Here is a 57,104-nt window from a genome sequence, read left to right on the forward strand (position 1 = left end):
GAACTGTGGAAGCAGTGTGTCGGAACGCGATGGGATCTGGTGGTCGATCTGCGGGGCTCAGCCATCAGCCTGCTCCTGCGGACACGCGCCCGGCGGATCATGAGGGGTGGCCGCCGGTCAGGGCTGCGCATCGCTCACGTTGGAGAGGTGCTCGCATTGTCTCCTCCGCCCTTGCCGGTTGTCTGGACAGATACGGAAGATGATGCTGTTGCGCAGACAATCCTTGGCGACAGGGAGGTGATTGCGTTTGCGCCAACAGCCAACTGGTCTGGGAAAGTCTGGCCAGCCTGCAATTTCGTGGATCTCTGGTCACGGCTTGAAAAGATTTCTTCAAAGAAGAAACTGGCGGTTTTTTATGGTCCCGGCGAAGCGGAGCGCGCCATGGCGGCGGCCGTTCTGGCTATTCCGGGTGCGATTGATGCTGGTGGACGGTTCACTCTTGCTGAGACCGCGGCCATGTTGCGACGGTGTCAGTTTTTTGTCGGGAATGACTCCGGCCTGATGCATCTGGCGGGCGCGGCAGGCACGCCCACACTCGGTCTGTTTGGCCCTTCACGTAGGAGTGAGTATGCGCCGTCCGGGCTTTGTGCGGAGTGGATCGCAGCGCCAGGGCCGGAAGGTCAGGCGCCGATCAGCGGTCTCACCCCTCAGACGGTGTTTGAACGCGTTGTCTTGATGCTGAACGATGCAGGGTGTGAGGCGCATGGCTCAGTAGGGGCAGCCAGCGCGTGATGGCGTGTTGATGGATTTTTTTGTCGGAAAAGCAGTTTTGATCTCGAATTCAGAGCTGCGGCGCTGGAAGCTACTTTCATATTTTCTATAATATGTCTCCATGTCTTGAAATAAGTGCCGTTAAATGAATGTGAAATAATTTCTATTTATTGTGGTGTGTTTTTTTGTCTGATATTTCTTCGGGAAATGAAGCGGTATTCCCGTACAAATATTTCTGATTTCTGTCTTCGGAAGTGTTCTGTTTGTGCGGGGGTAATAGCTCACGTAAATGTGTGTTTGAAAAAAGAATGGCGGATTCGGGAATGAGCTTGAAGATATATGTAGCTGGTCACAAAAAATTTTCTCCGCCTTTTGATGCAACTTACGTACCGATTATAGGCGGCATGAGTGGCTACGAGGAAAAAGGTGAGGTCACTGATTTTATTGGTGATGATACTGGAGATAATATTTCGCACTTAAATAATATTTTCTGTGAACTGACAGTTCAATACTGGATATGGAAAAACGACCATACTTCAGACTATGTAGGGTTGAATCACTACAGAAGATTTTTTCAAAAAAAAGAAAACGGAACAAATCTGTTTTATAAGTACATCGAGGGAGTAAAGGTGGTTTGTGAAGGCAATGAAATTGCCGCTGGGGATGATTTTGATTTTTCTAATGTGGATATGATTGTCCCTGTGAAACATCATGCGGAACCGGTTCTGCAGCAATATGCAAGATTTCATGTGCTGGAAGATATGTTCCTTATCAGCGAACAAATAAAAAAAATCCAGCCGGACTATGTAAGCGCCTGTGATTTTTATTTTAATCATTGTAATTATTTTCATCATACAAACATGATTGTTGCAAAAAAAGAGCTGTTTGATGAATACTCTTCCTGGCTGTTTAGTCTGTTGATGCCTCTTGCTGAAGATAAGTTTTTTGTTAATTATGATAAGCTTCAGATGAGAGTGATGGGATTTCTTTCTGAACGGCTTTTGTCTGTCTGGATTCTTAAGAACAGAAAAAATCTTGCTATCGAAGAGAGAAGCTACGTGCAGATAAAAGAGCTTTAAAAGACATCAGGCACCCGGTTGGTTACAGGCTTAAAGACCGGGTGTCGCCATCGGAGTTTTTTCGATAGTCTGTTCCTGAAATAATATCCTGACGCTATCGAAGATTTCTGGTCAGGATTTTTTTTAATATCTCTATAAAATATTGCTTTTCTGGAAATCTCTATCATAGACGGACTTTCATCCGCTTCGTAAAAAAACGCAGCAAACTCCCTGATTTTTTCTGTTTCCAGCTAAAAACTCCCTGCACAGAGCGCGATGGCCGCACTCCGAAGAATTGTCTATGATTTGCTGGAGACACTGCGCAGAGAAAGAGGCGACCATGCATTACGACCTGATTATCCGGAACGGCACCTGCATCCTTCCGTGGGGTGAGGTGAAAACGGATGTTGGTGTTGTGGCGGGACGGATTGCGAGCATCGACGTCGCTTCGACTGATGAAGCGCACGAAGTCATTGATGCGCACGGGCTGCATGTCCTGCCGGGACTGATTGATGCGCATGTGCATCTGCGTGACCCGGGAAATCCGGCTGTTGAAAGCATTCCCACAGGAACAAAGGCTGCTGCGTTGGGCGGAATCGCCACGGTGTTCGATATGCCGAACACCAACCCGGCCGTAACGGACGCCGAGATGCTGCGCTGGAAGCAGGAATATGCCTCCCGTGAATCCTACACAGACTTTGCATTCTATGTCGGTGCAACACGGGAAAACACCAAGGATCTGGGTGAGTTCGAGACGTTTGACGGTGTCTGCGGAATCAAGGTGTTCGCGGGATCATCCACAGGCAATCTGATGATTGAGGATGACGAAGGGATCGAGGCCGTGCTGCGCCATGGCCATCGCCGCGTCTCTTTTCACTCGGAAGACGAATATCGTCTGCGCGCCCGGAAAACCCAGTTCGGACAGACCGGAATGCCGTGCTGCAATCACAGCATCTGGCGCGATCCGGAATGCGCTTTTCTCGGTACGCGCCGGATTACGGCTCTTTCAGTGAAGACGGGACGTCCGGTCCATATTCTGCATACCTCCACGGAGGAAGAATTCAGGTTTCTTGAAAACTATCGTCATCTGGTCACGACGGAAGTACTGGCCAATCATCTGACGCAGATTGCACCGGAATGTTACGATCAACTCGGCACTCTGGCGGTGATGAACCCTCCGATCCGTGAGGAGCGCCATTTCGAAGCGGCATGGCGCGCCCTGCGGAATGGCATGGTGGATGTCGTCTCCTCCGACCATGCTCCGCATTCACTGGAAGCAAAAGCGAAGCCCTGGCCTGAATGTCCCTCCGGCATGACCGGGGTGCAGACGCTGGTTCCGCTGATGCTGGATCATGTCAATGCCGGTCGTCTGTCTCTGACCCGTCTGGTGGACGTGATGGCCGCCGGTCCTGCCCGCGTATATGGCATGATGGCGAAAGGTCGTCTGTCAGTCGGCTACGATGCCGATTTCACGCTTGTGGACATGAAAGCCGAGCGCCGCATCACCAATGACTGGATCGCCACGCCTGCGGGCTGGTCGCCTTTCGATGGGAAAGAGGTCAAGGGCTGGCCGATCGCGACGGTTGTGCGTGGGACAGTCGTGATGCGTGAGGATGAGATCCTTGGTGAGCCACTCGGGCAGCTTGTGCGTTTTCTGCCCTGAAAAAGCCGCGAGTTCGCCGCATAGATCCTGATTGGGCGAGAGACTGTCGCCTCGGACAGGCAGAGGCAGTCTTCCGTCGCTTTTACCAACAGTATCCGGTCCAGGCCGGAAGGAACACGTATGAAAACGACGTTTGCAATTTGTCTTGCAGCTTCTCTAACACTGCTCGCTGCGCCTGCGCACGCAGACGGTCTCTGGACGGCCGCCGGTTGTGGTGCGGAGCCTTCGGCGCCGACGCTCGATGTCTCCAGCGTTGATCATTACAACGCCAGTGTGGACAAGGCGGCCACCTATGAAAAGGCTGCCCGTGTCTACAATGCGTGCGTAGCTAAGGAAGCGACGCGTCAGCAGACGGTCATCAGCAATGAGGCCAAGGGAAAGATGGAGCATATCCAGGAAGGCAGTTCCACCGTCCAGAAGCGGATTGCTGCCAACTTTTCCAAGTTTACGGCCCAGTTGAAGACGGCTGGCGCAAAGCTCGGCAAGGCTCATTGATATCTTTGGCCTGTATGTCAGATGGCATGCAGGCCAAAGATGTGGCGTCGAGAAATGAAAGAATTGTCCATTTATGCCTTTGTGACAGAAATGGCATCAAGAGCGGTTATTGATGGTTCTCTCTGATGCTTCAGAATCTCTTCGTAAAAAAGCTGTGCTGGAGTTGAAAGAAGGGATGTATCCAAGACCCTGCAACGCATGCGGATGCAGTCGCAATTATGGCGAAAAGGGTTGGTATCAAACCAGACATATATGCCCAGTTTCTCTCCGGTACTCATCTTCTAGACCTTAATAATAATATCAAGATATTTGAGAAAAACCCCGGTCTGGATTCGATTTACGGTTCGACACAAAATGCCGACAATTTTAACGTTCGCTACAACTCTTATAAAACCCATCAGAAAATAGAGAGTTACATTAAACCTTTAGTGAATATTCATAAGGATTAAGAAAAAAGATAATACTGTATGCGACTTTCAAGATCAGAAAGTTGGTTCTTGAAAACGAGAATTGTTATTTATATTTTCTTGTTCCGAAGCCTGGATTGGGTAGCTGGAAGAATGCTCTAAATGGGATTCTCTTGAACGGCTTATAAAGACAGGCTGCTTTAAGCTGATATGTATAAGCTTAAAGCAGCCTAAAAATCACTCTGCCGAATACGTCTTGGCAAGCGCATCAAACGCCTGAAGTCTGCGGATAACGGCAGGCATTTCCCGCAGCGGGATCATGTTCGGCCCGTCACTCGGCGCGGCGTCAGGATCTTCGTGTGTTTCAAGAAAGACGGCAGCAACCCCAATCGCCACGGCTGCCCGCGCCAGAATGGGAGCGAACTCACGCTGTCCACCCGATGCTGTGCCAAGTCCACCCGGCTGCTGCACCGAATGTGTGGCGTCATACACTACCGGATACCCGGTGGTCGCCATGATCGGCAGTGAGCGCATGTCGTTGACCAGCGTGTTGTAGCCGAAGCTGGTGCCACGCTCGCAGAGCATGATGCGTTCATTGCCGGTCGAAGCAATTTTCTTCGCTACGTGGGTCATGTCCCACGGCGCAAGAAACTGTCCCTTCTTCACATTGATCGCAGCACCGGTTTCACCGGCGGCTAGCAGCAGGTCCGTCTGGCGGGAGAGAAATGCAGGAATCTGCAATACGTCGACAGCTTGAGCCGCAGGCGCGCACTGCTCGGGGCTATGCACATCCGTCAGAACCGGAATCCTGAACTGCTCGCGGATATCGGACAGGATCTGCAAACCCTTGTCCATGCCGATACCACGCTGTGAGCCGATGCTGCTGCGGTTCGCCTTGTCATAGGAGCTTTTGTAGATCAGCCCGATCCCGGCTTCGCCACATATTTCCGCCAGCGCCGCCGCCGTGTCCATGGCGTGGGCGGCGGATTCGATCTGGCACGGACCGGCAATCAGCACCAACGGCAGGCTGTTGCCGATTTCCAGATCTCCGAGGATGACTGTCTGCTGGAGACTCACGCTTCTTTCGCCTTGTCAGCCGCCGCACCGATGAACCCGGAAAAGAGCGGGTGAGGCGCGAAAGGACGGGAAATCAGTTCCGGATGATACTGCACGGCGACAAACCAGCGGTGATCCGGATATTCCACCACTTCCGGGAGAATCCCGTCTGGTGAGAGACCGGAAAATTTCAGGCCGGCAGCCTCGATCCGGTCACGGTAATGCACGTTCACCTCATAACGGTGACGATGACGCTCGCGGATGGTCGTCGTGCCGTAAATTTCTGCCGCGCGGGAACCTTCCGCCAGCTTCGCCGGATAACCACCAAGACGCATCGTTCCGCCAAGCTCGCCGCCTTCTCGACGGCGCAGCATCTCGTTGCCACGCGCCCACTCGGTCATCAAGCCAACCAGCGGCTCCTTGGCCGGACCGAACTCGGTTGAGGTGGCGTCCGGGATCCCTGCCAGATTGCGGGCACACTCGATGACCGCCATCTGCATGCCGAAACAGATGCCCAGAAAGGGGATATTCTTTTCACGGGCATAGCGCACGGCTTCGATCTTGCCGCCTGCGCCACGTTCTCCGAAGCCGCCGGGAACCAGAATCCCGTCCACTCCGTCAAGACATTTCAGTTTGGCCGGATCTTTCTCGAATGACTCCGCCTCGACCCAGTCCAGATTCACCCGGACATTGTTGGCGATACCGCCGTGAAGCAGGGCTTCATTGAGCGACTTGTAGCTATCGAGCATGGCCGTGTATTTGCCGACCACGGCGATCCGCACTTCACCAGCAGGCGCGCGGATGGTCTCGACAATCTTCTTCCAGCCGGACAGATCGGGTTCCTGGTCGTGCGGCAGGCCGAAATAGTGCAGGACTTCCGTGTCCAGACCTTCCGCATGGTAGGACAGCGGGCACTCATAGATCGTGTCCACGTCGCGAGCGGCGATGACAGCCTGCGGACGGACATTGCAGAAATTGGCGATCTTGCGTCGTTCATTTTCCGGAATCGGACGGTCGCAGCGGCACAGAAGAATCTGTGGTTGGAGACCGACATTCTGGAGTTCCTTGACGGAATGCTGTGTCGGCTTGGTTTTCAGTTCACCTGCGGACGGAATCCACGGCAGCAGCGTGAGATGCACGACCATGGTGTTCTCGACACCAAGATCATTACGGAGCTGGCGGATGGATTCCAGGAACGGCAGGCTTTCGATATCACCAACCGTGCCGCCAATCTCCACGAGGCAGAAATCCAGCCCCTCCGTGTCCGCAACCACACGTTCCTTGATGGCGTCGGTGATGTGCGGGATGACCTGCACGGTCCCGCCGAGATAATCGCCACGGCGTTCGCGGGCGATGACCTCCGAATACACGCGGCCTGTCGTGGTGTTGTCGGCACGCGTGGCGTTTACGCCGGTGAAACGTTCATAATGGCCGAGATCAAGATCTGTTTCGGCGCCATCGTCAGTGACGAAGACCTCGCCGTGCTGATACGGGCTCATCGTGCCCGGATCGACGTTCAGATAGGGGTCAAGCTTGCGTAGCCGGACCTTGTATCCACGAGCTTGAAGGAGGGCAGCAAGAGCCGCCGAAGCGATTCCCTTGCCAAGAGAAGAGACCACACCACCGGTGATAAATACGAACCGCGTCATGGAAGGTCTCCCTACACTGAGCGGGCGGGGGGAGGGAAGTACTGAATTACTCCCCTGTGCCCGGAAGATGATTTTCTCTGGATGGGAGCATCATTTTACGCGGCGACAATACCTTGCAGACACTATCGTTCTGTGATGTCAGAAGCGCCTTTCCGGGACAATGGGTCTGGCCCGGGCCACACGGAACAAAGACATTTATATATTTTGCAAACACGGAAAATGTAGAGGGCGCCCGGCATTCACAGGAGACCGCATTCCTTTGCAGGGTTCGGGGACGAAGCCCTGAAAGACGTCTTTTCAGGCTAGGCGCAGGCTGCACGAAGCCCCAAAACAAAAGCGCAGGAGAGAACCCCTGCGCTTTGCCTCGGTCAGATCGTAAATGTCGCAGATGTTACGGGTGCTGGGCAGCGCCGGAAGCATCTGCAGGCTGGCTCTGCTGGACGGGAGCGGGGGCTGCCGGCGCGACAGACTCCGCAGGAGCCGGGGTAGCCAGAATATCATGACCGCTGCCGCCGGAAACTGCGCCGCGATTGAGCACCGCCAGCATGAGGGACAGCAGCATGAACGCTGTCGCCAGCCCCGCAGTGGTGCGGGTCAGCAGATTCGCTGTGCCGCGACCGGACATGAACGAACCCATGCCCTGCGATGAGCCGATGCCAAGGCCACCTCCCTCGCTGCGCTGGATCAGCACGACAGCAATCAGGGAAACGGTGACAAGAAGATGAAGGATCAGCAGAGCGGTGATCATGGACAATCCGGTCGAGAGGTCAGAAAAACCGTAGCCTGAAACGAAGATGTCTCAGGCCGTGGGGACGGCGCGAATGATGGACAGGAAAGCGTCCGGCTTCAGGCTGGCGCCTCCGACCAGAGCACCGGCCACGTCCGGGAGGGAGAGGATCGAGGCGGCATTCCCCGCATCCACGGAACCACCATACAGAATCCGCAGGGATTTGCCAGCATCGCCGAACTGACGCACCAGTTCCGCACGAATGAAGGCGACTGTCGTCCTGATGTCGTCCGGCGTTGCGGCAAGGCCGGTGCCGATAGCCCAGACCGGCTCATAGGCGACAATGCCGGTGAATCCGTCCGGGAGAGAGCCTTTGATCTGCCAGCCGAGCGTATCTTCCGTCTGCCCCGACTGACGCTGGTCTTCGGTTTCACCAATGCAGACGATCGGCGTCAGGCCAGCCTGTGCGGCGGAGACGGCTTTCTCACGCACAGTCTCATCGACTTCACCATGATCACGGCGACGCTCGGAATGGCCGAGAATGACATGTGACGTCCCGACATCCCTCAGCATGGACGGCGCGATGTCGCCTGTGTGCGCACCCTTGTCGTTCTTGTGGCAGTCCTGCGCACCCAGGGCGACGGTGGAGCCGTTCAGCGTCTGATGGACAAGGGACAGGTGCGTGAAGGGCGGGCACACCACCACTTCCACTCCTGAAACCGGCTCTGCCGTCAGACCTGCGATGATCTGCTTCACGCGATCAACGGAGTCGGCGTTCAGGCCGTTCATTTTCCAGTTGCCGACAATGATGGGCGTGCTCATCGGAACGTCTCTCCTGTGAAACCTGGCCTGCGCGGTTCAGCCCGACCGCTTTGCGGCGCGGCTCCGGCTTTGCCGGGTGATTGTGGAACTGGTCCCACCTGTTGGGAAGCATGGCTACCCCATCGGGGTCCGGCCATGCAAGAAGGAGGTCATTCTGACGGAGACGCTGTCCCGGTTCTGGTCAAGACGGGATGGGATGAATATGGTGCCACGCCCGGATACGGCGCCCGGCCGTCTATCCATCTCTGCCTTCTTCGCGGACCAGTGACTGCATGATTTCCTTCCTCCGCCGCTTTGTTGTTGAATCCTGGCTTGGTCGTGTCCTCGCCATCGTCATCTTTCTGGCCTTCGTGGGCTGGGGTGTGGGCGATGTGCTGACCAACATGGCCGACGATCCCGCCATCGTCGCCAAGGTCGGTTCCCAGAAGATCACCACCCATGACTTCGCGGCGGCCCTGCAGGCGGAAATGCCGCGCATCGCCCAGCAGATGGGGATGCCGGATGTGGCGCATATTCCCGCCAACGTCCGTCAGCCTATGGCGAATGAAATCCTGCAGCGGCTGATCGGTCAGGCGCAGGTGCTGGCGGCGGCGCGTGATTACGGCATTCAGGTGCCCGATGCCGCCGTAAGAGACGAGATTTTCGCCATGCCCTATTTTCAGGGCAGGAATGGTCAGTTCGATCGCCAGAAATTCAATGCGATGCTCGCCAATGCCGGGATGACCGAACAGCGTCTGATCGGGCTGGTGCGGGATGACCTGACTGCGCGTGCCGTGATGGAGCCGCTGTCTACCGGCGCTCATGTGCCCGATCTGGTGGTGAACCGCACGTATGGCTTCGAGACCGTGACCCGTGTTCTGGACGTGCTGCGTATTCCTTTCTCATCCCAGGCCGAACCCGCTACACCGGACGAGGCGACTCTGAAGCGGTTTTACGATAATCACCCGTGGATGTTCCAAAGCCCGGAATATCGCCACGCCCGGATCGTGGTGCTCTCTCCTGAAACTGTCGCTACTCAGTCACCTGCGACGGACGAAGAGCTGCATCAGCTTTATGACGCCCGGAAGGACCACTTCAACCAGCCTGAACTGCGCAGTGTCCAGCTTGTGACGTCCTCCGATCAGGCGGCGGCGCAGGCCGTGCAGACCCTCTGGAAAGGGGGGGGTGACTGGACTCAGATTCAGGCCGCCGCCAAAAACAGCGCCGCGGTGGAATTCAACGATGCGCGCCCAAGCGTGCTGCCATCCGCCACTCTCCAGAAGCTTGTTTTCGGGGCGCGGCAGGGAAGCATTCAGGGACCGGAAAAGACCGACACCGGATGGATCGTGTTCCGTGTGACGAAAGTGACGCCGCCGCACTCTGAAAGTTTTGACGACGCGAAGTCGACGCTGCGGGATGAAATCGCAAAGGCGAAGGGTCCGGCGATGATCAGCGCCAGTGTGCCCAAACTTCAGGACGCGCTGGCTGGCGGAGGGATGGACACCATTCCGACCGGTCTCGGGGTTACCCCGGCCGCAGGTTTTCTCGATGCGAAAGGTATGACCAAAGACGGGACACCCGCTCCGCTTCCGGCCTCTGGCGAACTGCGTGACGACATCGTCGCACGGGTGTTCGAGCAGGCCAAAGGCGCCGCGCCTCAGCTGATCGAGGCGAAGGCTCAGCCGCAGCAGGGCCAGCCGCCTGCTTCTCTCGGCTGGTATGCCGTGTCCGTCGATGAGATCACGCCGAGCCAGCCCCAGCCTTATGACGCTGTGAAAGACAAGGTGCTGGCTGCATGGAAAGAACAGGCGCGTCACCACGAAGCTGATGAGAAGGCCACGGCGCTCTATGTTGCTGCTGGTCAGAAGGGTGACGTGGCGGCCGTCGCACCCGTCGGCAGTGATCTGCAGAAGAATGTGATGATCTCGCGTGCCCGTCCGGTCGAGACGCTGCCGCGTGACCTGATGGGCATCGCTCTCCGGATGCCTGTGGGACGCAGCGTCATGGTCGAGGATGATAAAGGCTTTGTGGTCGCAACGGTCACCGCCGTGCAGCATCCTGATCCGAAGGCGGATACGATCGGCATCGGGCGAGTGCGGGATGGTATGACTGAGTCGCTGTCGTCCGACATGACTGCCGCGTTCATTCAGAGCCTCAGCGAGCGTTACAAGGCCAAAATCATTGCCGCCGGCGCGCGTGCCGCAATGACCCAGGCCGGTTTTGGGGATGGTTCGTGATGCGGCTCGCCACTCTTGATTCTCCCTCTCGCCCGGCCTGTGAAGCGGCCTGGGCGCGCGGTGAAAGCAGCGTTGTTTTCGCCGTTGACGCTGCTGACCTGCTGACACCGGTCGCCGCCTATATGCGGCTTGCGGCCATGGACGGGACGGACGGGCGGAACACGCTGCTGCTGGAGTCGGTCGAAGGTGGCGCAAGCCGGGGACGCTATTCCGTCATTGCCCTGAAGCCGGATCTGCTGTGGCGCTGTCATGACGGCAAGGCGGCGATCAACCGGAATGCGATGACCGATGCTGACGCATATGAACCGGTTTCCGAAGCGCCTCTGGACAGCCTGCGCAGGCTGGTCAATGAAAGCCGCCTGCAACTCGATGACAGGCTGCCTCCAATGACGGCCGGGGTGTTCGGCTATCTGGGCTATGACATGGTGCGTCAGATGGAGCGCATGCCCAATGCGCCGGTGGATGACCTCGGTCTGCCCGAAGCCATTCTCATGCGTCCGGGGCTGTTCGCGATTTTTGATACGGTCACGGATGAACTGATCCTTGCTGCGCCCATCCGGCCTCGTGCCGACGACCATCCGGGTGCAGCCTTTGATCGCGCCCGCAAACTGATCCACGAAGCGCAGGCCTGTCTCGCCGCACCGCTGACCGTTCCACAGGAGCCGATGGTTGAGGCGCTTGAACCGCCGCGTTCTACTTACACAGAGGCGGAATTCGAAGATGTGGTCAGGCGTATTCAGGACTATATCGCCGCTGGAGATGCGTTTCAGGTCGTCCCGAGCCAGCGTTTCTCGACGCCATTCGGCCTGTCCTCACTCGCGCTCTATCGCTCCCTGCGCCGGATCAATCCCGCGCCGTTCCTGTTCCACCTGAATCTCGGCGGTTTCTCTCTCGTCGGGTCGTCTCCGGAAATTCTTGTGCGTCTGCGTGACGGCAGGATGACGGTGCGTCCGCTTGCCGGAACCCGTCCGCGTGGCGCGGATGCGGAAGAGGACAGGCGTCTGGAGGAAGAACTTCTGGCTGACGAGAAGGAACGCGCCGAGCATCTCATGCTCATTGATCTGGGACGTAACGATGTCGGCCGTGTCAGCATCACCGGGTCGGTGAAGGTGACGGAGAAGTTCATCATCGAACGGTTCAGTCATGTCATGCATATTTCCTCGAACGTCGAGGGGATGCTCAAGCCGGGGCTGGATGCGCTTGATGCTCTCGTCGCCGCTTTTCCGGCAGGCACGCTGACGGGCGCTCCCAAGATTCGTGCGATGGAGATCATCGACGAGGTGGAGCGGACCCGTCGTGCGACCTATGCCGGGTGCATCGGGTATTTCGGTGCGGGTGGTGACATGGATACCTGCATCGGTCTGCGCATGGCGGTCGTGAAAGACGGCATGATGTATGTGCAGGCAGGTTGTGGCGTCGTGGCTGACAGCGTGCCGTCGCTGGAGCGCGCTGAAACAGAGCACAAGGCGAGGGCCCTGTTCCGTGCGGCTGAGGAGGCTGTCCGGATGGCGGCTCGAAACTGATAGGGGTCTTGGAGAGGGGGATTCCCTGAAGCTTTTTGAAAAAAGCTTCAGCAAAAACTTCTTTTCCGTTCGGGTGAGGTTTTTTGAAACTCTCTGATAAATATGTATATTTTCAAGAATTATTGAAGAGTTTCCCGCCTTCAGATTCAAGACAAATCGGGATCAAAGGGACCACGTCCCTTTGTAGGGTCCGGGGCAAAGCCCCATAACCTGTTGCTTCAGCCTGCGCACCACCCGGCCGTTAATTTTCAGCCCCGGATGGCTGAAATTCCAGAATTTCCACCTCATCACCGACGGAGATCATGCCTGTGTGCTCCACAAGCGCATTCTGGCCGAACATCACGCCATCTTTCTGTTTTCTGAAGCGGGCGAGGGTGGCCAAAGGCTCTTTCCTGTTGGGGATATTTCCGGTGTTCTGATCAACGGTTGTCATCGCACAGCGGGAGCAGGGCTTCACCAGACTCAATTCCGTGTCGCCAATCCGGATTCTGGCCCAACTGTCCTCTTCCCACGCTTTTGCACCGGACACGACAAGATTGGGACGAAAACGATCCATCGGAACGGGCGCGTCCAGACGACGGTTCAGATCGTCCAGCGAGGCGAGCGTCGTGACCAGAACAGGGAACCCGTCGGAAAACGAATTGGTAAAGGCATGCCCGTTCCACTGGCAGGGACGAGCGCTTTCCGGGCGCGGCATGTAAACCAGACGACAGGATAGACCGATAATCTCCGAAATCCACTGCGCGGCTTCATCGCCTGCATCGAGGGCTGGGACTGTATCCTTCCATACCGTGACCATGACAGAGTGCGCCTGATCGGAAGGGTGTTTTACCACCAGATCCGGTCTGCTGCTGTGTGTCAGGCAGAGGCCTTCTGTCGTGACCGAGACGTGCAGTGTCGCCATCACCGGGTATGTGCGCTGGGTGATGAATTGTCCTGCGTTATCAACGATCAACCACCGTCGGTCGTTTTCCGGTCCCCATGGCCGGAGCGAGAGTTCCGTCATTGAAAGACCATGCAGGCTTTTCACGGGATAGATGTGAAGCGAGCGTAGGATCAGTCTCATGAGACACCTTCAAGAAATTTCAGAAGTGCAATGATCGCCCATGTCACAAAACTATCACTGAATCTTTCTGAGACGGTTTGGCTAGAAGAGCACCAGTTTTCCTTACTGAGTGGTAAATACATGTCAGACACAACAGCCGATGCCATACCCGCTGGGCGGCCGGATATGGAGGGTGGCGAACACCCTGCCTTCCGGATGCTCTTTCTGGGTATCGTTTTCGTTGCCTTGGGTTTCGTGGGTTACAGCGTTCTGTCAGATCTTCATGCCGCAGGTGGCCAGGGTGTCGCCATCGGCGCGTTTGTTCTTCTGGGTCTTGCTCTGTTCATTGCCCTTGGATTTGAATTTGTAAATGGCTTCCATGACACAGCCAATGCTGTGGCCACAGTCATTTATACAAACAGTCTGCCGCCTCTGGTCGCCGTCGTCTGGTCCGGCATGTGGAACCTGCTCGGTGTTCTCGTCTCCTCCGGCGCGGTCGCCTACAGCATCGTCTCGCTGCTGCCGGTCGAACTGATCCTTCAGGTCGGAAGCGGGGCGGGTCATGCGATGATCTTCGCCCTTCTGCTTGCCGCGATCATCTGGAATCTGGCGACATGGGCGATGGGTATTCCCAACTCCTCATCCCATGCCCTGATCGGATCGATCATGGGCGTCGGTATCGCCAACCAGCTTCTGGCTCCGCATGGCATCGCCACGCAGGGCGTGGACTGGGCGCAGGTCACCAAGGTGTTCAAATCCCTGCTGTTCAGCCCGATCTGTGGTTTCGCCATGTCGGCAGCCCTGCTGGTTCTGATGAAAGCCACAATCCGCAATCGCAAGCTTTACGAAGCCCCCAAGGGCGATCAGCCGCCGCCATGGTGGATCCGTGGTCTGCTGATCGGCACCTGCACCGGCGTATCCTTTTTTCATGGTGGTAACGATGGCCAGAAAGGCATGGGTCTGATCATGCTGATCCTGATCGGCGCAGCGCCAACGGCTTATGCCCTGAACCGCGCCATGCCGGACAGCATGACACCGGGCTTCGTGCAGTCCGCTGATTATGCCGTGGGTGCTTTCCGCGCCCATACGGATGGAGCCGCCGCTCCGACTGTTGAAGACGCCCGTACCATTGTGAGCGATGCTCTTCGTGACCGTAATGTTTCCGGTCCAAAAGTCTGGTCAGCGCTGGCAGTTCTGTCTGACTCCGTTTCCTCGGCTGTAAAAAGCTACGGTTCGCTGCGCAGCATGCCGTCCGCCTCCGTCTCCAATGTCCGCACGGACATGTATCTGACCTCCGACGCCATCCGGACCATGAAGGGTGGAGATACGTTCACCGCCGATGAAAATGGCCGCTTCAAGAAGTTCATGCAGGCTCTGAATGACGGCACACGCTTTATTCCCATCTGGGTGAAGATCGCTGTCGCTGTGGCTCTGGGTCTTGGAACCATGGTCGGCTGGAAGCGCATTGTCATCACGGTTGGTGAGAAGATCGGCAAGACACATCTGACCTATGCTCAGGGTGCTGCTGCTGAAATCGTGGCCATGGGCACGATCGGTCTTGCCGAAGGCTATGGCATGCCGGTGTCCACAACCCACATCCTCTCTGGTGGTGTCGCCGGAACAATGGCGGCCAATGGCTCGGGTCTCCAGTGGTCCACCCTCAGGACGATGGCGCTCGCATGGGTCATCACCCTGCCGGCAGCCATGATGATCAGTGGCGTTCTCTACATCCTGCTGCGTCAGGTTTTCTGACTGGTATGAAACGGGACGTTCTGTCCCGTCTTATCAGAGCCGTCATTCTGGGAGGTCTGTCCTTCTTCCGGCTGGCGGCTCCGGCACTGGCGGCGGACAATCCTCCGGTCACCGACGTTCTTCCTTCCGGTGTTCCGCTTCCTTTTCCAAGCACAGCCCCCGACAGCACGCCTCAGGGATGGGATACAACCCTGCTTGGCGATCCTTCCGGTGTCCGCTCCCGGCTCAGGGCTCATGGTGTTCGCCTGCATCTTCAGGATGTGGAAGAGCTATGGGGTATCGCTTCCGGCGGCCTCTCGCGTGGCGCGACCTATAACGGCGCAACAATCGCTACTCTCAACCTCGATACGGCGCCTCTATCCGGTTGGCATGACGGGCTGTTCAACATCAGCGCCATCCAGCTTCGGGGACGTTCCGCTACGGCTGACCGCGTCGGCGCGATCAACACACTGAGCGGTTATGATGCCAGTGGCCGAAATACCCGCCTGTTCGAGCTCTGGTATGGTCAGGGCTTCTGGAACAACCGGCTTGATATCCGGCTTGGGGAGATTGATCCCGACACGGAGTTCCTTGTCAGCGACAATGCCTCCCTGTTCCTGAATGCGGACTTCGGCTGGCCCGGCGTTCCATCGGCCAACCTCTACGGAGGCGGCCCATCATGGCCAATGTCGGTGCCGGGTATCCGCGCGCGCATCATACCTACCTATCCAGTCAGTATTCTTGTCGGTGTAATGGACGACAATCCGACCGGAGGTCCGTTCTTCAGCGGGCAGTCCGTGCTGGATATGAACCCCTCCGGCACGCGGTTCAGCTTCGCGACAGGTGTGCTCGCCATGGCGGAGGTGGATCTTTCTGTCGATGCGGCTGCATTCATTGATGCGCCGACAGGCGCGTTGCCGGGTGTGTGGAAACTGGGCGGATTCTACGACAGCGGCGCGTTTCCGGATCGCCGTTACGATACGCAGGGCCATCTGCTTGCGGCGAGCGATTCAAACGGTCAGCCGCTGATGCATCATGGTAACTGGATGGTTTACGGTATTGTCGATCAGACCTTCTGGAATCCCGATGGAGACGCGCCAAAGGCGGCCAGTATCTTCACCAGAGTCATGGGAACAGGTGGAAAGCAGAACAGTCTGTCCTTTGGAATACAGGCCGGTTTTACGTTTCACGGCATTGTGCCCTGGCGATCGGACGATGTGCTGGGATTGGCATGGGGAATGAGCAATTCCGGTAACCGGGCGTGGAATTTCAACCAGGACAGTCTGCGGGAGGGAGGTGACGGCATTCTTCCACTTCAGGCAGAGCATCATGTAGAGGTGACCTGGCAGGCTCCGGTCTGGAACGGCATTAACGTGCAGCCTGACTTTCAATATATTCATCATGTAGGCGGTGGAATTCTCAATACTTCGACCGGACGCCGTGTTGGCGACGCCGCAGTGTTTGGTCTGAACATGACAACCAGTTTCTGATTATTTGTGTATTTTCTATTAAATATCTTAATATTCATCAGAAGCATCATGACCGGATAGGGAATTTCTGCCACATCATGGATCATGAAACTTTCCGGATCATCTTGATGATATCGAAATATCAAGAGCAGGAGAAACTGTGGTGAGCGAAGAACGAACAGCCTTGTCTGCTGCCGAGGAGCGGCTTCGCACACGCGAGGAGATTCTCGACGATATTGACGAAGAGTTTGAGCTTGAACTCGACGACCGGCGTTTTGAGGGAGAGGCTGTAGAAGGCGGCTCTTTCCGTCGGACCTATTTTCGTGAACTTCTGCGCATGCAGGGCGAACTCGTCAAATTGCAGGACTGGGTGCAGGAAACCGGGTACCGTCTTGTCGTGCTGTTTGAAGGCCGCGATTCCGCTGGCAAGGGCGGCGCCATCAAGCGCATCACCCAGCGTCTGAATCCGCGTATCTGCCGGGTCGCCGCTCTCTCGGCACCGACGGAACGTGAGCGCACGCAGTGGTATTTCCAGCGTTATGTCAGCCATCTGCCTTCTGCGGGTGAGATCGTTCTGTTTGATCGCAGCTGGTATAACCGGGCCGGCGTCGAGCGCGTCATGGGATTCTGCACTGACGAGCAGTATGAAGAGTTTTACCGCTCTGTACCGGAATTTGAGCGCATGCTCGTCAGAAGCGGTATCAAGCTTGTGAAATACTGGTTCTCGATTACGGACGATGAGCAGGAGCGCCGTTTCCACGCGCGTATTCAGGATCCTCTGAAGCAGTGGAAACTCAGCCCGATGGATCTTCAGAGCCGTATCCGGTGGGAAGATTATACCCGCGCCAAGGAAGAGATGCTTGAGCGTTCAAGCATTGAGGAAGCTCCCTGGTGGGTCGTGCAGGCAGTGGACAAGAAAAAAGCCCGTCTGAACTGCATCAGTCACCTGCTGTCACAGGTTCCCTACGAAGCTGTCGAGCGTCCGCTGGCTGAACTGCCGCCGCGTAAATTCAGCCCGGATTATGAGCGTCAGCCTACGCCAGAATCGCTGATCGTGCCGGAAGTTTACTGAGTATGAGAGGGGAGAGGCAGACATTGTCTCTCCCCGCTTTCAAGGCCGTGCTTGCCGAAACTGTATTCAGACAGCCGGGGGTGACTCAACAACTGGAGTCGCCGCAGGTGTGGGGGTGTTGAATGGCGCCGCGGATTTAGCCTTGTGGCCCATCGCCTTGCTGACGAGTGTGACCAGCAGACCTGTCGCAGCGACACTCACCGCTATGATCAGGCTGGCGGCAGGCATCTGGCGTTTCTGAAAATCCGGTGTCATTCCTTGCATGAGCTTGTCCTCCATGCGGATTGTGCGGTTTTGAAGCCGCTTATGTGTGCAGCCTGGCTTTCAGGAATTCGACGCTTCGTTTCCACGCCAGATGATTGGCGTCGGCATTGAAGCTGGAACGGTCCCTGTTGCCAAAACCGTGCCCTGCATCATCGTAAACGTATAGCTCGACTTCCGGATGCGTCTCTCTGATGGTTTTTACGTCCTGATGGGGAATGGACGTGTCTTCTACGCCGAAATGCAGTTGCACGGGACAATGAGGCGTGGCGTCCCTATGGGCGGCAATGCCACCACCATACCAGCTTACCGCTGCCGCCAGATCGTGCGTGTGAGTCGCAGCATCCCAGGCCAGGGTGCCGCCCCAGCAGTAACCGATAATTCCCACCTTGCGATGCGGTGCATGGTGCCGGAAATGCTTCGCACAGGCCTGAAGGTCGGCGAGTGTATCAGACAGAGGGATTTCACTCCGCAGTTTAAGACCTTCCTTAACGTCTTCAGGGCTGTATCCCAGTTCCACATTCCGTTGTACGCGATCGAAAACAGCCGGAGCGAGCACCGTAAAACCGGCTGCGGCAAACTCGTCCGCCACATTTCGGATGTTATGGTTCACACCGAAAATTTCCTGCACGACGATCAGGGCGTATGGCGCGTCCTGTGCTCCGGCTTGCCAGGCTGAAAATTCGTGACCGTCGGCGGCGGTCAGGGTAATGGTCGAACTCATGGCGTGGATCCTCCCGACAGAAAAGCGTTGCCGTCTGTCCGTGATCCTGAACCGATGTGGGCGGCTGTCAATGTCAGAGCGAAGTCATGAGATCTGCATCCTGAACACGACAGTCCGGATGCGCTCAGACACCTGAGACACATGCCGGACTTGAAGTGGGTTTGTTATGGCTGGATCAGGCTTGCGTTGAGGTAAGATGGAACATTCTGCGGCGTTTTATAAACATCGTATCGGACGTTGAACGCATCGGCATTGCGGGTTGAACCCAGAAGAGAGGAAAGGCCCTCGGTTCTTTTGTAGATCTCGCGGTTATCTTCAATGGTCAGCAGATGCGTGCCCTTGAGAAGCTTTGTATAGCTTGCAGGGGGGAGACCCACCCGGGCAGACATGATGGCGACGGCGTCATTGCGTGTTTTCGGATCCCTGATGTAGGCCACGACCCGCTCCCATACTGAAATGAGCCGCTTCCATTCCTCTTTGTGTTCTTTCAGGCTTTCCGGGCTGACAGCCAGAACATCATAGATAAGGCCGGGAGCTTCCCGGGATGTGAAAATCGGTCTCGAACCCGGAACCTCGCGAAGAGCCTGTCCAGAACTGGGTTGCCAGGCGGCAATGGCCGCGACCGAGCCCGAAGCAAGAACCTGCGGTGTTTCATTGGTTTTTGTATTCACCAACGTCACGTCTTTTTCTGAAAGACCGACCTGCTTGAGGGCAGTCAGAAGCATGAGATGATCAACAAGCCCGGTTTCCACAGCAATCTTCTTTCCCTTCAGTTCGGTGAGGGAATTGATACCGGGGACTGCGACGATCATGTCATTGCCGTCGGAGTAATCATTGACCAGAATGATGATGCTTTTTCGACCGGAGGCGCCCGTCACAAGCATATCACCATTGGTTGCGCTTACGGCATCGAGCTTTCCTGCTGTGTAGGCGTCCAGTGATGCGCTATAGTCAAACCACTGGAAATTGACGTCGACACCCGCCTCCTTGAACCAGTTTTTCTCAATGGCAATCTGCCAGGCCACAAAGCCGGGCCAGTCACTGAAACCGATCTGCAAGGGAGCGGCCTGAGCCGAGCCCAGAGTGGCAAGGGACAGGCTGACGGCCAGAACGAGACGTTTAAGTCCGGATCGTAATTTCATGAGAACTCCTTGTGTGGATATGAAGGGTTACGTGAAACTTTGTATTGGAAAACCATGCTTCAGGAGGTTTTCTGCATCTCCTTTCCCGCTGTTCTTGAAATGATGACGTTCACGATCAGTGATGCCGCAGTGCCGTCAGGCGTCTCTGCGCGGGTGATCATGTAAATCGGGTAACGAGGGAGAATATCCTCGGGCAGGAGGGGAACAAGTTGCCCCGTCAGAACATCACTGGCCGCAAAATCTGTCGGTAGAAAACCGATCCCCACACCAAGGCGGATCAGTCTTCGCGCCTCGCTCAGTGTGTCTGCCTGTCCCCCAATATGACGGCCAAGTCCATGACATTTGCGAAATGCGAGTAATTCCTGAGGTTCGTCGCTTCCAGTCAGAACAAAATTATATTTTGAGAACATATGAGGTTTATATTGAATGGTATCCGAAGAGCCGGATTTCAGTTCCTGAAGAATCCGGGAAGAGGCATGGCAATAAAGTTGCTGCTCCTCTCGTCCGATGGAGACATAGCGGAGTGTATCGCGTGGGGCGTTATCACAGCTTATGCCTATGTCAGCATCTCCCCTGACGACAGCCTCGATTGTATCCCGCCATGGCGCAACGTCGATGTGGAGAGAAACAGAAGGATATATTTTATGAAACATGATTATGGCGTCATCGACAGCGCTGATTCCAAGATCAGCAATCATGCTGAGTCTCAGGGTGCCCTCAATACAACCGGCCGCCGCCGCCGCATGTTGGGGAATTGCCATGACACAACCCGCCATGTCCCGGCAGAGTTCAAAAACAACTTTCCCCGATGGCGTCAGCTCTATTCCACGACTTGATCTGGAGCAGAGAGTGAAACCGATATGGTTTTCAAATCGTTTGAGGGATGCGCTCAGGCTTGGTTGTTGTCGTGCGGTCGCCCGGGCTGCGGCGCCTATGCCTCCATATTCAACAATAGCCAGAAAATCCCGGCAGAGATTCCAGTCAACTTTACGGATGAAAGCCTTGAGAGCCTGTTCTGCAGGAGTGGTGGCGTTTTGTGTTTTCACTTTCATCCCATTACAATTTGAAAAGAATGCTACCTGTAGAAAAAATGAAAGGAGTGCCGCGTACTAGGAATTCGGATGGCGTGATTCTTGCCCAAACGAGGAAAGAGCCAGTGATGATTCTGGTAAAACCAGCGTCCCATCCGCAAGGCGTTGTTTCAGGTAGGTAAATATCTGGGCCGTCTGTGCAAAAAGATGTTCGCCGGCAACAAGGCTTTGTGTCGGGAGAGCCGGATTTTCCCGGCCAGGCAGAGGCTGAACCCGCACATCATAGTCCAGAGAGAAAAACAGGGGAAAGGAATAGCGCTCTTCTTTTACTTTGCGAACACGATGGGATGTAGCAATGAATTCTCCGCCACTGAGAAGTTCCAGCATATCACCGATATTGACGATAAAAGCATTTTCGATTGGAGGGGCGTCAATCCATTCACCCTGACCATTCATGACCTCCAGCCCGGGAGCCGTTGCGCGAAGTAATGTGAAGCACTCGAAGTCAGTATGCGCCCCAATGCCTGCGACATCATGGGCTGTCGGGTCATAAGGATAATGGATCAGGCGCAACTGGCTGGGGGGCTTGGTGAGGCTGGCTTCAAAGGCATCGGCGCTCAATCCCAGAGCGACTGCAAAGGCTGACATCAGCTGACGACCGACATTGAAAACAGCGTTGTAATAGTCTGTTATTATTTCACGAAACTGTGGAATGGCTGGCCATTGATTTGGCCCGATGAGTGGATTTCCCGCAATATAATCTGGATCGTCAGAGGGGAGATCCAACGAGAGGTCAAACGCTTCTTTCAGATCTTTGCTGCCACCGGAGAAAACTTCCTCACCTTGCGGAACGTAGCCGCGATGGTTCGAGGATTTGCCAATATAAAGAGACATTTTTTCTTCGATGGGGAGATCAAAGAAAGTCTTTGTTTCACGTAGCATATTGGCGAACAGGGAGGGCTCCATGCCGTGACCTGTGATATACATGAAACCTATGGTTCTTGCAGCATGACCGAGGTTTTCAACGACAGTCTGTTTCTGTCCTGCGTTGCCGGACAGTCCCGAGATATCGATGACAGGTATCGCCGTGAAATGACTGTTCATCGACCGTTTCCTTCTGTGTTTACTCGACGCCATCTGCGCATCAGGTTTTTTCCATTTGGTGCGACATCGGAAATTGTGACGAGACTTTCGCCTGACAGATCAAACTGAAATGGTGTGCCGGTTTTCCAGGGAAGCGTTGAGTTGTGGATGATCAATGGCCCACCGGGCTCGGTGATCCTGCCAAAGGAAATTTCGCAATCGATCAACAGGCGCGCCTCTTCCTCACTCGCAGTATGGCTGATGGCATCGTGCAGGGTCGTCCCGGCAGGAAGAGAAGCGGACCGATCTCGTGCGAACATGAAGTCACGTCCCACCATGAGAAAAGCAGCCCTGCATCCCGTTGTGGCATCCTCAAGCTGAAAATTGAGCGGGACAGACGATGTGAAGCCTTTTTCGCGATGCCAGTGTTCAGTATAGGGCAGATCTCTGCCTGTCTCTATCAATGTCGCATTCTGCCAATGAAGGAACCCGGCATCGGCCTGATTTTGAGTGGGTTGGTAATCAATCACCCGAACCCATTCGTAAGCATCGGCGTTCGTTTGCAGATGGCCGGCAAAACCCTCCTGACGAGACAGGGCGAGGCAGTCGAGCCGCGTCAGGTCGTTGCGACATTTTGCATCTGGAAAACAGGGCAGGGAGGCTGGCTGCCTGAGGTCTATAAAATGACTTTTTCCCTGTAGCCAGAAAACTTTTGTGCTGTTGTCTCGGCTGCCATCGGCCCATTCAATGAGGCTCCGTGTCCATAATCCAGCGAGATCAGGGATGGCGATATGTGGTCTGGTGATTTCTCGACAAACCATTGGGTTCTCTTGTCCGGGTGTCAGTCCTTGAATGTCTTTTCACACGAATCATAATGGAACCGTAACGTATAAACGGTCAATATTTTCCATAGATATGATCTATGGGGGCTGACTTGCTTATCCAGGGTTTTGAGTAGAACAATGGCTTTTCTGGTGGAAAACAGGACAATTGTTGTATTTGAATATTAAATTGATTGTTTGTAATAATTATTGTATATAAATAATATTTTTATTTTGTGGTGCTGTTTGTGTATTGTTCTGTGATAAATTAAAAATCAAAGCAAACCATGTAGATCAGGACTACTTTCTCTCGAAGGAGTAATTGAAAAATCTGAGCTATCACGATGCAACCCTGCATACCAATCTGATAGCTCACAAATTTCCCAATCTCACGACGGCTATATACCGCCCATTGCACCAGACCAGTGGTGAGGCTGTCTGTTCAGCCAGTTCGTGAAATCTAAGGCCGGAAGAGTCGGCTTTGCCATAATGTTAATGACAGAAGCCGAGAACCTTCTTCCGGTGATGAGTTCCGGGTTTAAACCCCGCAAAGCATGGGAATGCTGGTCTCCCTCTCATTGGAGTTACTGATTTTAAAATGATTTGTGAGGCTTTCTAACTGCTTCGCCTGATTATCCAGATGATTTGATGCGTTTGTACATTGTGTTGCCATTGCTGCATTCTTCTGGGTCATGTGATCAAGTTTACCTATGGCGTCATTGATCTGGGCCAGACCGTCAGCCTGCTCCTGAGCCCCCGTGGCGATGCCGGACATCAACTCATCCATATGCGACATCTCGGTCACGATCGCCCGCAAGGCTTTGCCAGCGGTGCCGACCAGATCAACGCCACGTTGAACCTGAACATCGGAACTGGAGATCAGATCCCTGATCTGCTTCGATGCATCAGCAGAGCGTTTTGCCAGCAAACGCACTTCGGATGCCACGACGGAAAAACCCACGCCCGCTTCGCCTGCGCGGGCCGCCTCAACGGCAGCATTCAGCGACAGCATATTGGTGAGGAAGGCAATATCATCAATCATGCCCACGATCTGCGAAATTGATTCCGAGGTGTTCCTGATCTGCTCCATCGCTGTCACCGCATTATTCACAACTTCTCCAGACCGGGTTGCATTGGTCCGGACATTGGAAGCCAGAACTGACGCGTTTTTCGCCCCATGGGCGCTCCGTGTCACGGCATCCGTAAGTTTGTTGAGGCGGGAAGCTGTTTCCTCAAGACTGATAGCCTGAGTTTCCGTGCGATGCGCCAGATCACTGGACGCGGTGGTAATTTCGTCCGCTCCCTTTCCGACTGTCTTAACGGAAGTTGAAATCGTGTTTATCGTTTGGTCAAGATTCTGAATGGCTGTATTGAAGTCGTTACGCAACCCCTCATATGTGGGGTCGATCTGTGTCGTAAGGCGATAGTTGAGCGTATTGTTTGCCAGCTTCTTCAGGCCGTTCTCAATTTCATTAATTGCATGAACGCGTCGGGTAATATCAGTGGCAAACTTGACGACCTTTATGATGCGCCCTTTCCGATCGAAAATCGGATTGTAGGATGCCTGAAGCCAGACAACCTTGCCGTTTTTTCCGATTCGCTTGCACTCGGAAGAAACGAATTCACCAGTCCTCAGCGTGTCCCAGAAACCAGCATATTCCGACGACCGGACGACGTCGGGTTCTATGAACATGCTGTGATGATGCCCCTGTATTTCTGCGAGGTCATACGAAACGGCGTCGAGAAAGTTTTTATTCGCAGTTATGATCCTGCCATCAGGCAGAAATTCAATCATGGCCTGCACCCGCGAAAGCGCTTCGAGCTTTCCTTTGGACGCAGCAGCCTCCATGATCGTCTGGGTCACGACGGACGCCAGTTTTATGATCTTGTAAACATTGCCGGAGATGTCATGCACAGGTGAATAAGAGGCCTGTAGCCAGACTTCATCCCCCTTTTTTCCGATGCGGAGACACTCACCGGTTACAGATTCACCGCGTGAGAGCCTGTCCCAGAAAGAACGATAATCCGGACTGTGACCGTAATCCGATTCTACAAAAATCTTATGATGTCGGCCGATGATTTCTTCGGGCCTGTAGCTCATTGCATGACAAAAATTTGCATTCGCGTTCAGGATGTTTCCCTGGATATCAAATTCGATGACCGCAAAAGACTCTCGGAGCGCTGCCAGCGTGGCTTTCGAGTCCGCCCAGCCACCGGGCCATGATTTTAACATTCTGCCGTCCTCGAGATTATCAAATGCAAGTCAGTGTAATGTTCAAATAGATAATTTTTTATTGTCGGCTGTGGTTTTGTTTTTATTTTTAGACGTTACCGGGCGTCAAAGAGGTTATGTGCCACTGATAGTAAGCCTTGATTTAAATGAAAAAGATTATCGAGACCGGACCTGATGGTAATTTTTTCTTACATTGAATGCAGGTGAGGCCGGATCAGAAGTGGCTCCAGCCCTGACGGCGCAAGGGGAAGGCTGAGCCATCATGGCGCAGGACCTGCACACCAGTCTGGCCGCTCACAAATTGCCCGATCCGTGTGACGGTGATATTCCGCTCTTCACACCGGGCCAGCAGGAAACCCGTCTGATTATCCGGGACGGCCAGCAGCAGCTCATAATCATCACCGCCCGTCAGGCAGACAGCGAGTCCTTCATCGTCCGTGACAACGGCTTCAGCCGCATCGGATAACGGCACGCTGCCGACGTCGAGCCGCACAGCAAGCCCGCTTTCCCGAGCGAGATGTCCGATGTCCTGCACCAGCCCGTCCGACACATCCATGGCGGCGTGTGCGATGCCGGACAGAGCCAGCCCCAGTCGAGGGCAGGGCAGGCGATAGCGTTCCGCAAGCCAGCCAGTGGGGTCAGCAATCTTGCCCTGAAGCGCCAGAAGACCGAGCGCGCCGTCACCGATCGTCCCGGTAACCCAGAGTCCATCGCCTTCCTGCGCGCCGTTCCGTCGCAGGGCGTGGCCGGGAGACACGTCGCCAAGAATGGTGAGAGAGAGGACGAGCGGGCCGCGCGTGGATGTCGTGTCTCCACCAAGAAGAGAAACGCCGAACAGCGCCTGATCTTCGGCCAGTCCGTCCGAAAAGGCTTCAAACCAGGCATCGTTGTATCGACTGTCAGCCTTGGGGCAGGCGAGCGTCAGCAGCCATCCGAAAGGACGGGCCCCCATAGCCGCCATATCGGAAAGGTTGGCGCGCAGCAGTTTGCGGCCAATGGTTTGCGGTGGATCATTGGGAAGAAAATGCACGCCCTCGACCATGGCGTCGGCGGCGATAACCAGCTCCCTGCCGGGAGGAGGCGTGAAAACAGCGGCGTCGTCCGTAAGGTCAAGCGCTTCTTTTCCGGCAAGCCGACGAAAGTGACGGCGAATGAATGAAAATTCGTCTGGCAGCGCTTGGAAATGGTCGCCTGTGGACGGTGTGGTGTCAGGTCTGTCCGTCATGGGAATGGTCCAGTCCTCCGGACGTTTCCGTCAGGGAATGGTCCTCAGGATCATTCTCCAGCAGCTCTTCCGAAGATTCAGGCGTATCATCGAGCGAGGCATTTGGGGCCGCGGCATGACGTTTGGCGACAGCGTCCAGCACCCCGTTCACGAGTTTTGGCTCGTCACCGGAGAAAAAGCCGTGCGCGACATCCAGATACTCGTTGATGATGACGCTCACCGGCGGCGCGTCTTTTTCTTCCATTTCACAGATAGCGACAGCAAACAGGGCCCGCAGTACGGGATCGAGGCGATTGACCGGCCATGTTGGCGGCAGAACTTCCGCCAGCAGCTCATGGACGTGGGCCGTGCCAGTGTCCGCCTGCCGGGTCAGCCGGGTGAAAAGCGTCACATCGGCTTCTGGAATGAAGCCATCGTCGAAGGTTTCCCCGGCGAGCGTCGTGCCCAGACGGTGCTGTACGAACTGGATGATCACCCTGTCCGCCGTGTCACTGCCCTGTTCGATCTGAAAGACGGCCTGAACGGCGGCGACACGGGCGGCGGTGCGCGGACGCATGGCCGGGCTCAGTCGGTCGTCTGAATGGGCCATGATCGTGCCTCCTGCCAAATGGTTATCCAAGGGGGCGCTAAATGACGCCTTTGAGGCGCAAGGTCCAGCCCTTCGGAGCATTCATACCCTATTTAGTCGTCTGCTTGCGTTTGTCATCGATACTGGTGAGAATCTCCGAGAAGTCTTTTGTCTCCCGGAAGTCCCGGTATACGCTGGCAAAACGGACATAACCGACCGCATCAATCGCGTGCAGGGATTCCATGGCGAGCTCTCCCACCCGTGTGGTCGAGATTTCACTTTCGCCGGAGGCTTCCAGTCGTCTGACGATCCCGCTGACCATCTGTTCGATCTGTTCTTCCGAGACCGGACGCTTGCGGAGCGCAATCCTGATGGAGCGGGAGAGTTTTTCCCGATCGAACAGGGCCCGGCGGCCATCAGCTTTTACAACAATCAGTTCACGAAGCTGGACACGTTCGACGGTTGTGAAACGTTGTCCGCAGGTCGCGCAGGCGCGCCGGCGACGGATGGACGTTCCGTCTTCCGCCGGACGGCTGTCCTTAACCTGTGTCTCGGCTTCACTACAGAAAGGGCACCGCATCGTCTTCTGTTCCTGGTCTCATGCACATCAAGGCCCAATAATAGCCTGCCGGTCTCGGGGTTCATGGCGCCTGTGTCCAGTGAACAGGAACTGTGTTCCATAATTCAATGGTATAGCTTCAAATCACCCGGGAGTCCCGCCCGCAACCCGGGTAAGTTTTCGTAGAACCCAGGAGGACTGACGGGAACAGGGAACAGAATGAGCGGGCAGGCGAAAAGGAGTTGGGTGTGGGAAAGCTGTATCTTTCTTGGAAAAGCACCAAAGTGAGAGGAAGAGGTGCTGGTTTTCGAGCTTGTCTGGCGGGCGCTCTCGGTCTTTCCGCACTTTTATGCGCTTCCGTGGGGTACGCGGATTCATCAGGGCTTCCTCACGAAGAGGAAATGGATACTGAAACCGGCAAGTCGAAATTCGTCTCGGCTGACGTGCCGGGTCAGGAACATGCTGCTGATGATGTAACGATAAAGAACGCCTGGATGCAGCATGTCGGGCGGAACCAGCAACATGTCGCCGCTTATTTCCAGATAGAGAACGAAACCGGCACATCCTATCTGATCGACGGGATTTCTTCTCCGTCCTGTTCAGCGATGTTCGGATATCATTCAGATCTGGAAGTCGGCACTCTGACCCGGCAGCTCTTCACGCATCTGACAGTACCCGAAAAACAGATGCTGGTCTTTCCGCCCGGTGGCTATCACCTTGTCTGTACAGTGGCGGACGGCAAGACGATTGAGCAGGGAATGCAGATTCCGGTGCAGTTTCACTTCCTCGGCGGTTCCAGTAAGACTGTCAGTTTCGACGTGCGTGGCGCGAAACCTTATCGAGTGAGCGCTTCTCCCGAAGGAAAATTAAAGTAACAATACCAAAGCTGACAGGATGAAGTCTGACTGACATCTCCTGTCAGCTTGCCGCCTTATCCGTGGCTGAGGAACAGCCTGGACGCGTTCTCGGAGTTTTTTAACTGTGTTTTCTTGCTCTTGTAGGCAGCGTCGAGTGCTTTTTTGCGCGTGTTCACCCCGTCCTTGTAGCTGCTGATCTTGTTGTTCACATTGTTCTCGGCAGTGTTTGCCCGGTCGCTCAGGGCTGTACCGCGCTCGCTGATGTTGTTTTCGTAGCTATTGACCTTGTCGACCATGTTGCTACGGGCGCTATTGGTCCTGTCCGTCAGGGCTTTCTCACGATCAGAGATGTTCCGAGTGTAGGAACTTGCACGGTTTTCCAGATTGGACTTTGTGTTTGTCACGCTCTGATCGACAGTATTCCGTCCGGCCTGGGTTATGCCGGAGAGAAGAGAAGAACCAAACGACTGCTGGGCTGCCGGGGCCGCGCTCTGTGCGTGGATGTCTTTCGCTGCAATGGCGAGAGAGAGAACGGCAAAACCTGCAAAAGCTATGCGCTTCATCGTAAATTCCTGATATTGTTGCCTGAGAGCTTTTATATTTTTTCCGTTCTCTGAATGAGGCGGGAATGTTACGCAATGTAATAAAATGGATGATATTCAGGCCATAACCGGCCTCAGCCTGACTGACCAGACTGGAGCAAGGCCAGATCGGGAGAGTTCTCACGGAGGAGCGCAAGTATTTCAGTGGCGGCCGCATCGGCGGGCGTCTCTGCCTCCGGAGCATGCAGGCCCGTGAGAAGGCTTGAAAAACCTTCTTTCTGCCGGGCCTGAAGTGCTGGATCAGTCATGAGCTGTACAACGGTATCAGCCAGTTTATCTGCCCGGGAGTCTTCCTGCAGCAACTCCGGCACAAGCGCCCGGTTTGCCAGAAGATTGACCATGGCGACGAAAGGCACGCGGATGAGGCGGCGTGCGATGGCCGCCGTGAGCGGGTTGACGCGATAGGTCACCGCCATGGGAACGCCCGCCAGAGCCAGTTCCAGCGTCGATGTGCCTGATTTCGTCAGCGCCGCGCTGGCCGCTGCGAAAGCATCATGTTTTTCGGTAATGTCCGTTACGATCAGAGGTTGTACAGCCCAGAGAGCGGTCGCTTTTCTGACGGTGTCCGCCACGACGGGAGAAGCGGGAATGACCGGGACAATACCCGGCATCCGGTTTTTAAGAAGAACCAGCATGGCGCCGAAAACGGGCAGGAGGCGTGGAGCCTCCGATCGTCGGCTGCCAGGCATCAGGATCAGAACAGGCGCTGCGGCATCAAGGCCATGCTGCGCACGGAATCGCTGGGCATCCCCGGTATCAGCTTCCGACTGCAACACCGGATGACCGACGAAATGGGCATCCAGCCCATGCTTTTGAAAAAAGGTTTCCTCAAAGGGAAGCAGGACCAGCAGCTTTTCCCACAGGCCGGGAAATTTTTTCACACGGTGTTCCCGCCATGCCCAGACCTGAGGCGCGACATACTGGACACGCGGAATACGCAGAGGGGCGATCCGTCGCAGAAGGCGGAGCGAAAAACCGGGACTGTCTATGGTCACAACCAGATCGGGCTGGAGCGCCTCGATATTGGCGACAGCTTCGTCAAGGCGGCGGGAGAGAGCCCTGATACGGGGCAGGATCTCCACCAGTCCCATGACGGCCAGATCTTTCATGGGAAAAAGGCTGACCAGCCCGGCCTCGGTCATGCGTACGCCTCCCACCCCCGCAAAACGGAGACCGGAATTCTGTTTGCGCAGGGCGGTCATCAGGCGTGAACCCAGCACGTCTCCACTGGCTTCTCCTGCGAGAAGCCAGATCAGGGGGGCATCGGTCATGAAGAGGCTGCTCGCGAAATGTAATCAGGAACAGCGCTGGCTGATGAAGCTTTTCTTGGCGGGGCCGACAACAGTGAACCGAAGACGTTCGGCTGCGGCCGACAGACGTACGCCCCGGCTTTTCACGCTGAGATGAAGTTCGGTCTCGCGGTGATTCTGAAGCACCATTGTTCCGGTTCCGCTGCCAGCGGCCGCTTCGGCATTGACAGCCCAGAACGTGCTGTCGAAATCCTCGATATTGGCCAGACCGTTGACAGAGCCCTGCACGCAGGCATTGGAGTAGCCGATGGCGGGCGCGCCGCCGCCTGCAACATGGATATCGTAATCGACGCCTTTGAAATGCAGTACGCCGCTGCCCCATGTATAGCCGGGTCCGAGATTGGCCTGTGTAATACGGAACACGATCTGGTCTTCACTACCGGCAGTCGGGGCGACCGTACCCGTGGTTTCGACAGCTGCCGATGCAGCCAGCGCCACTTTTTCCGGGACGACAGCAAAGCCGGTCACAGTGATCATCATGGTCGCGGCCAGAAATTGTCGGGTCAAGGTCGCACTCCTTATTAGGCGTTTCCCACAGACGACAGTCATTTTCAGGCTGACCGACGATAGAAGGCAGAGCCCGTCAAGGCTGCTGTCGCGTGCAGGAATGACCTTTGTTTCATCTCTTCTCATCTCCTGCAAGAATGTTTGTAGAGCGCATAGGTTGCCAAAGAAAGTATTTCACCGTGTTGGTCAGATTCTCTTTGGCAGTAGTATATAACGTCAGGGTTTCGACAGCCGTCTCGGGGAGCTTCCGGCAGCCTTGGCGGCGGGCATGCAGGAAGCTCGGGAAAGCAGGAAATGTCTGTCCCGGGAGAACCGGGTGTTTGTGTGAATTATACGCCGTCCGATGATCCTCCTCTCGACAATCAGCGGAGACAAGGGCAGGAAAATGAGACATCTCAGCCAACGGAGAGCGGTAAATGTCCTGTGCCTATGATTTCAGCCTTCCCGGTCTTGAGGGAGGCGTGGTGGATCTCGGGGCCTGGCGTGGAAAGCCGCTGCTCATCGTCAACACGGCGTCGAAATGCGGTTTTACGCCGCAATATGAAGGTTTGCAGTCGCTCTGGTCGGAGATGGATCACGAACTCATCGTTCTGGGTGTGCCGTCCAATGATTTCGGCCAGCAGGAGCCGGGCAGCGCCTCGGAGATCGCGACATTCTGTGCGCGCAATTACGGCGTGAGCTTTCCGATGACGATCAGATGTCACGTCAAGGGGACCGATGCCACTCCCCTGTTTCGCTGGCTGGCTGATAAAGGTGGATTTTTCGCGCGTCCACGCTGGAATTTCTTCAAATATCTCATCAACAGGGAGGGACAGCTTACAAACTGGTTCTCCAGTATGACTTCGCCCACTTCAGGCCGAATGCATGATGCGGTAAACCGGGTTGTTCTGGGAAGTTAAGGCGCCTGAAACATGGATGCCGGCCTTCATCTGCCACGCCGACGGCATGCAGGGTGGCGCCGTGGCTTGTGCTCGCGGCCTTAGGAAGAGCCGGCGACCATAAATCCGCCATGAGTCCGGACCAGAAAATACAGCTATTTTCCAGCGACGCCGGGGGGCGACGGCATCCCGTGACGGTGATAGAGACCCGCATATGACATCCCGCCCTTTTTTCCCGCATCTGATCGCCCGAAATCCGGCTTTTGCCGGTCACGGGCAGTATTCTGAAGCCCCGAGCGCTATGGCTCCTCATTCCACCGGACAACCATGGGGTGCTCTGGTGCTGAAGGTGACAGGTCTCGGCGGCAACAGGAATGGCTCCGATCTGCGTGTTTCTCCCGGCGACCGGCTTGACGGCGGCGGATATGACGGGAGCGATCGGGGAGGCGGTTCAGGCGGAGAGGGTGGTTCAGGGCCGCCGTCCTGGGGTGGTCCGCCACGCCGACCGCGTTTTCGCATGTGGCGGAGATTTCTGGGAACGACCGTTGCCGTGTTGCTGCTTGGCACCGCGACGGCTGGCGTGGCCGTCTGGTACAAATATGCCGGTCTGGTGTCCGATCTCCCAACCGTGGAGGGGCTGCGATCCTATCAGCCGCCGGTGATGAGCCGCCTTTATTCCGGCGATGACCGGTTGATCGCCGAGCTTGCGGCAGAGCGACGGATTTTTGTGCCGTATTCCGCCATCCCGGACCGCGTGAAGAATGCTTTTCTCGCTGCCGAGGACCAGAAGTTCTGGTCCCATAAAGGCATCGATCCGGTGGCCATTCTGCGCGCCGGTCTGACGGATCTTTCCCGCGGCAAGGGACGACGGCCACTCGGCGCTTCGACCATTACCCAGCAGGTCGCCCGAATCATGCTGCTGGGCTCGAACGCCCTGTCCATGGAACGCAAGGCCAAGGAAGCCCTGCTCGCCCTGCGTGTGGAGCAGGTGCTGCCCAAGGAGAAGATTCTCGAAATCTATCTCAATGAAATCTATCTCGGCGACGGCGCTTACGGCATTGGCGCGGCGTCTCTGGCCTATTTCAACAAGCCGCTCGATCAACTGGATGATTCTGAAGCGGCTTTTCTGGCGGCGCTTCCGAAATCTCCGACCAACTACAATCCTTATCGCTATCCGGATGCAGCGCGTAACCGGCGCAACTGGATTCTGGACCGCATGCAGGAACTCGGCTGGCTCGACGCGCAGTCAGCCCAGGCCGCCCGGCAGGAATCGCTTGCCACGAAAAGCTTTCGCCGTCCCGGACCGGCTCCCGGATCGGAGTGGTTCAGTGAAGAAGTGCGTCGTGAGCTGATCGAGAAATACGGCGTGCAGCAGACCATGCAGGGCGGTCTGGTTGTGCATACAAGCTTTGAGCCTGCCTTGCAGACCTCCGTCACGACAGCGCTGCGGGACGGGCTGATGGCCTATGACCGGTCGCACGGCGGCTGGCGTGGTGCTGTGGGACATCTCGACACCATCACGCGCAGCGCCGCGCAGGATGAGGCCGCATGGAGCGCCGCACTGGCCGCTGCGCCTCATCCAACTGGCATGCTGGATCGCTGGCGACTGGCGGTCGTGCTGGATTCAGGAAATGGCAGTGTCGGCTGGCTTGAGAACGGCGCACCTCACCGTGCGTCGTTGCTGGCGAAGGATCTGGGCTGGATGCGGGTCTATCGGGCTCTGCGTCCCGGCGATCTGCTGATGGTAGAGCCGCAGGCCGAGGGCGGACGCGTCGCAATCCGGCAGATTCCGCGCGTCGAAGGCGCGGTCGTGACGATGGATGTCCACACAGGCCGCGTGCTGGCCATGTCGGGCGGCTGGTCGTTCGAATCTTCCCAGTTCAACCGGGCTTCGCAGGCGATGCGTCAGCCGGGTTCCTCCTTCAAGCCGTTTGTCTATCTGACGGCGATGGAGCAGGGGATTTCCCCTTCCCAGAAGTTTGATGACTCGGCCGTTTCCTACGGAAGCTGGCATCCCAACAACTACGAAAAGGATTTCTGGGGCGCGACGACACTGCACGACGCCCTGCGTGAATCCCGTAATCTCGTGACCATCCGTCTGGCCGCGCATATCGGTATCAAGAGCGTCGCCAGGGTCGCCGAGGATATCGGGCTGGTGCAGAACATGCCGCATGTGCTTCCGGCGGCTCTGGGCGCTGTGGAGACAACGGTGCTGCGGGAAGCCGGCGCGTATGCTTCCATCGCCAATGGCGGACATAAAGTCACGCCGACGCTGATCGATGACGTGCAGGATCGGAACGGTCACGTCCTCTGGCGGCCTGACGGTCTTGTCCTGTCCTCTGTCGCTCAGGCGCAGGCAGCAGCAGAGTCTTCCGGTAACGAACCAAATGCGGTTTTCCCTTCGGCTGAACAGGCGGGCGATCCGTCCGGGCAGCCTGCACAACCGAAGCCTCCCGTTGTAACGGGAGCAGGTCAGACGGATGTGCCTGTGCTTAAGGATACGCGTCCGAGTGTAAGCAGCGAAGCCAGCGCCTTTCAGATCACCACCATGATGCAGGACGTGATCAAACGCGGCACCGGCACACAGGCGGGAACTGGAATCGACAATCCGATCGCGGGCAAGACCGGCACAAGTCAGGATTTCAATGACGCTTGGTTCGCGGGTTATTCCGCCGATCTCGTAACGATCGTCTGGATCGGGTTTGACCAGCCCCAGTCGCTTGGCAAGAATGAGACTGGCGGCACCATTGCGGGTCCGATCTGGAACCGGATCATGAAGGTTGCGCTCGAAGGGCGGCCCAGACTCGATTTCCGGGTGCCGGACGGGGTGACGCTGGTGCGTTATGACACGGGACGTGGCGTGACGGTGGATGCGTTCAAGAACGATCAGGTGCCGGGTGACAGTTCCAGCTTTGCGGCGGGTAGTCCCGGAACGGGCGAGTTGACGGCTGCCGATACGGGTGCGGAAAATCTGCCTGATTCTGAGACTGACATGTCTTCTGGTGGAGCGGTTGCTGGCGGAGGCGCGGCGGCCAGTAGTGGCTCGAATACGGCTGCGCCAGCAGCGCCGGCACAGCAGCAGCCTTCCGGGGGGGATATTGGTATGGGTGGGCTTTACTGAGGCGCAGAAGAAGGTGCTTCTTTTATTGTCCATGTAGAGATATAGTCAGGGTTTTTCACCACTTCTTCCGTCTGGTGAAGACGATATTCTCCCGGTTCCGCAGGATAGATCGAACTGGTATCGGGGGGAAGGTTATAGAAAGATCCTCCTCGTGAGCCTTCGAGGCGGAGTGTGATGCCTTTTTTGGGATCTCACTTCGTCACCACACCAAAAAACTGCTCATCCGAGCTGTCTTCTCCATGCTCACGTGTCAAGCCAACCAGCAGGGTGGTGCCGACAAGATTTTTTGCAAAGACCTCATCCCAGTGGTTCATGCCTTTGATTCCTTTTGGGTCGATTAAAGAGAATGCTGCTATTTTTCCTTTTTTAGCTGAAGGTAAGTTTAATTCTTCCGTTGCCTTCAGTTTTCTTTCCTAGGGATGACATTCGCCGCGCCTGCCTGTATTCAGCGCCGTTCAGATTAACCCCGAAAGACGGAGTCACGGTCGCATGTCCGCCGAGACGGAAGCGCTCAACGAGCAGATCAAGCAGTCGGTTGCGCTGCTGAGGAGGCATCTTTGACTGGGATGTCGCCCAGGGCAGACTTGCCGAACTGAATAACCGGGCTGAAGACCCGGATCTCTGGAACGATGCCGACGCCGCGCAGAAGATGATGCGCGAGCGTACGCTGCTGGCCAACCAGATCGAAGGTGTCCAGAGCCTCGAAAATGAGGTCGAGGATACACTCGAACTCATCAGTATGGCGGAGGATGAGGGCGACGCTGATATGGTCGCCGACGGTATGAAGACGCTCAACCGTCTGGCGGACGAGGCCAAACGGCGGGAGACGGAAAGCCTTCTGTCGGGCGAAGCTGATTCCAACGACTGCTATCTTGAGATCAACGCTGGCGCAGGTGGCACGGAGGCTCAGGATTGGGCCGAGATGCTGTTGCGGATGTACAGCCGCTGGGCTGAGGCGCATGGTTACAAGCTGACCATGATCGAAAGCTCCGAGGGCGAGCAGGCCGGGCTGAAATCGGTGACGATTCAGGTCTCCGGTCCAAACGCCTATGGATGGCTGAAGACGGAAGCCGGCGTGCATCGTCTGGTGCGGATTTCGCCATTCGATGCGGCGGCGCGTCGTCAGACCTCGTTTGCTTCGGTCTGGGTCTTTCCTGTGGTGGATGACACCATTGAGATCGAGATCAACGAGGCCGATCTGAAAGTGGATACGTTCCGCGCCTCCGGTGCGGGTGGGCAGCACGTCAACAAGACGGAATCCGCTATCCGTATCACTCACATTCCGACGGGTATCATCGTGGCGTGTCAGACGGACCGGTCCCAGCATCGTAACCGCGCGACAGCCATGGGGATGCTGAAAGCCCGCATGTATGAGGCTGAACTGCAGAGACGGGAGGCCGCAGCCGCCCAGACCGAGGCAGCCAAGACGGACATCGGCTGGGGGCATCAGATTCGTTCGTACGTTCTCGCACCGTATCAGATGGTGAAAGACCTCCGTACGAACGTTGAAAAGGGCAATCCCGACGCTGTGCTCGATGGCGATCTGGATGACTTCATGGCAGCGTCTCTGGCAGCCCGTGTCGGAGCGACTCGTTCTGAGGCCAGCGCTTCCGCACAATAATAAAGTCTAGCAGATTTCCGACATAAACTTGGAAATCTGCCTCTTTAAATCTTAAAATTAAATTTAGTTTGGCTTTTGCATTATTTGACATTCGAGCCTGCTGGTGCGCCTAAAAATTTTCATAGGCTGCCCGATATCTGTTCGCGCTCTGGATTTTCGTGCGCAACTGGCTGTCTTCTGCGGTTTCTGACGCGATTTTAGTATAATGTATAGGGTCATAATTTTGGTCGGGCCCGGTAAAGTTGCTTATTGCTCCCGGTAAATTCTTTCGATAAATATATCGAAATCGAAACATTTAGGATTCTGTATTGTGCAGGATAAATGCATGGGAAATGATTTGTGTAAGGAGCGGTTCGCCATCTTGACATCTGCTCCCGTCGATTGCCCAATCGCGGCAATGCAGATGCGTCGCAGATGCGTCCCGCTGCTCTTTGCCGGAAGGCAGGGTCAGGTCGGGCTGTTATCTGTTGTCGCAGGAATGCACCAAGGTCGAGCCGTCTGACATCAGACCAGGGAGAGTTTCGAGTATGCTGGACTACGCGCAACAGCGACGTGACCCGACATTAAAGATTGCTGGCGTCTCAGGTGTTGCTGTGGTGTGCGGGATTCTTGGCGTGGTCTATTTTACCTGGAAAGATAAGGTCTCAGTGCCTGTCATACAGCCTCCGCTCAAGGCGACCGTCATTCCGGAGATAAAGCCACCGCCACCGCCACCACCGCCACCGCCGCCACCTCAGATGACTTCGCCGCCACCGCCTTATGTGCCGCCGCCGAAGATCAAGGTGCAGCCTCCGCCACGTCCGGTGGTGCGTCATGTGACACATACACCGCCGCCAAAGGCGATGCCTCCGGCAAAGGTTACGCCGACAACGCCGGTACAGGCTCCAGTCGGTCCGCCGGTTCCGGATCATCTGGCCGGTTCCACGCCGCTTAATCGCGTCGAACTGCATTATCCTGATGAAGCGCAGGATGAAGGCAGGGAAGGCCATGTCACGCTTGTCTGTGACGTGGAAGCGTCAGGGATGACCAATAACTGTACTGTCACGAGTGTAAAAGGTGGTCAGGACTTTGCTGCTGCGGCTCTGCAGTATGTTCGCAAGTCCCGTTACCAGCCAGCTACTGCAAATGGTGTTCCGGTCAAGGAATTCCATCACACTTATACGATTACTTTCAGCCTGAGCGACAACTGACTGTATTTGAAACTATGGTTGCTCGATAATACTATGGTTCTATCAGATGAGGACACTGACTCGATGATCCGACTGCTACGCCGCCTGTCTTACTCCACGCTGGTCATTCCGTCGCTGGCTGTTCTTCTGAGCACAGCGGCTCCTATAGTGGCATTTGCTCAGGATGCTGCGGCTCCTGCGGCATTGGCTCCGGCTCCAGCTCCAGCTCCGGATGCAGCTCCTCCGGCCGCTGCTCCAGCGGCGGAAGCGCCCACGCCCCCCCCCGCGCCGGCAGACGCACCTGCTCCTTCTGAACCGCCCGCAGCGCACGCTGCTCCGTCAGTCGCTGTTGAAAACCCGTATGGTCTGGGCGCCCTTTGGGGTAACGGGGACATCGTGGCGCGCACCGTGCTGGTTATCCTTGTGGTGATGTCGCTTGGCACTTGGTACATCATGATCACCAAGTTTCTGGAACAGGCTAAGCTTTTCGCTGCCAACCGTGACGCTGTTAAGCATTTCTGGACCAAGCCTTCGCTTCAGGATGGCGCATCCTCGCTGAAAGCATCCTCGCCCTTCCGTTATATCGCTGACACCGGCATTGTCGCCGCCGAGCATCATGAAGGCACGATGCAGGAGTCCATCGATCTGACAGACTGGACATCTTCCCAGATCCACCGTGCGGTTGATTCCGTGCAGAGTGATCTGCAGAGCGGTCTGGCCTTCCTCGGCACAGTGGGCTCAACATCTCCGTTCGTGGGTCTGTTCGGAACGGTGTGGGGTATCTATCACGCGCTGACCGCCATTGGCATCGCGGGACAGGCTTCCATCGACAAGGTCGCGGGTCCAGTTGGTGAATCCCTGATCATGACGGCAATCGGCCTTGGAACCGCTGTCCCTGCCGTGCTTGGCTACAACCTGCTTGTCCGCCGTAACAAGACAGCCATGGAGCGCATCCGTAACTTCGCTGCAGATCTTCAGTCCATCATGATCGGTGGCTTCCGTCATGGTACCGTCCGCCCAGGCAAGGGCTCTTCCACTCCTGTCCAGGGCGCCTGATCATGGGGATGTCTGTAGGCGGAGGAGACGACGAGGACACCGTCCTCTCGGATATCAACACGACACCTCTTGTAGATGTCATGCTTGTTCTCCTCATCATCTTCCTCATCACCATTCCGGTGGCGACGCATACGGTGAAGGTTGATCTGCCCAAAGACGTCAATCAGCCAAGCAAGATCATGCCGCACAACATCACTCTGGCGGTCACGTCAGATGGTCAGGCCTGGTGGGATCAGACTCCCATCCATGATCATGCGGACCTTATGGCGAGGCTGGAAAAGGTTGCGGCACAGCAGCCGCAGCCGCAGGTGATGATCCGTGGCGATGCCTCCGCGCGCTATGAAGCTGTCGGCAAGCTGGTGGCTGCCTGTCAGGAAGCGGGCGTGATGCGGGTCGACTTCGTCATCGAGGCGCCTCATAACTGAGGCGTCCATTGAAGCTATACGCTCGTGTCAGGTGAGAGTATCGTTTGTTACCAATAACTGCATCGCACTCTACAATTTTTGTGCGATGCAGGGTTCAGCTGAGAGAGTGATTCTTCCATGGGTATGAATCTGGGTTCCGGGGGCGACGAAGACGAGGGTATCGTCGATATCAACACCACGCCATTGATCGACGTGATGCTGGTGCTCCTGATCATGCTGATCATCACGATTCCGCTTCAGACGCAGTCGGTTTCGATGAATCTGCCGCAGGGAGATCCGCCACCGCCGACAGAACAGAATGACAAGGTCATTACTGTCGGCATCGACTTTGATGACTCGGTCACCTGGAACGGTATCCCTGTTGCCAACGAAAATGACCTTGTCGCATTGTTCCAGTCAGCGGCTGCTGAGCCGGAACAGGCGGAAATGCATATTCACCCGAACCGTCTGGCCGATTACAAGACCGTAGCACACGTTCTTGCTGACGCTCAGCGGCTGGGTATCAAGAAGCTCGGCATCGTCGGGCAGGATCAGTTCATGGAGGGGCAGTGAGGTCATGACTTTGCGGTTCATTCGTCTGTCATTCGCAATTCGTGTCCTCTGTCTTGCTCCTCTCTGTCTGACGGCGGCTTCGGCGGCTTATGCCGAGGATAATCTGAATCCGGCTGTCGCAAAGTCTCTTGAGGCAGCAGGAAATGCCCTTTCCGCGCATAATTATACCGAGGCCATGCAGTGTGTCACGACTGCTGACGGCGTGTCGGGCAAGACAGACTATGACTCCTATGTGATCGAGCAGATGCGTGGCGCGATTGCGGCGCAGTCTGGAGATCGTGCGGTGATGCAGTCGTCTTACGACAAGCTGATTGCATCTTCCCGAACGCCACGTGACACCAAGGCGCAACTGCTTCAGGCTGAAGCAACGGTTGCCTACACAGCAAAAGACTATGCCGCCGCTGCTGTCGGGTTTGAACGGTATCTGAAGCAGATCGGGCCGAATGCGGATATCGAAAAATATCTCATTCAGGCTTATTATCTCCAGAAGGATTATGCCAACGCTGCACGTGTGCAGAAAAAGCTGATTGATGAGACACTGCAGGCGAAGAAGCTGCCATCCGAAAATGAGCTGCTCATGCTGGCGTCCTGCCAGACGCAGCTCAAGGATGCTGCAGGTCAGATGCATACATACACACTGCTGGCCACATATTATCCCAAACCCGATTACTGGGCTCAGTTGCTTCACAGTCTGGTAGTTAACGATCGCCTGCCATCGGCGCTTCAGCTGGATGTGTATCGTATTCGTCTTGCCGCCGGAAATCTGAAGCTGGCTTCTGATTTTATTGATGCTGCTGAGGTCGCAACCCAGGTAGGCCTGCCAAAGGTGGGTCTGGTGTTCCTGTCTCAGGGCAACGCGCTTGGCGTTCTGGGAAAAGGTCCCGGTGCTGATCGCGAAGTGAAGCTTCGTAACTTCATCAATGCAGCGGCGGACAGGAAGCAGGCATCGATCGCGGCGGACGAGGCTTCTGCCTTGAAAGCAAAGAGCGGTGGTCAGCTTTTGCTGGTGGGTTATAATTACGTTTCATTTGGTCAGGCGGATAAGGGGCTCTCCCTTATGAAGCAGGCGATTGAAAAAGGCGTCACTGATAGCGATATCGCGCATCTGCGGCTTGGCGAAGCCCAGATGGATGCTGGTCACACGGCGGATGCCATAGCCACTTTCCAGACGGTTGGAGGAGACGGTGCTGCACACGACATTGCCGAGCTCTGGATACTGAAACTGAAGGCGGCTCCGGCAAATAAATAAGGACACCAGGTGAGTCGTATTCGCCATATGAGACGGCGAATACGACAGGTGTTTCCTTTTCATCGTCGTGGTGATGCATCCTCTACATGAGAGTGTATTTTGATTGCGGGAGTAAAATCCTGTTCCAGACTATCCATCCCTAAAATCCATTCAGTTTCACAATGATTATTGTGGAAACGGCTATTTTGGGGGCGCAGGTGCTTTTGCGGGCATGCCGAATGGGTGTTTCTGAATGGATCGTATTCTGGGAAACCGTGAATGATCCCTGCTGGTTCGGCGAATAGCCGCGCAGACATTCCATAAGACTGCTTCCAGTGTCATGATGCCATCGGTCCCAGCGATGGGGACAGATCAGACAGGAAGCACTCAATGCCCGGACCGATGGACGTTCTGCAAAAGGTCGATGACAATCTGGAACTAGGACTGGAGCGTCTTTTCGCGTTCCTGCGTATTCCCAGCATCTCGACACAGGCGTCTCATGCGAAAGACTGCCGTCTCGCTGCTGAATGGCTGAAGGCGGAGTTGTCCTCATTGAATTTTGCGACCGTCATCCATGAGACGCCGGGTCATCCGATTGTCGTGGCCCGACGTGAAGGACCGGCAGGTGCGCCGCACGTTCTGTTTTATGGACATTATGATGTTCAGCCGGTTGATCCGCTCTCGCTGTGGAACAGCGATCCTTTCGATCCGCAGCTTGTGTCCAATCCGGATGGCGCGAAAGAGATAAGGGCGCGTGGAGCGGCGGATGATAAGGGGCAGGTGATGACCTTTATCGAGGCTTGCCGGGCTCTCATTGAAAGCGATGGCGAACTCCCTGTCGGCGTGACGGTCGTGATTGAAGGTGAGGAAGAGTCTGGTGGAGAAAATCTCCTGCCTTTTCTCAAGGCGCACAGTGACGAACTGAAAGCAGATCTCGCCCTGATCTGTGATACGGGCATGCTGGATGCAAAAACACCCGCCATTACAACGATGTTACGTGGAATGGTCGGAGAGGAAGTCACGATTGTCGGCGCGGACCGTGACCTGCATTCGGGCATGTTCGGTAACGCGGCCCGAAATCCGATTCAGGTGCTTTGCGATATCATTTCCGATCTCCGCGATGGCGCGACAGGCCGTGTCACTCTGGCCGGATTTTACGATGGTGTGCCCGACCTCCCTGATAGTGTGCGCGCCCAGTGGCGCGAGATCGGTCCGACGGATAGGGACAGTCTCGGCGCCGTAGGGCTTCGCTGGGCCGCCGGGGAGCAGGGGTATTCCGCACTGGAACAGACATGGTCGCGACCAAGCTGTGAAATCAACGGGATTTCGGGAGGCTACGAAGAGGACGGTTTCAAGACAGTCCTGCCATCTCGCGCCGTGGCCAAGATCTCTTTCCGGCTTGTTGGCGAGCAGAACCCTGAATCTGTCCGCGCCAGTTTTCGGGAACACGTCAGAGCGAGAGTGCCTTCCGACTGCACGGTCGAATTCAGGCCGTACGGAGGTTCCCGCGCCAGCGTGGTTCCCGCCGATATGCCGCAGCTTGCCAGCGCGTTGGCAGCGCTGACCGAGGAATGGGGAACGCAGGCTACTGTCATCGGCTGCGGCGGCTCCATCCCGGTGGTGGGCGAAGTCAAGGAAGCGCTGGGCCTCGACACGCTCCTCATCGGTTTCGGTCTGGATGATGACCGCATCCACTCTCCGAATGAGAAATACAGTCTGACATCCTTTCATAAAGGCGCCCGGTCATGGGTGCGTGTTCTGAAGGCGTTGGCGCAATGACAGGCTTGCCGCTCGCTCTTACGATGGGCGATCCTGCCGGTATTGGTCCTGAGATCACCGCTGGCGCATGGGACATCTTGCGCGGAAATGGGACAGCTTTTGCGTGGCTCGGTGATCCTGACTGTCTGCCGCCTGCTCTGCCAGTGAAAAAAATAGAAACTATTGGGGAAGCACCATCTGTTTTCAGGGATGCGCTTCCTGTTCTCCCGCTCAGGCTGTCAGCGCCTGTCAAAACCGGAGAGCCTGATCCGATCAATGGTCAGGCCGTGATCGACAGTATCGCCCAGGCCGTTGGACTTGCGAAAGCGGGTGTGGCGGGCGGCGTTGTGACCAATCCCATCAGCAAGGCCGTGTTGCGTCGTGCGGGCTTTCCGCATCCCGGTCACACGGAGTTTCTTGCCGAACTCTGCCATGTTCCTGGACGGGAAGTCATGATGCTGGCAAGCCCCATGCTGCGCGTGGTGCCGGTGACGATCCATGTCTCCCTGCGAGAGGCGCTTGATACGCTCACCGGAGACATGATTGTCGAGGCTGGTTTGACAACAGCCTATTCTTTGAAAAGGGATTTTGGAATTGCCCGGCCACGTCTTGCGGTCGCGGGACTTAACCCGCACGCGGGAGAGGACGGGATGATGGGCCGGGAAGAAATCGACATGATCATCCCGGCGATCGAACGTCTGCGTGCGGAAGGAGTGGATGTCGTCGGACCGATGCCTCCGGATACGATGTTCACCGACACCGCGCGTCAGAAATATGACGCAGCACTCTGTATGTATCACGATCAGGCATTGATCCCCATCAAGACCCTCGATATGGCGCATGGTGTGAATGTCACGCTCGGGCTGCCCGTTGTCCGTACATCCCCGGACCACGGCACAGCGTTCGATATCGCGGGAAAAGGCATTGCGGCGGCCACCAGTCTTGTTGCGGCGCTGCGTCTCGCTCATGTCTTGTCTGAAAATCGTCTGAATTATAAAGAAGGATTGCTTTCATGATCCAGCGTCAGCGTCTTGGTGTGAATATTGATCACGTCGCCACGATCCGTAATGCACGTGGGGGCACGCACCCTGACCCGGTGGAAGCGGCGTTGCTCGCCGTCAAGGCAGGTGCTGATGGTATCACCGCCCATCTCCGCGAAGACAGGCGACATATTCGTGATGAGGATCTGAACCGTCTCCGCACGACCGTGCGAGCGCCTCTTAACATGGAAATGGCGGCGACGCAGGAAATGGTAGCGCTCGCCTGCAAGCTGAAGCCACATGCGAGCTGCATCGTGCCGGAACGGCGGGAGGAAGTGACGACCGAAGGTGGTCTGGATGTTGCTGGCCAGACCGCTGGTCTGGTGCCGATGATCAGAAAACTTCGTGAAAATGGCATCAGGGTTTCTCTGTTTGTTGATCCTGACCCGGAACAGATTGCCGCCTCCGCCGCTGTGGGAGCCGTTGTGGTCGAACTCCATACAGGCGCCTATGCTCATGGCAGGGATGGAGAACTCGCCCGTCTGAAAGTGGCTGCGTCACAGGCGGCGGGGCTGGGGCTGGAAGTGCATGCCGGTCATGGTCTGAGCTTTGGCAATGTCGCGCCGGTGGCCGCCATTCCGGAAATCGTGGAACTGAACATAGGGCATTTTCTGATCGGACAGGCGATCTTCGACGGGCTTCCGGCTGTTGTGCAGGAAATGCGGCGGCTTATGGATGCGGCTCGCGCTGCTCCGGCTGCCTGAGGGCTTTCGATGTTGTGGTGTTGACGCAACAGTCTGTGACACGGCTACACAGATATGATTGACTCGCTGTGACCGCTCTATAAATCATTTCTTTCATGATGGTTCCCATACGGCGCGTACAGGTCGCGTCCGAGGGATGAAAAGGGAACCGGGTGAGGTGGCTGCGTGGCCGCCAAGGCCCGGGCTGCCCCCGCAACTGTAAGCGGTTGGGATAGCTGTCCGGCGTAAAGTCGGCTCACTGGAGCATTTTTCTCCGGGAAGGGAAGGGCTGTCTCTCCAAAAACCGCGAGCCAGGAGACCTGCCATCATACCGGATGTTGTGGACGAGACGTGTCGGACGGGGTGATCTGGCAGGTTGGAACGGTTGTGTGAAACATGACCTCCTTTTGCTCGTGGCAACGCAGACAACCACGAGCTGATCGTAATGCCCTTTCGCGCGCTCCTTTTGACCGGTGCTTCATTTTTCTCGGCACTTCTTGCAACGACTGCCCCGGCTCATGCCTCTGCGACTGAGAGCGGAAAGACGGTGGCGGCCCATCCAGCAGTCAGGAATACTGACATGCCCGGTATCCGCTCCATGCTCTCTGAGCATACTGACTCCTGGCCCGAATCCATCACGGTCAGCGCCGCCCGTCGTCCGATCAAGGCTGACGAGATCGGCACGGCCATGACGATCATCACCGAACAGCAGATTCAGACGCAGCAACGGCGGTCCCTGTCAGATATTCTGGAAAGACAACCGGGCCTGAACGTGGTGCAGACCGGTGGAATGGGCGGCCTGACAGCCATCTTCATGCGCGGAAGCAATGCCAACGAGGTGAAGGTTCGTCTCGACGGCATGGATATGAACGACGGAAGCAATGCCACCGGCGCGTTCGATCCGGCGCAGTTCATGACGGACGGACTGGGACGGATCGAGATTCTTCGAGGCCCGCAGAGCGGCCTTTACGGCGCGGACGCCATGGCAGGCGTGATCGATATGACCACGGCGAAAGGGCAGGGACGTGTGAAGGCTTTCGCGCGCATGGAAGGTGGGTCTTACGGGACCTTCAATCAGGTGCTGGGTGCGCGGGGCAGCCTTGACCGTTTCCACTATAATGTCGAACTGTCGCACTACAGACAGGTCGGGTTCCACAGCATTCCCCGTTATATCGAACGGTATGCCAGCATCTTTTCCAATGTGACGAAAGAGCAGCGCGATCGGGGCAATACCTACGACAATCGCAGCGCGAATGTCCGTATGGACTACGATGTGACGGATAATTTTGATCTCGGTCTTACATCGCGTCTTATGCAGAGTAATTACCGTTCGTATGGTTCTTACGATATGCTGGATGAAGTCTACGGGGACGCCCAGCATGAACGCGAGCGGACGATCCAGAATGAGGCCGTTGTCCGTGGGACGGCGCATCTGCGATCCTGGGATGGCCTGTTCGATCAGGTGATCGGGCTGGGTTACATGACCAACTGGCGGAACTTCACCTATACCGGCACAGGTTCTGATGGAGGCGCGCGTCTCTATGATCCGAACTACTATCGTTCTTCACGTCTGAAGATTGACTGGCACGGTACGCTGGATCTCAAGAAATACGGTTCGTTTCTTGTGGGCGCCGAGCATTTCCACGAGACCTATTACGGTAACCAGAGCGACGGGACGGGAACGAATGACGCGCCTTACAGCGCCCGCGCCACCATGGATACGACAGCAGGCTACGGTCAGTATCAGGGAAACTGGAATCGGATTCTTTATGGTGCAGCCAATGTCCGTTATGATTCCAATTCCCGCTACGGACATTATGTGACATGGCGCGTGGCGCCTGCCATCCATATTCCCGGCACAGGAACCATCATCAAGGCCAGTGCGGGCAGCGGCTTTCACGGTCCGTCGCTCTATCAGCTTTTTGGAAAGCTGAATGGTAGCTACTACAATTATCAGGGAAATCAGAATCTAAGGGCCGAACGCCTGATCGGTTACGATGTGACTGTCGAGCAGAAACTGGCTCATGACCGGGTGCATTTTGGCGCGACATGGTATGAAAATCATGTCCGTAATCTGATTCAGTCAACGGCGACTTATTCCGCCTATACGTCAACATATTCTTACGCCAATGTGGATCGTGCCCGCATGTTCGGTGTCGAGGCGTTCCTGAACTGGAAAGCTCTCGATAATCTTGAGTTCAACCTCAACTACACCTGGACTCACGCGCGCGACACGACGGATGATCAGCCACTTCAGCGTCGCCCGCAGCATAAGTTCAATTTCAACACGACATGGAAGCCGGTCAAGGATCTCACCTTGTCTGGTAATATTCTTTATGTCAGTGGCTGGCGGGATTATCCGGTCTACGCGGCGAACGGCAGCTATTGTGTAATCTGTGCCAAAGGGCATGGCTATTTCACCATTGATCTGGCTGCCAGCTATCAGATCAACCGCTTCCTGACGGTTTTTGCTCGTGCCGACAACCTTCTGAACCGGCAGTTTGAAAATCCTGTTGGATATCTACAGCAGGGCCGGGCTGGTTATGGTGGCTTTACCCTGAGTTACTGAGGCGCGTTTTGCTGCAAATGGTGTGAGGCCGTGAAAGAGGCTGCCCGCAACGCGGGCAGCAGGCCGAGAAAGGACAATATGGAATTGTTTGTTTTGTATCACCTGTGTTTCCGGAAATCAGCCAGGTTACTCTGCCGGCATAACTGAAGTCGGTCGTGTGGTGGTATGCCCAACAGGAAATATCGAATCATAAGCCATATTAAATGCAAACGCATAAACCAGATAAAAGAGCGCGATCGACATGCTGAGCGAGAAGGCAAGCGTGATTGAGACGCCAAGATAAAGCGCAATCGCTGGAAGCAGGACAATCTGCAGTCCAGCCTCAAACAGCACTGTATGCAGAAGCCTTACAGTGATGGTTTTACTGGTTGCCCCCCTGAGGCGAAGCATGGCGTGGTCGAAAAGCAGATTATAGAGGTAATTCCACAGCATTGCGGTGAGAGCGCTGCCAATGCCGATCGCCCCCATGTCTGAAGCCTGCACCCCAAATAGAATACTGCCGCATGGAATTACGATGGCGAGCGCAACGCACTCAAACAGCAGGGCGTGACGGAGACGATCTGTGCCGGAACGCAGGGCTGCGGTGGATTGAATGGATTCGGTTGACATGCGGCGCAACCTATCTGATTTTTCGCTCAGAAAAAGTTAGAACCTATCTGTTTTTGAGATGGATTAGTGAGTATCTCTTTTGATCAGCTACAGGCGTTCGTAGAGGCTGCGGCCGCGGGTTCATTTTCCGCGGCTGCACGCCGGACAGGCAAAGCTCAGTCTGCAATCAGTACGCATGTCAGTAATCTGGAAGACGACCTTGGTATCCTGCTGTTCAACAGGGAGGGACGTGTTCCAGTTCTCACACCAGCAGGCCAGAGACTGCTTGAGGAGGCGCGTGTCGTTCTGGATCGGCGCGAGCATCTTGTAGGGCTGGCGCGCTCTCTGGAAGAAGGTGTGGAAAATCGTCTGGTTGTCGCCATTGATGAACTCTATCCGGAAAATGCCCTTGGGCCTATTTTTCAGGATTTTGCAGCACGCTTTCCTCATGTTGAACTGGAACTGCTGTTACCCCTGATGGAAGATGTGGGGCACATGGTGCAGGCCGGAACGGCTGATCTCGGGGTAATGTGGCAGCAGACTACCCCGCCTGTTGATCTCGCGTTTCGGACGATAGGACGAGTGCCGCTGCGGCTTGTCTGCGGGCGTAACCATCCCCTGGCTGAACAGCCTGTGGCCTGGGAGGAATTGAAACGCTACCGGCAGATTCTGGTGGCGTCACGCGGCAAGAAGCAGGACAGGGAGAGCCTGCGGATAGCCGCTGAAGTGTGGTGGGTTGAAAGTAACTGGCTTATTCTGGAAATGGTCAAACATGGCGTTGGCTGGGCTTTCATTTCAGATCACGTTCTGGCGTCATCTCCTGTGGCATCATATATTGTAGTTCCTGACTTGCAATTTGACGCAGGTCATCATCAGGTTCCTCTCTCTATAGTATGGCACAAGAAAAAAGTGCATGGTCCAGCAGCACTATGGTTAAGAGAGAGAATATATCAGGAAAAGAGTGTTTTTATCGTTGCTGACTGATGGTGTGTTTTTTTAAATCGAGAGTTTATGTTGAACTTTTTCTTCTATTTGGAGTTTTGGAGAGTGTTTTTCAGAAACGGATTTCCTTATAAAATGGCAATATTTTCAACGAATTGTTTGGAAATGAATTCTGGAGAGGCGTTTCTGATCAGAGTGATCGGCTGCGATAGTCTTACATATAGGTAATTTTACGCATTCCTTCCATGTGATCCGTTACCGTAACGTAATCATGTCGCCGGGTGATGGTTACGGCCATAAGGGGGTGTTCATGGGTGCGCGAGTGTCACGGTTATCATTGGACCGAAAAAAGAAATTACTTCGTTGTGGAAGTATCCTGTCAGCTTTTGCAACGCTGGGACTGATGGCGCCTGAGCGATCAAAGGCAGCGATGACCGTCAATTTTGGCAAGAATCAATACTTTACATTTGGTGTTGGTGTGAGAGGGCAGTATCTCACTAGGGATCCAGGAGCGACTCCAAGTAATTCCAGTGCCGCCAGTGCCTCAGATCTGCGTATCTACATGGGCGCCCAGTTCCATAAATACGTCAAGACGACTCTCAATCTTGAGCGTCTGAGAGATGGAAACTGGAATCTTCTGGATGGAATTCTTCAGGTTGAACCCTGGAAAGAATTTAATATCTGGTTTGGTCGGATGTTGCCGGGAAGTGATCGTTCCAACCTTGATGGTCCCTATTTTCTCAGCACGTATGCCTACCCCCTTGTTTCCCAGTATCCTGGAGCTTGGTCTGGTCGAGATGATGGCATCACGATCTGGGGAAAAACGCTGAAAGACCGTTTCCGCTACACCATTGGAATGTATCGGGGTCACAACTGGGTTAATGGTGGTTCGAATTATGGCGAACATCCTCTGTTCGCCGGGCGTATGGAATACAACTTTCTCGATCCGGAGCCTTCGCCCGCGTATTATACCGCCAGCACTTATTACGGTAAGGCTGACATCCTTGCGATTGGTCTTGCCGGACAATATGAGGTTGACGGTGTCGGAAGTGCCCAGCAAAAAGGCGATTACAAGGCCTGGAATGTTGACGGTCTTTTTGAAAAGAAGATCGGTAAAAATGCACGATATGGCGTTTATACTTTAGAGGGCGCCTACTATCAGTATTATACTGATGGCGTGAAAGATATTCCTGCCGGTTACGGTCAGCGTTCGCCAGACTATGGCAATGTCGGTGGAATCAATAACGGCACAGCCTTTCTGGCCAGTACGGCGTATCTCATTCCGTATAAACTGGGTTGGGGGCGCATCCAGCCTCTCGTACGTTATCAGCAGTTTCGTTTCAAAAGAGACCTTTACGGACCTGGACATCCGAAAACGACACAGTTCGATGCTGGAGCCAACTACGTGATGGACGGTCACAACCTTCGCTTTACGTTCGATTATGTGCGTTACCATCCTGCCAGTACACGTACCTCAAATGCTTTTCTTCTGGGTATGCAGTTTCAGTACTGATGCCGGGCAAATGGATGACATTATTGAGCCATTGGCTCACGAACGAAATGGCGGGGGATAATGGTATGATAACCTTGAAGCGAACGGTCCAGATTGGAGCTTTTATAATCGCTTCCTGTGCAGGAAACGATTTTGCCCTGGCTTCTCCGGCCTATGAGACGATGGATTGCCGTCATCTCTTTGCGGAAGATGTGCGGGTTTCCGATCGGATTATCTTGCTGCGGCAGAAGCTGTCGGATGCTGTATCAAGTGGTAAAGATACTGCCGATAATGGTTTTTTTGTAAAATTTGACCCCATTCAGGGAATTGGAATTATGAATGGCATAACTTTGTCACCAGAAGGAAAGCCTCTTGGTGATGAAGTTTCTGATGCAGCTATCGAGAAACAGACCCAACAACTGGCAGCAATCAAGCGGCAGGAAGTGCTGAAAGTCTGTCCGACCATGACCATGCCACTGTCAACGCAGAGCCGCCTGAAAGATGATCAGATGCGCGCGGCTCCTTGAAGAGGCCTGCTAAAGACAATTCTATAAGCCGGACTTGATGTTCCAGACGGAAGATTTGTCGATATCGGTTGTTTTCAAGGCATCCATGTGTGCAGCAAGCACGTATCAGGACCTTTGCGCCTGGAAGGGGTTATAGACCCCTTCACGTATTTATTTTACGGTGTGTCGTCATTTAAGCAGGATGATGATTGAGGCGAACTGCACGGCTGCGAGGAAAGTTGATTTCAGTTTGTCATAGTGGGGTGCGATAAATCGGAGCTGTTTGAGTTTATTGAAGAACTGCTCGACAAGGTTTCGTTCACGGTAGTGAGAAATCGGTTTTCCGTCGTGTCGTTCTGTTGTGTTTTGGCGGGATGACCGGGGTAATCCCGCGCTCTGCCAGTCGGTCGATCAGCCTGTCCGCATTATACGCCCTGTCGGTAAGGAAGGCATCCGGGGCGATGTTTTCCAGAAGCGGTTCGCCCGGGTGATATCGGCAGCCTGTCCGGGCGTGATAGCGAGTTCCACCGAATTGCCCAGAGCGGCGATGCACTTTTTTCCAGTCACCGAACCGGGCAGGAAGGTCACGCCACGGAATGCCCGCGCGGTAGCGATACAGTACGGCTTCCACAAACAGACGGTTGTCCACAGCCGTGCCGCCGACATGATCTTCACGGCCGGGAAGAAGATCCTTTATCCGCTCCCATTGATCATCGCGCAAACCGCAGCGTCGCATCCGTTTGTCTTCTCCAAAAACCGGGAAAACAGTCAGCACACGCAGACACAAAGTACAACATCTACGCGCCACACTCACGGTTTAAATGACGACACGCCGTAAGTCTCTTTGTAAAATTCGGGCAAAGCCTTGACAAGCATATTTACCTGCTGTGCAGGTGCTCTTTATCTGAAGGCGATATTTCGGAACTTTCCTGAACACAGTACCATCCGGATAGTTTTATGATTTCTCTTTGGCAGAGGACAGGCCGCCCTTGTCGCAAATGAACAGGGCGATTTCCTCAACTCCCTGACCCGAACGGATGTTCGTAAAGACAAAAGGTCGTTCACCACGCATGCGCTTGCTGTCGCGGTCCATGACGGACAGATCCGCTCCGACATACGGAGCAAGATCGATCTTGTTGATAACAAGAAGATCGCTTTTCGTAATGCCCGGCCCTCCCTTGCGGGGTATTTTATCACCCGCCGACACATCGATCACATAAATCGTCAGGTCGGCCAGTTCCGGGCTGAATGTGGCCGCCAGATTGTCTCCGCCACTTTCGACAAGAACAATATCGAGATTGGGAAATTTCCCGTTCAGTTCATCAATGCCGGACAGATTGATACTGGCGTCCTCACGAATGGCCGTGTGGGGGCAGCCACCGGTCTCGATCCCCATGATGCGTTCGGGGGGGAGTGATCCTGCGCGTGTCAGGAATTCCGCGTCTTCACGGGTATAGATGTCGTTGGTCAGAGCGGCAATATCGAAGTCATCGCGAAAACGCCGACAGAGCGCGTCCATGAGCGCCGTCTTGCCGGTGCCGACAGGGCCGCCGATACCAACGCGCAGTGGACCGTGATGTCTGTTTGTCATGTTCTGAATAACCTCGTTTCCTGAGTTTCATGGTGCATGGCTGCAAGATCCGAGCGGAAACACAGTCCTCCCGCATCTTCCAGCGTGAGGGATTGTGTTGTTGTCACGGTTGCTGCCATCCGGCCTTCAAGAGCGGAAAGCGCACGCAGCCCATCCGTCTGGCCGAGCGGGATCAGCCGCACCGCTGCCGAGACAAGGGCTGAAACCGCGACATGGGCGCAACCGAGGGCGGCCACATCTTCGTCAAATCCTGCGGCTTTCAGCGTTACGCCGTACATCACCGGCAGGGGCCAGCGAACGGCCAGTGTCGTGACGGAAGGAGGCAGGCAGTCCCACACTTTCACGGCCCGTAAAAATGCCTCGCCCTGTTTGACGGTTTCTTCAAACCGCTCGCGTGAGGATGAGAGCGCGCAGCCCTCCTGAGCTACTGAATACATTTCATCCAGTGTTTCCGCCCGCCACGCCGCCCGCAGGAGGATCATGTCGGTGTGCAGGCTGCCATATGTCAGAAGACTGTCGATCCATTCGACAAGTGTTACAACGCTGGTGACGTCACCGCACTCTATGGCCCACTCCAGTCCGTGGCTGTAAGCGAACCCACCGGTTGGAAAAGCCGGTGAAAGCCACGAGAGAAGTCTGGTGAGTTGTAGTGCGTGCATCATATCTCTGGCAGATGGTCAGTGATGGTGGTGATGCCCGTCGCCATGCTCATGACTGTGCTTGTGATCATGGGTGTGAGAATCTCCATGTCCAGAGGAATAAGCGCCTGTTTCCGGATCGAATGGCGCACGGACGGTATGAATGTGACCACCCAGCCCGCGCACCATGTCCGCAATCACGTGGTCATTGCGGATCAGGATACGTTTTTCCTCGATCATGGCAGGCAGATGCCGGTTTCCCAGATGCCAAGCCATACGCAGCAGATGCAGCGTGTCATGACCGGTCACTTCCAGCAGGTCTTCCTCCTGCGCTTCGACCCGCACCACACGTCCATCTTCCAGCAACAGCCCTTCTCCGGTGCGGAGCAGACGTGCGTGCTCCAGATCAAGCAGCATCCGCTCGCCTGAACGCAGGTCGAGCATCATGCGACGACGATGACGGCCTTCGTAATCGGCGGAAAAGACATCGCACTCACGCGAACGGTCCCAGCTTCCCGCTGGCAGGATTTCAGAACATCTCATGTCAGAACAGGAAATAACGCTGGGCCATGGGAAGGATCTCCGCTGGTTCACAGGTCAGAAGCACGCCGTCGGCGCGGACTTCATAGGTTTCAGGATCAACCTCGATCACCGGGGTCGCATCGTTGTGGATCATGCTCCGCTTGCCGATGCCGCCACGGGTGTTCGACACAGCCGACAGATGACGTCTGAGGCCGAGCTTATGGCCGATATCGTCTTCCAGCGCAGCCTGAGACACAAAGGTCACGCAGGTCGCGGCAAGAGAACCGCCGAGGCCGCCGAACATCATCCGGCCATGCACCGGCTGCGGGGTGGGGATGGAAGCATTTGGATCACCCATCATCGCGTAGACGATGGCCCCGCCTTTGACCACGAGATCAGGCTTTACACCAAAGAAAGCCGGATCCCACAGGACGAGATCAGCCAGTTTTCCAACCTCGACCGAACCGACCTCATGCGCCAGACCATGCGAAATGGCGGGATTGATCGTGTATTTCGCAATGTAGCGTTTGGCGCGATTGTTGTCCGCGTCGCCATCACCCGGCAGCGCGCCACGCTGGATCTTCATCTTGTGCGCGGTCTGCCATGTGCGGATGGAGACTTCGCCCACACGCCCCATCGCCTGACTGTCGGAGGACATCATCGACAGCACGCCCATGTCGTGAAAGATGTCTTCGGCAGCAATGGTTTCCCGACGGATGCGGCTTTCGGCGAAGGCGATATCTTCCGGCAGGCTCGGGTTCAGGTGATGGCACACCATGAGCATGTCGAGATGCTCATCCAGTGTGTTAATGGTGTAGGGGCGCGTGGGATTGGTGGAGGAGGGAAGGACGTTCGGCAGTCCCGCCACACGGATGATATCGGGCGCATGTCCGCCGCCCGCGCCCTCGGTATGGAAGGCATGGATTGTGCGGCCCTTGAAGGCGGCGATGGTGTCTTCGACGAAACCGCTTTCATTGAGCGTGTCGGTGTGGATCATCACCTGCACGTCCATCCGGTCGGCGACCGACAGGCAGCAGTCGATGGCGGCAGGCGTGGAGCCCCAGTCCTCGTGCAGTTTCAGGCAGCTTGCCCCGGCGCGCACCATCTCTTCCAGCGCCTCGGGACGGGAAGCATTGCCCTTGCCCGCGAAGGCCAGATTCACGGGAAGACCTTCCGCCGCCTGCAGCATCCGCGCCATGTGCCAGGGACCGGGCGTGCAGGTGGTCGCCGCCGTGCCGGTGGCAGGGCCGGTGCCGCCGCCGAGCATGGTGGTGATGCCGGATGACAGGGCCTCTTCGATCTGCTGCGGACAGATGTAATGAATGTGGCTGTCGATACCACCTGCCGTCAGGATTTTACCTTCACCGGCAATGACTTCCGTACCGGGACCGACAATGATGTTCACGCCGGGCTGAACATCCGGGTTGCCCGCCTTGCCGATGGCATGGATACGGCCGCCGACAAGCCCGACATCGGCTTTCACGATGCCCCAGTGATCGAGGATCACGGCGTTGGTGATGACGGTGTCCACAGCCCCTTCGGCGTTGGTGCGCTGGGATTGGCCCATGCCGTCACGGATGGTCTTGCCGCCACCGAATTTCACTTCCTCACCATAGATGGTGAAGTCTTTTTCAATCTCGACCACAATAGCCGTGTCGGCCAGCCGCAGACGGTCGCCCGTCGTCGGCCCATAGGTCATGGCGTAGTCAAAGCGGCTCAGTCTTGCCATCAGTCGATCTCCCCCATGACGTCACCCCGAAAGCCGATGGCGCGTCGTGCGCCCCGGAACGGCACAAGCGTGATTTCGCGTTCCTGTCCCGGCTCGAAACGCAGCGCGCCGCCCGATGGCACGTCCAGCCGCCAGCCAAGCGCCCTGTCGCGATCGAACTTCAGGGCCGGATTGGTTTCGGCAAAATGATAGTGGCTGCCGACCTGAATCGGACGGTCACCCGTGTTGGTAACCAGCAGCGTCAGGCGTTCCGCACCCTCATTCAGTTCGATGTCGCCCGCTTTGGGGAAAATCTCGCCGGGGACGCCACCGGGGGGGAGGGGGTCAGCGTATCGGGTCATGAACCGTCACCAGTTTTGTGCCATCGGGGAAGGTCGCTTCGACCTGAACATCGTGGATCATCTCGGCGACGCCCTGCATCACCTGATCGCGTGTGATGACATGCGCGCCGCGTTCCATCAGATCGGCCACGCTCGCACCGTCTCGTGCGCCTTCGACCACGAAATCCGTGATGAGCGCGATCGCTTCCGGGTAATTCAGCCTGACCCCCCGTTTCAGCCGCTTTCGGGCGACGATGGCCGCCATGGCCACCAGCAGCTTGTCTTTTTCCCGAGGCGTCAGTTTCATGACCCGAATGCTCCCTTGTCCAGCCTACGGCGCGTCGGCCACCGTTCTTTCATGTGATCCTGCCTTATCATGTGCGCCACGTCACCGGATCGCCCTGTCCCTCTCTCAGAATGGAGAGCAACTGCCGCGAAAGCCTCGATATGGCGAGACTGCTGTTTCCAAGCGCACGGAGCACCAGCATGCCGTTCCATGCCGATGCGGCGGCTTCCACGGTATCGCCCTTTCCGCCAAGCGCAGCCCGTACGGGATGTAACCATCTTTCGGCATCCGGCGCGACCAGCCACAGGGTCAGCATCACCGTCCGTCCGGCGGCGACAGCTTTCTGCTCCAGAAGGCGTGCGAGCGATCCTTCCGCGATCAGCGACTCTACCCAGAGCAATTCGTCAGCCCGTTTGACCCGCAGACGATCCCGCAGACGGATGCTCTCGACCGTCTCATCGGAACCTGAACGCCCGAAAACCCGTGTCTCGCAGCCAAGAAAGGTCGCGTCTCCGGCCATTTCGACTTCCAGCAGACGGGATGCCGCGCTGCGATCGAAAAAGATCGTCTCCAGAGGCAGCCAGTCCAGTCGTGCTCCTGTTTCAACCTGACAACGTGCTTCGATCCGGGCTGGCGTATCTTCATCCCGTGCCTTGTAGATGCGCTCCGCCGCCTGTGTCGTAACGGTCAGGTAACTTCCTGCGCGACAGACAATGGCGCCGCTGATCCGATCTCCCGCCGCTATGCCGCCGGAGACATTGACCAGCACGGCTTCCGGTGTGCCTTGGGGGCGGCGCGGCATCAGGATACGGCAACAGCCCTGCTGTCGCAGCTCTGCGATCCGTGTGGCATGCCCGGAGAGGCGTACATCCAGTCCGTAGAGTCCGACGGCCCGTTCAAGAAGAACCGGGGAAGCCATTTCTTTCGGATCAGGCATGATACTGTGGGCGATTGGCGGTGCGAGTATCCATACCTTGCATGCAGCATAGAAAGATCCGTTTTGCCAGTTCTGCAATGGAGGAAAATACGTAGTTCAGGCGGTTTGATATTGTTTGACTTTGCCCCGAACGTGACCTCAGTTTTGAGTTGGGGTCATCGTGACGCATAGCGTCAGGTCTCTGGATCCAGACCCATCAGCCGACAGGCGCGCCGCTACGAGTAATCTCGCTCCGTAATCGCCGAGGTCGTGGTTTCCCGCCGCAAACCGGGCGTTACAAATTTTTTGCCAGAAGCCGCTTCAGCTTCGCGTTCTTCTCTTCAGGTGCCCTGAACTGCCGTGCCTCCGATACCTCCATGCCACCGTATTTCGACCGCCATGTGTAGAACGTCGCATCGCTGATCCCGTGCTTGCGGCACGGATCGGCCGCTGATGCACCCGCCTGATGCTCTTTCAGGATAGCGCCATTCCTCCAGCCAGAACCGGAAAAAGGGAATCACAGTCCAGGCATCAATACAAAGAGGTTGCCACAGCCCTCCAGGTTCTCATCTGATGTCTGGCCAGTTCGCCGAGCGTGCATCAGTGTTCGCCTTGACCATCCCGCCAATCCGGGAGACACCCCTCTGCACCTGACATATTCTCTGGAGGCTCGTCCCATGACCGACATCCGCGCCCGCATCGCCGACGAAACCAAGACCGCCATGAAGGCCGGCCAGAAAGAGCGTGTCATGACCCTCCGCATGATCGGTGCGAAGATCAAGGACGCTGACATCGCCGCACGCGGGCAGGGCAAGGACGCCCTCGCGGATGACGACATCACCTCCACGTTGCGGGGCATGGTCAAATCCCGTCAGGAATCCGTAAAACTGTATCGCGACGGGGATCG

The 57,104-nt window shown here is 56.0% G+C and carries 53 protein-coding genes, 2 pseudogenes and 1 riboswitch (2 of these 56 running past the window's edge); of the genes and pseudogenes, 26 read left to right on the forward strand and 29 right to left on the reverse strand.

Annotated elements, in window-relative coordinates; translation table 11 throughout:
- From A0U92_RS05000 to A0U92_RS05015, 4 genes are all read left to right on the forward strand, one after another.
- Window positions 1-732, forward strand: partial view of a glycosyltransferase family 9 protein gene (locus A0U92_RS05000; protein ID WP_077812270.1) — the 3' portion only. Its footprint begins 201 nt before the window's first position; the window shows 732 of its 933 coding nt (coding positions 202-933); its start codon lies beyond the left edge, outside the window; it ends in the stop codon at window positions 730-732.
- A gap of 302 nt (window positions 733-1,034) precedes the next feature.
- A complete protein-coding gene (locus A0U92_RS05005; protein WP_222927850.1) occupies window positions 1,035-1,790 on the forward strand; it encodes a DUF4422 domain-containing protein in 756 nt (251 codons plus the stop codon).
- 319 nt (window positions 1,791-2,109) lie between these two features.
- Window positions 2,110-3,432, forward strand: coding sequence for a dihydroorotase (locus tag A0U92_RS05010; RefSeq protein ID WP_077812272.1), 1,323 nt, complete (start codon window positions 2,110-2,112; stop codon window positions 3,430-3,432).
- A gap of 120 nt (window positions 3,433-3,552) precedes the next feature.
- The gene (locus A0U92_RS05015; RefSeq protein ID WP_077812273.1) at window positions 3,553-3,927 is read left to right on the forward strand and encodes a hypothetical protein; all 375 of its coding nucleotides are present in this window, start codon (window positions 3,553-3,555) and stop codon (window positions 3,925-3,927) included.
- A 644-nt stretch (window positions 3,928-4,571) separates the two neighbouring features.
- On the opposite strand, the gene kdsA is transcribed toward A0U92_RS05015, so the two are convergent.
- The 4 genes from kdsA to tpiA form a co-directional block, all read right to left on the reverse strand.
- Window positions 4,572-5,411, reverse strand: a complete 840-nt coding sequence (kdsA, locus tag A0U92_RS05025) for a 3-deoxy-8-phosphooctulonate synthase (RefSeq protein ID WP_077812275.1) — start codon at window positions 5,409-5,411, stop codon at window positions 4,572-4,574.
- Window positions 5,408-7,039 (reverse strand): CTP synthase, encoded by a 1,632-nt coding sequence (locus A0U92_RS05030; RefSeq protein WP_077812276.1) that lies wholly within the window; start codon window positions 7,037-7,039, stop codon window positions 5,408-5,410. The genes kdsA and A0U92_RS05030 overlap by 4 nt, the downstream gene beginning before the upstream one ends.
- Before the next feature lie 391 nt (window positions 7,040-7,430).
- A complete protein-coding gene (secG, locus tag A0U92_RS05035; RefSeq protein ID WP_077812277.1) occupies window positions 7,431-7,787 on the reverse strand; it encodes a preprotein translocase subunit SecG in 357 nt (118 codons plus the stop codon).
- Window positions 7,788-7,838: 51 nt separating this feature from the next.
- Complete coding sequence (gene tpiA, locus A0U92_RS05040) at window positions 7,839-8,588, reverse strand: triose-phosphate isomerase (protein WP_077812278.1); 750 nt, start codon at window positions 8,586-8,588, stop codon at window positions 7,839-7,841.
- A 272-nt stretch (window positions 8,589-8,860) separates the two neighbouring features.
- Here tpiA and A0U92_RS05050 point away from each other — a divergent pair, with 272 nt between their 5' ends.
- Entirely contained in the window at window positions 8,861-10,804 is a 1,944-nt protein-coding gene (locus A0U92_RS05050; protein ID WP_077812280.1) for a peptidylprolyl isomerase, read from the forward strand.
- Complete coding sequence (trpE, locus tag A0U92_RS05055) at window positions 10,804-12,327, forward strand: anthranilate synthase component I (RefSeq protein WP_077812281.1); 1,524 nt, start codon at window positions 10,804-10,806, stop codon at window positions 12,325-12,327. Before A0U92_RS05050 ends, trpE begins: the two co-directional genes overlap by 1 nt.
- A 241-nt stretch (window positions 12,328-12,568) precedes the next feature.
- Here the strand turns inward: trpE and A0U92_RS05060 are convergent, their stop codons facing one another.
- Window positions 12,569-13,393 (reverse strand): MOSC domain-containing protein, encoded by an 825-nt coding sequence (locus A0U92_RS05060; protein ID WP_077812282.1) that lies wholly within the window; start codon window positions 13,391-13,393, stop codon window positions 12,569-12,571.
- Between the two features lie 120 nt (window positions 13,394-13,513).
- On the opposite strand from A0U92_RS05060, the gene A0U92_RS05065 reads away from it, so the two are divergent.
- The 3 genes from A0U92_RS05065 to ppk2 all read left to right on the forward strand — a co-directional run bounded on the left by A0U92_RS05065 (window position 13,514) and on the right by ppk2 (window position 17,644).
- The gene (locus A0U92_RS05065) at window positions 13,514-15,124 is read left to right on the forward strand and encodes an inorganic phosphate transporter (protein WP_077812283.1); all 1,611 of its coding nucleotides are present in this window, start codon (window positions 13,514-13,516) and stop codon (window positions 15,122-15,124) included.
- A gap of 5 nt (window positions 15,125-15,129) precedes the next feature.
- Window positions 15,130-16,593: a carbohydrate porin gene (locus tag A0U92_RS05070; RefSeq protein ID WP_077812284.1), complete on the forward strand. Its 1,464-nt coding sequence runs from the start codon at window positions 15,130-15,132 to the stop codon at window positions 16,591-16,593.
- 142 nt (window positions 16,594-16,735) lie between these two features.
- Window positions 16,736-17,644 (forward strand): polyphosphate kinase 2, encoded by a 909-nt coding sequence (gene ppk2, locus A0U92_RS05075; RefSeq protein WP_187668871.1) that lies wholly within the window; start codon window positions 16,736-16,738, stop codon window positions 17,642-17,644.
- A gap of 66 nt (window positions 17,645-17,710) precedes the next feature.
- Here the strand turns inward: ppk2 and A0U92_RS05080 are convergent, their stop codons facing one another.
- The 10 genes from A0U92_RS05080 to nrdR all read right to left on the reverse strand — a co-directional run bounded on the left by A0U92_RS05080 (window position 17,711) and on the right by nrdR (window position 27,312).
- Window positions 17,711-17,908 (reverse strand): hypothetical protein, encoded by a 198-nt coding sequence (locus A0U92_RS05080; protein ID WP_149026379.1) that lies wholly within the window; start codon window positions 17,906-17,908, stop codon window positions 17,711-17,713.
- Between the two features lie 40 nt (window positions 17,909-17,948).
- Entirely contained in the window at window positions 17,949-18,629 is a 681-nt protein-coding gene (locus A0U92_RS05085; RefSeq protein WP_077812287.1) for a dienelactone hydrolase family protein, read from the reverse strand.
- Between the two features lie 164 nt (window positions 18,630-18,793).
- Window positions 18,794-19,771: an ABC transporter substrate-binding protein gene (locus A0U92_RS05090; protein WP_077812288.1), complete on the reverse strand. Its 978-nt coding sequence runs from the start codon at window positions 19,769-19,771 to the stop codon at window positions 18,794-18,796.
- 59 nt (window positions 19,772-19,830) lie between these two features.
- Complete coding sequence (locus tag A0U92_RS05095; RefSeq protein WP_187668872.1) at window positions 19,831-20,817, reverse strand: LysR family transcriptional regulator; 987 nt, start codon at window positions 20,815-20,817, stop codon at window positions 19,831-19,833.
- Between the two features lie 63 nt (window positions 20,818-20,880).
- Window positions 20,881-21,939 carry an isopenicillin N synthase family dioxygenase gene (locus A0U92_RS05100; protein WP_236748276.1) on the reverse strand — a complete coding sequence of 353 codons (1,059 nt, stop codon included), beginning with the start codon at window positions 21,937-21,939 and terminating at the stop codon, window positions 20,881-20,883.
- Window positions 21,903-22,706, reverse strand: coding sequence for a hypothetical protein (locus A0U92_RS05105; protein ID WP_236748277.1), 804 nt, complete (start codon window positions 22,704-22,706; stop codon window positions 21,903-21,905). Before A0U92_RS05105 ends, A0U92_RS05100 begins: the two co-directional genes overlap by 37 nt.
- A gap of 538 nt (window positions 22,707-23,244) precedes the next feature.
- Window positions 23,245-24,939 (reverse strand): methyl-accepting chemotaxis protein, encoded by a 1,695-nt coding sequence (locus tag A0U92_RS05110; RefSeq protein ID WP_077812291.1) that lies wholly within the window; start codon window positions 24,937-24,939, stop codon window positions 23,245-23,247.
- A 214-nt stretch (window positions 24,940-25,153) separates the two neighbouring features.
- A complete protein-coding gene (gene thiL / locus A0U92_RS05115; protein ID WP_077812292.1) occupies window positions 25,154-26,164 on the reverse strand; it encodes a thiamine-phosphate kinase in 1,011 nt (336 codons plus the stop codon).
- Entirely contained in the window at window positions 26,148-26,753 is a 606-nt protein-coding gene (gene nusB / locus A0U92_RS05120) for a transcription antitermination factor NusB (protein WP_077812293.1), read from the reverse strand. The genes thiL and nusB overlap by 17 nt, the downstream gene beginning before the upstream one ends.
- A gap of 88 nt (window positions 26,754-26,841) precedes the next feature.
- A complete protein-coding gene (gene nrdR, locus A0U92_RS05125; RefSeq protein ID WP_077812294.1) occupies window positions 26,842-27,312 on the reverse strand; it encodes a transcriptional regulator NrdR in 471 nt (156 codons plus the stop codon).
- A gap of 380 nt (window positions 27,313-27,692) precedes the next feature.
- Here nrdR and A0U92_RS05130 point away from each other — a divergent pair, with 380 nt between their 5' ends.
- Entirely contained in the window at window positions 27,693-28,166 is a 474-nt protein-coding gene (locus tag A0U92_RS05130; RefSeq protein WP_236748278.1) for a copper chaperone PCu(A)C, read from the forward strand.
- A gap of 56 nt (window positions 28,167-28,222) precedes the next feature.
- Here A0U92_RS05130 and A0U92_RS05135 read toward each other — a convergent pair whose 3' ends face one another.
- The 3 genes from A0U92_RS05135 to A0U92_RS05145 all read right to left on the reverse strand — a co-directional run bounded on the left by A0U92_RS05135 (window position 28,223) and on the right by A0U92_RS05145 (window position 30,567).
- Window positions 28,223-28,711, reverse strand: a complete 489-nt coding sequence (locus A0U92_RS05135; protein WP_077812295.1) for a hypothetical protein — start codon at window positions 28,709-28,711, stop codon at window positions 28,223-28,225.
- 113 nt (window positions 28,712-28,824) lie between these two features.
- A complete protein-coding gene (lpxB, locus tag A0U92_RS05140; protein ID WP_077812296.1) occupies window positions 28,825-30,021 on the reverse strand; it encodes a lipid-A-disaccharide synthase in 1,197 nt (398 codons plus the stop codon).
- Between the two features lie 24 nt (window positions 30,022-30,045).
- Window positions 30,046-30,567 (reverse strand): hypothetical protein, encoded by a 522-nt coding sequence (locus A0U92_RS05145; RefSeq protein WP_077812297.1) that lies wholly within the window; start codon window positions 30,565-30,567, stop codon window positions 30,046-30,048.
- A 416-nt stretch (window positions 30,568-30,983) separates the two neighbouring features.
- Between A0U92_RS05145 and A0U92_RS05150 the strand changes: the two genes are divergently transcribed.
- Entirely contained in the window at window positions 30,984-31,466 is a 483-nt protein-coding gene (locus A0U92_RS05150) for a glutathione peroxidase (protein WP_077812298.1), read from the forward strand.
- Window positions 31,467-31,659: 193 nt separating this feature from the next.
- Window positions 31,660-34,566 (forward strand): penicillin-binding protein 1A, encoded by a 2,907-nt coding sequence (locus A0U92_RS05155; RefSeq protein ID WP_236748279.1) that lies wholly within the window; start codon window positions 31,660-31,662, stop codon window positions 34,564-34,566.
- A 191-nt stretch (window positions 34,567-34,757) separates the two neighbouring features.
- On the opposite strand, the gene A0U92_RS18425 is transcribed toward A0U92_RS05155, so the two are convergent.
- Window positions 34,758-34,880 carry a hypothetical protein gene (locus tag A0U92_RS18425; protein ID WP_257788158.1) on the reverse strand — a complete coding sequence of 41 codons (123 nt, stop codon included), beginning with the start codon at window positions 34,878-34,880 and terminating at the stop codon, window positions 34,758-34,760.
- Between the two features lie 175 nt (window positions 34,881-35,055).
- Here A0U92_RS18425 and prfB point away from each other — a divergent pair.
- The 10 genes from prfB (at window position 35,056) to A0U92_RS05205 (ending at window position 46,667) form a co-directional block, all read left to right on the forward strand.
- A protein-coding gene (prfB, locus tag A0U92_RS05160) for a peptide chain release factor 2 (protein ID WP_149026380.1) occupies window positions 35,056-36,187 on the forward strand; the annotation gives its coding sequence in 2 pieces (ribosomal slippage) (window positions 35,056-35,124 and window positions 35,126-36,187; 1,131 coding nt in all).
- A gap of 527 nt (window positions 36,188-36,714) precedes the next feature.
- Window positions 36,715-37,377 (forward strand): energy transducer TonB, encoded by a 663-nt coding sequence (locus A0U92_RS05165; protein WP_077812300.1) that lies wholly within the window; start codon window positions 36,715-36,717, stop codon window positions 37,375-37,377.
- A 63-nt stretch (window positions 37,378-37,440) separates the two neighbouring features.
- Complete coding sequence (locus A0U92_RS05170) at window positions 37,441-38,412, forward strand: MotA/TolQ/ExbB proton channel family protein (RefSeq protein WP_077812301.1); 972 nt, start codon at window positions 37,441-37,443, stop codon at window positions 38,410-38,412.
- 2 nt (window positions 38,413-38,414) lie between these two features.
- On the forward strand, window positions 38,415-38,837 hold the full coding sequence (locus tag A0U92_RS05175; protein WP_077812302.1) for an ExbD/TolR family protein: 423 nt from the start codon (window positions 38,415-38,417) through the stop codon (window positions 38,835-38,837).
- Window positions 38,838-38,954: 117 nt separating this feature from the next.
- Window positions 38,955-39,389 carry an ExbD/TolR family protein gene (locus A0U92_RS05180; RefSeq protein WP_077812303.1) on the forward strand — a complete coding sequence of 145 codons (435 nt, stop codon included), beginning with the start codon at window positions 38,955-38,957 and terminating at the stop codon, window positions 39,387-39,389.
- A 4-nt stretch (window positions 39,390-39,393) separates the two neighbouring features.
- Complete coding sequence (locus A0U92_RS05185) at window positions 39,394-40,638, forward strand: tol-pal system YbgF family protein (protein WP_077812304.1); 1,245 nt, start codon at window positions 39,394-39,396, stop codon at window positions 40,636-40,638.
- Between the two features lie 369 nt (window positions 40,639-41,007).
- Window positions 41,008-42,396, forward strand: a complete 1,389-nt coding sequence (locus A0U92_RS05190; RefSeq protein ID WP_077812305.1) for a dipeptidase — start codon at window positions 41,008-41,010, stop codon at window positions 42,394-42,396.
- Entirely contained in the window at window positions 42,393-43,391 is a 999-nt protein-coding gene (gene pdxA, locus A0U92_RS05195; RefSeq protein WP_236748280.1) for a 4-hydroxythreonine-4-phosphate dehydrogenase PdxA, read from the forward strand. The genes A0U92_RS05190 and pdxA overlap by 4 nt, the downstream gene beginning before the upstream one ends.
- Complete coding sequence (locus A0U92_RS05200) at window positions 43,388-44,119, forward strand: pyridoxine 5'-phosphate synthase (RefSeq protein ID WP_077812307.1); 732 nt, start codon at window positions 43,388-43,390, stop codon at window positions 44,117-44,119. The genes pdxA and A0U92_RS05200 overlap by 4 nt, the downstream gene beginning before the upstream one ends.
- Window positions 44,120-44,201: 82 nt before the next feature.
- Window positions 44,202-44,440: riboswitch (cobalamin riboswitch) on the forward strand.
- 238 nt (window positions 44,441-44,678) lie between these two features.
- Entirely contained in the window at window positions 44,679-46,667 is a 1,989-nt protein-coding gene (locus A0U92_RS05205; protein WP_408736099.1) for a TonB-dependent receptor plug domain-containing protein, read from the forward strand.
- Window positions 46,668-46,793: 126 nt separating this feature from the next.
- Here the strand turns inward: A0U92_RS05205 and A0U92_RS05210 are convergent, their stop codons facing one another.
- On the reverse strand, window positions 46,794-47,276 hold the full coding sequence (locus tag A0U92_RS05210; protein ID WP_077812309.1) for a PACE efflux transporter: 483 nt from the start codon (window positions 47,274-47,276) through the stop codon (window positions 46,794-46,796).
- A gap of 66 nt (window positions 47,277-47,342) precedes the next feature.
- On the opposite strand from A0U92_RS05210, the gene A0U92_RS05215 reads away from it, so the two are divergent.
- The 3 genes from A0U92_RS05215 (at window position 47,343) to A0U92_RS05225 (ending at window position 50,216) form a co-directional block, all read left to right on the forward strand.
- On the forward strand, window positions 47,343-48,239 hold the full coding sequence (locus tag A0U92_RS05215; protein ID WP_077812310.1) for a LysR family transcriptional regulator: 897 nt from the start codon (window positions 47,343-47,345) through the stop codon (window positions 48,237-48,239).
- Between the two features lie 361 nt (window positions 48,240-48,600).
- Window positions 48,601-49,710: a porin gene (locus tag A0U92_RS05220; protein WP_077812311.1), complete on the forward strand. Its 1,110-nt coding sequence runs from the start codon at window positions 48,601-48,603 to the stop codon at window positions 49,708-49,710.
- Window positions 49,711-49,724: 14 nt separating this feature from the next.
- Complete coding sequence (locus A0U92_RS05225; RefSeq protein ID WP_236748282.1) at window positions 49,725-50,216, forward strand: hypothetical protein; 492 nt, start codon at window positions 49,725-49,727, stop codon at window positions 50,214-50,216.
- 168 nt (window positions 50,217-50,384) lie between these two features.
- Here the strand turns inward: A0U92_RS05225 and A0U92_RS05230 are convergent.
- The 9 genes and pseudogenes from A0U92_RS05230 to A0U92_RS18215 all read right to left on the reverse strand — a co-directional run.
- Window positions 50,385-50,931 (reverse strand): annotated as a pseudogene (locus A0U92_RS05230) (transposase).
- A gap of 219 nt (window positions 50,932-51,150) precedes the next feature.
- Window positions 51,151-51,786, reverse strand: a complete 636-nt coding sequence (gene ureG / locus A0U92_RS05235) for an urease accessory protein UreG (RefSeq protein ID WP_077812312.1) — start codon at window positions 51,784-51,786, stop codon at window positions 51,151-51,153.
- Window positions 51,783-52,448: an urease accessory protein UreF gene (locus A0U92_RS05240; protein ID WP_077812313.1), complete on the reverse strand. Its 666-nt coding sequence runs from the start codon at window positions 52,446-52,448 to the stop codon at window positions 51,783-51,785. Before A0U92_RS05240 ends, ureG begins: the two co-directional genes overlap by 4 nt.
- Window positions 52,449-52,463: 15 nt before the next feature.
- On the reverse strand, window positions 52,464-52,967 hold the full coding sequence (locus A0U92_RS05245) for an urease accessory protein UreE (protein ID WP_077812314.1): 504 nt from the start codon (window positions 52,965-52,967) through the stop codon (window positions 52,464-52,466).
- A gap of 1 nt (window position 52,968) precedes the next feature.
- Entirely contained in the window at window positions 52,969-54,675 is a 1,707-nt protein-coding gene (ureC, locus tag A0U92_RS05250) for an urease subunit alpha (protein ID WP_077812315.1), read from the reverse strand.
- On the reverse strand, window positions 54,675-55,016 hold the full coding sequence (locus A0U92_RS05255) for an urease subunit beta (protein WP_077812316.1): 342 nt from the start codon (window positions 55,014-55,016) through the stop codon (window positions 54,675-54,677). Before A0U92_RS05255 ends, ureC begins: the two co-directional genes overlap by 1 nt.
- Window positions 55,000-55,302, reverse strand: coding sequence for an urease subunit gamma (locus A0U92_RS05260; RefSeq protein WP_077812317.1), 303 nt, complete (start codon window positions 55,300-55,302; stop codon window positions 55,000-55,002). Before A0U92_RS05260 ends, A0U92_RS05255 begins: the two co-directional genes overlap by 17 nt.
- A gap of 67 nt (window positions 55,303-55,369) precedes the next feature.
- The gene (locus A0U92_RS05265; protein ID WP_077814263.1) at window positions 55,370-56,200 is read right to left on the reverse strand and encodes an urease accessory protein UreD; all 831 of its coding nucleotides are present in this window, start codon (window positions 56,198-56,200) and stop codon (window positions 55,370-55,372) included.
- A 295-nt stretch (window positions 56,201-56,495) separates the two neighbouring features.
- Window positions 56,496-56,678 (reverse strand): annotated as a pseudogene (locus tag A0U92_RS18215) (transposase); the annotation flags it as partial.
- A gap of 196 nt (window positions 56,679-56,874) precedes the next feature.
- Here A0U92_RS18215 and A0U92_RS05275 point away from each other — a divergent pair.
- On the forward strand, window positions 56,875-57,104 hold the start of the coding sequence (locus A0U92_RS05275) for a GatB/YqeY domain-containing protein (protein ID WP_077812319.1). It continues 232 nt past the right edge of the window; 230 of the gene's 462 nt are visible here — the first part of the coding sequence; the start codon lies at window positions 56,875-56,877; the stop codon falls past the right edge of the window.

The sequence above is a fragment of the Acetobacter aceti genome (genome assembly GCF_002005445.1).
In the GTDB taxonomy this organism is placed as follows: domain Bacteria; phylum Pseudomonadota; class Alphaproteobacteria; order Acetobacterales; family Acetobacteraceae; genus Acetobacter; species Acetobacter aceti_B.

What these genes read in the sequence shown, in the direction of transcription:
- A0U92_RS05165 (WP_077812300.1), top strand. Translation starts at nt 36,715, where the DNA reads ATGCTGGACTACGCGCAACAGCGACGTGACCCGACATTAAAGATTGCT.
- A0U92_RS05190 (WP_077812305.1), top strand. Translation starts at nt 41,008, where the DNA reads ATGCCCGGACCGATGGACGTTCTGCAAAAGGTCGATGACAATCTGGAA.
- A0U92_RS05210 (WP_077812309.1), bottom strand. Translation starts at nt 47,276, where the DNA reads ATGTCAACCGAATCCATTCAATCCACCGCAGCCCTGCGTTCCGGCACA.
- A0U92_RS05015 (WP_077812273.1), top strand. Translation starts at nt 3,553, where the DNA reads ATGAAAACGACGTTTGCAATTTGTCTTGCAGCTTCTCTAACACTGCTC.
- A0U92_RS05205 (WP_408736099.1), top strand. Translation starts at nt 44,679, where the DNA reads ATGCCCGGTATCCGCTCCATGCTCTCTGAGCATACTGACTCCTGGCCC.
- A0U92_RS05180 (WP_077812303.1), top strand. Translation starts at nt 38,955, where the DNA reads ATGGGTATGAATCTGGGTTCCGGGGGCGACGAAGACGAGGGTATCGTC.
- A0U92_RS05175 (WP_077812302.1), top strand. Translation starts at nt 38,415, where the DNA reads ATGGGGATGTCTGTAGGCGGAGGAGACGACGAGGACACCGTCCTCTCG.
- A0U92_RS05080 (WP_149026379.1), bottom strand. Translation starts at nt 17,908, where the DNA reads ATGCAAGGAATGACACCGGATTTTCAGAAACGCCAGATGCCTGCCGCC.
- A0U92_RS05150 (WP_077812298.1), top strand. Translation starts at nt 30,984, where the DNA reads ATGTCCTGTGCCTATGATTTCAGCCTTCCCGGTCTTGAGGGAGGCGTG.
- A0U92_RS05185 (WP_077812304.1), top strand. Translation starts at nt 39,394, where the DNA reads ATGACTTTGCGGTTCATTCGTCTGTCATTCGCAATTCGTGTCCTCTGT.
- trpE (WP_077812281.1), top strand. Translation starts at nt 10,804, where the DNA reads ATGCGGCTCGCCACTCTTGATTCTCCCTCTCGCCCGGCCTGTGAAGCG.
- A0U92_RS05220 (WP_077812311.1), top strand. Translation starts at nt 48,601, where the DNA reads ATGGCGCCTGAGCGATCAAAGGCAGCGATGACCGTCAATTTTGGCAAG.
- nusB (WP_077812293.1), bottom strand. Translation starts at nt 26,753, where the DNA reads ATGGCCCATTCAGACGACCGACTGAGCCCGGCCATGCGTCCGCGCACC.
- ureC (WP_077812315.1), bottom strand. Translation starts at nt 54,675, where the DNA reads ATGGCAAGACTGAGCCGCTTTGACTACGCCATGACCTATGGGCCGACG.
- A0U92_RS05255 (WP_077812316.1), bottom strand. Translation starts at nt 55,016, where the DNA reads ATGACCCGATACGCTGACCCCCTCCCCCCCGGTGGCGTCCCCGGCGAG.
- A0U92_RS05085 (WP_077812287.1), bottom strand. Translation starts at nt 18,629, where the DNA reads ATGAGTTCGACCATTACCCTGACCGCCGCCGACGGTCACGAATTTTCA.
- A0U92_RS05135 (WP_077812295.1), bottom strand. Translation starts at nt 28,711, where the DNA reads ATGAAGCGCATAGCTTTTGCAGGTTTTGCCGTTCTCTCTCTCGCCATT.
- A0U92_RS05065 (WP_077812283.1), top strand. Translation starts at nt 13,514, where the DNA reads ATGTCAGACACAACAGCCGATGCCATACCCGCTGGGCGGCCGGATATG.
- A0U92_RS05155 (WP_236748279.1), top strand. Translation starts at nt 31,660, where the DNA reads ATGACATCCCGCCCTTTTTTCCCGCATCTGATCGCCCGAAATCCGGCT.
- lpxB (WP_077812296.1), bottom strand. Translation starts at nt 30,021, where the DNA reads ATGACCGATGCCCCCCTGATCTGGCTTCTCGCAGGAGAAGCCAGTGGA.
- A0U92_RS05240 (WP_077812313.1), bottom strand. Translation starts at nt 52,448, where the DNA reads ATGATGCACGCACTACAACTCACCAGACTTCTCTCGTGGCTTTCACCG.
- A0U92_RS05245 (WP_077812314.1), bottom strand. Translation starts at nt 52,967, where the DNA reads ATGAGATGTTCTGAAATCCTGCCAGCGGGAAGCTGGGACCGTTCGCGT.
- secG (WP_077812277.1), bottom strand. Translation starts at nt 7,787, where the DNA reads ATGATCACCGCTCTGCTGATCCTTCATCTTCTTGTCACCGTTTCCCTG.
- A0U92_RS05060 (WP_077812282.1), bottom strand. Translation starts at nt 13,393, where the DNA reads ATGAGACTGATCCTACGCTCGCTTCACATCTATCCCGTGAAAAGCCTG.
- tpiA (WP_077812278.1), bottom strand. Translation starts at nt 8,588, where the DNA reads ATGAGCACGCCCATCATTGTCGGCAACTGGAAAATGAACGGCCTGAAC.
- A0U92_RS05050 (WP_077812280.1), top strand. Translation starts at nt 8,861, where the DNA reads ATGATTTCCTTCCTCCGCCGCTTTGTTGTTGAATCCTGGCTTGGTCGT.
- pdxA (WP_236748280.1), top strand. Translation starts at nt 42,393, where the DNA reads ATGACAGGCTTGCCGCTCGCTCTTACGATGGGCGATCCTGCCGGTATT.
- A0U92_RS05225 (WP_236748282.1), top strand. Translation starts at nt 49,725, where the DNA reads ATGACATTATTGAGCCATTGGCTCACGAACGAAATGGCGGGGGATAAT.
- A0U92_RS05100 (WP_236748276.1), bottom strand. Translation starts at nt 21,939, where the DNA reads ATGGCGTCGAGTAAACACAGAAGGAAACGGTCGATGAACAGTCATTTC.
- A0U92_RS05260 (WP_077812317.1), bottom strand. Translation starts at nt 55,302, where the DNA reads ATGAAACTGACGCCTCGGGAAAAAGACAAGCTGCTGGTGGCCATGGCG.
- A0U92_RS18425 (WP_257788158.1), bottom strand. Translation starts at nt 34,880, where the DNA reads ATGAACCACTGGGATGAGGTCTTTGCAAAAAATCTTGTCGGCACCACC.
- A0U92_RS05200 (WP_077812307.1), top strand. Translation starts at nt 43,388, where the DNA reads ATGATCCAGCGTCAGCGTCTTGGTGTGAATATTGATCACGTCGCCACG.
- A0U92_RS05110 (WP_077812291.1), bottom strand. Translation starts at nt 24,939, where the DNA reads ATGTTAAAATCATGGCCCGGTGGCTGGGCGGACTCGAAAGCCACGCTG.
- A0U92_RS05070 (WP_077812284.1), top strand. Translation starts at nt 15,130, where the DNA reads ATGAAACGGGACGTTCTGTCCCGTCTTATCAGAGCCGTCATTCTGGGA.
- A0U92_RS05010 (WP_077812272.1), top strand. Translation starts at nt 2,110, where the DNA reads ATGCATTACGACCTGATTATCCGGAACGGCACCTGCATCCTTCCGTGG.
- A0U92_RS05105 (WP_236748277.1), bottom strand. Translation starts at nt 22,706, where the DNA reads ATGGTTTGTCGAGAAATCACCAGACCACATATCGCCATCCCTGATCTC.
- nrdR (WP_077812294.1), bottom strand. Translation starts at nt 27,312, where the DNA reads ATGCGGTGCCCTTTCTGTAGTGAAGCCGAGACACAGGTTAAGGACAGC.
- A0U92_RS05130 (WP_236748278.1), top strand. Translation starts at nt 27,693, where the DNA reads ATGGATACTGAAACCGGCAAGTCGAAATTCGTCTCGGCTGACGTGCCG.
- A0U92_RS05005 (WP_222927850.1), top strand. Translation starts at nt 1,035, where the DNA reads ATGAGCTTGAAGATATATGTAGCTGGTCACAAAAAATTTTCTCCGCCT.
- thiL (WP_077812292.1), bottom strand. Translation starts at nt 26,164, where the DNA reads ATGACGGACAGACCTGACACCACACCGTCCACAGGCGACCATTTCCAA.
- A0U92_RS05265 (WP_077814263.1), bottom strand. Translation starts at nt 56,200, where the DNA reads ATGGCTTCCCCGGTTCTTCTTGAACGGGCCGTCGGACTCTACGGACTG.
- ureG (WP_077812312.1), bottom strand. Translation starts at nt 51,786, where the DNA reads ATGACAAACAGACATCACGGTCCACTGCGCGTTGGTATCGGCGGCCCT.
- A0U92_RS05030 (WP_077812276.1), bottom strand. Translation starts at nt 7,039, where the DNA reads ATGACGCGGTTCGTATTTATCACCGGTGGTGTGGTCTCTTCTCTTGGC.
- A0U92_RS05090 (WP_077812288.1), bottom strand. Translation starts at nt 19,771, where the DNA reads ATGAAATTACGATCCGGACTTAAACGTCTCGTTCTGGCCGTCAGCCTG.
- A0U92_RS05170 (WP_077812301.1), top strand. Translation starts at nt 37,441, where the DNA reads ATGATCCGACTGCTACGCCGCCTGTCTTACTCCACGCTGGTCATTCCG.